Origin of the sequence: Deinococcus sp. YIM 134068, from assembly GCF_036543075.1 — a bacterium.
Lineage (GTDB): Bacteria > Deinococcota > Deinococci > Deinococcales > Deinococcaceae > Deinococcus > Deinococcus lichenicola.
This window is the reverse complement of the sequence record NZ_JAZHPF010000004.1, coordinates 57672-115342: the sequence shown is the minus strand read 5'-3', so window position 1 is coordinate 115342 and position 57671 is coordinate 57672. Positions and strand designations below refer to the sequence as shown.

Below are 57671 nucleotides of genomic sequence, written 5' to 3'. Positions count from 1 at the left end.
GCAGGTCATCGTGACCTTCGACCCGCACGGGGCCTACGGGCACATCGACCACCTCCAGATGCACCGGGCGACGACGGCGGCCTTTTTCAGCACCGGGCACCTGCCGGGGGGCGGCCCACAGCGGCTCTACTACACGGCGCTGACGCACGAGGCCGCCGAGGGCATCTCGCGGATGGGCGAGAACCTCGACCCCCTCGTCTACGGCGTCAGCGAGGGCACCGTCGCCGTGCGGATGGACGTGAGGGCCTACGCCGCCAACAAGAAGGCCGCCCTCGCCGCCCACGGCACCCAGACGGGCGAGACGAGCGTGCTGGGCCGCATGTCCCCCGAGGAACGCCAGATGATGGAAACCCGCCTCCTCGGCGTTGAGAACTTCTCCATCGGCGGCACGCGCACGGCCCTTCCCACCTTTCCCCTGCGCGGGCTGTTCGACGGGCTGGAAGGATTCGAGACGCTGGACGGGTGAAGTAGGGTGGAATGAAGAGCGCAGGCAAAGCCCTTCGCGCCATTCCACGATGTGAGAGCAAGGTGCCCAATTTCATCGGGCCAGGAAAATGTCGTCTCTGACCTGGCCTTGTGTTCCCTCCCTCCTTGCGGGAGAGGGCTGGGGAGAGGGATCACGAGCACCGCTCGTCCTGGAATCCACTGAGAATACCTCCGGCCCTCCATGCGGCACTCACAGTGAGCGTCGTGGAGGGGGAGGCAACAGAACAACCTCCCCTCGGCCCACCTCCTACGCCTGCCCCAGCAGCCTCCGCACCGCGAAGCGCACGCGGCCCAGGCTTCCCACATCGTCGAAGGCGGTAAGGAGAATCTGGTCGCCGTGCAGCGTGAGGAGGAGCGGACCGCCCGCCACGTCGAGCAGGAGGTCCTGCCACCCGGCCTGACCGAGTGCGCCCTGAAGGCTGCCGATCACGGCGCGGCCCGCGCCCACGACGCCCGCGTCCACGCCCTCGCCCACGGCGGTGACGATCACTCCCCGCGCGTCCACGAGGGCGGCGTGGCGCACGCCCCGGACCTCCAGCAGCGGCGCGATCACGCGGGTTCCAGGTGGGGCTGCGGCAGGTCGCTCAGCTCCAGGGCGAGGCGGGCGAGGGTCTGCTGGGCGGCGCGGGTATCCAGGCCCCGGTGCAGGGCGGCGGCGAGCAGGAAGGCGTCCCCGCCCACGACGACGACCTCGATGCGCTCGGTGGTAAAGGCGAGGCGCGTCAGCGGCCCCGCGCCGAGGCGGCGGCCCACCCGCTCCAGGCCCACGCGGAGGGCGGCGAGTTCGGCGCACAGGGCGTCCCCACCCTCCCCGATGGTCTCGGCGGGCAGGCCGTCGGGCAGGACGAGGGCACCCGCCACCAGACCGGGCACGGCGTGCAGGGGGTCAAGCTTCATAGGGCCTCCGGCAGGGGCAGGGGTGGGTTCAGGGGCAAGGTCAGGGGAGTGGGGGTCGGGCGGCTCACAGGTCGGCCTCCAGCAGGCGGGCGGCGGCGCGACCGTACAGCCGGGCCTGGCCGAGGTTGCTGCGGCCATCGAGGGCGAGCATCAGGAAGAACTGGGGTGTGATGGGGTGCAGGTACACGCTCAGGCGCTCGCCGCGCAGGTACAGCTCACGCGGGGAGCCGTCCCCCAGCGTGTCGCCGTAGGCGGCGTTCGCCGCGCGCATCAGCCCGGCGTGTTCGGCCACGAGCAGGCCCAGGTCGGCGTCGGCGGAGGCGTGTCCCTCGACGAGCAGGCCGTCGAGTCCGCCGATGGCGGCGGCCCACGCGCCGTCCACGTCCGTCACGAGTTGGGTGAGGTGAGGGAGCATCGAGGGGCAGCATAGGCGGGGCACTCACGCAAGAATCTGACAGAGGGGAAGCCGTGAGCTTTCAGCCGTCAGCCGTCAGCTCTCAGCCTCTGGGATGGGGGCCTTGAGCTAGAAGTCGTGGGGGCGGGCGTAGGGCCAACGGGGAAAACAACCGACCTCCCGGCGTCCTGACGGTCAGTCCGCGCCCCCGCCAACTTCCCCTTTTCCCCGTCCCCATGCGCTAGAATGCCCGGTGGAGAAGGAGGGCGGACTGTTACGCTCTCAACAGAATGTGGTATCTTAATTCCACCACTCGGCCCTCTGCCGGGTCTCTCCCCGCCCCCGCCGACCAGGCCCCCTTTGCCCGGCGGCGCGCACAGACTGGAGCCATATGACCGGAATTCAACCTGTGGACATCACCTCGGAAGTCAAGACGAACTTCATCAACTACGCGATGAACGTCATTGTGGACCGCGCGCTGCCCGACGTGCGCGACGGCCTGAAGCCCGTGCAGCGGCGGATCATGTACGCGATGCTTCAGGAAGGCCTGACGCCCGGCCAGAAGCACGCCAAGTCGGCGGCGGTGGTCGGCGAGGTCATGAAGAAGTACCACCCGCACGGCGACGCACCCGTGTACGACGCGATGGTGCGGCTGGGGCAGTGGTGGAACCTGCGCTATACGATGGTGGACCCGCAGGGCAACTTCGGCTCCATCGACGGCGACCCGCCCGCCGCCATGCGCTACACCGAGTCGCGGATGACGAAACTCGCCGAGGAGGTGCTGGCCGACCTCGAAAAGGAGACGGTCGACCTCAAGCCGAACTACGACGAGACGACCGTGGAGCCGACGGTGCTGCCCTCCGCCGTGCCCAACCTGCTCGTGAACGGGGCGACGGGCATCGCGGTGGGCATGGCGACGAACATCCCGCCGCACAACCTGACCGAAATCAGCAACGGGCTGCTGGCTCTGATCGACAACCCCAACATCACCCTCGACGAGATGATGACGCACGTGCAGGGGCCGGACTTCCCCACGGGCGGGCGCATCTCGAAGCAGGGCATCCGTGAGGCCTACGCGACCGGGCACGCGGGCCTGAAGGTGCGCGGCAAGGCCCGCATCGACGAGAAGAACGGGCGCTCGCAGATCATCATCTCCGAGATTCCGTATCAGGTGAACAAGACCAACCTGATCCAGACGATCTCGGCGATGTACAAGGCGGGCAAGATTCCCGACATCTCGGCCCTGCGCGACGAGTCCGACCGCAAGGAACCCGTCCGCATCGTGGTGGAACTCAAGCGCGGCGCTCTCCCGACGCTCGTGCTCAACCAGCTCTACAAGTACACCCAACTGCAATCGACCTTCACGGTGATCAACCTCAGCATCGTGGGGGGCGAGCCGCGCGTGCTGCCCCTCATCGACACGATGCGGCACTTCCTGAACCACCGCCGCGACGTGGTGACGCGCCGGACCGCCTACGACCTGAAGAAGGCCGAGGAGCGGGCGCACGTGCTGGAGGGGCTGATCAAGGCCCTGGACGAGATCGACGAGGTGATCGAACGCATCCGGGCGGCGAACACGGCGGCAGAGGCGCGCGACGCCCTGATGCAACGCTTCGTCCTCACCGAGGTGCAGGCGCAGGCCATTCTCGACATGCGGCTGCAACGCCTCGTCGGGCTGGAGCGCGAGCGCCTGATGGCCGAGTACGACGAGCTGCGAAAGACCATCGAGCGCCTGCGCTCCATCCTCGGCGACGAGCGGCTGCTGTGGCGCGAGATCAAAAAGGAACTGCGCGACGTGCGCGACCGCTACGGCGACTCCCGCCGCTCGGTCATCACCCAGCTCGAGGACGACATCTCGAAGGAGGACCTCATCGCCGTCGAGGACATGGTGATCACCATGACGCGGGCGGGCTACCTCAAGCGCACGAACCTCGGCGCGTACCGGGCGCAGGGCCGGGGCGGGCGCGGCGCGAGCGGCGGCAAGCTACGTGACGAGGACATCAACACGAGCGTCTTCGTCGGTTCCACCCACGACTACCTGCTGTTCTTCACCGACGCGGGCCGCGTCTTCCACGAGAAGATTTACGATCTGCCGGAAGCCGGGCGTGACGCGAAGGGCACGCACATCCGCAACCTGCTGCCCTCCTTGCGTGAGGACGAGAACATCGCCTCGGTGCTGAGCGTGGGGGGCTTCGAGGAGCCGGGCAGCTTCGTCTTCGCCACCCGCAAGGGCGTGGTGAAAAAGACCCTGATCACCGACTACGGCAACATCACCTCGGCGGGGCTGATCGCCATTAACCTCCAGCCGGGCGACGAGCTGATCGGCGTGGACATCCAGCGCGACGGGGACGACGTGGTGCTCGCCACCCGCGAGGGGCAGGCGATGCGCTTCGCGGCGAGCGAGGTCCGCGACACGGGCCGCGCCACCCAGGGCGTGATCGGCATCCGGCTGCGCGAGGACGACGCCGTGGTGAGCATGGCGCTCGTGCCCGGCGGCGACGAGGGCAGCGAACTCCTCGCGGTGAGCGAGTACGGCCTGGGCAAGCGCACCCCCGTCGGCGACTACCCCAGCAAGGGGCGCGGCGGCCTCGGCGTCATCACCCTCGACCTGACCGACAAGACCGGCAAGCTCGTCACCCTCACCCACGTCGCGGGCAACGAGGAGCTGATGGTCCTCACCGAGAAGGGCACCGTCATCCGCACCCGCGTGGAGGAGGTCCGTGTCACGGGCCGCAACGCGCAGGGCGTGAAGGTCATCAATATCGGCGACAAGGACCGCGTGATCAGCGCCTTCCCCATCCGCCGCGAGGACGAGCTGTAGGCCCGAGCGGAGGCTCGCGAGCGCCCGGCCCGTTGGTGGTCGGGCGTTTAATGTTGGGCAGCCGCCAGCAACCGGCAGCCAGCGGAGCGAGGCTTCGGGCGGTGAGTTGGCTAGGGAACGAACCGCCCTGAACACAGGCCGTCGAGGAAGACCGCGACCCGAGCATCAATGAAGCCGGAGTGAGAGGGGAGTACAGACGACAGGCGGCTTTTTATGCGTTTCAGACGATGAAAATGCGCGCACCTCCTGAGCCGGACAGCGTGACCTAAATCCTGATTAAACAAACAAAACTGTTTACAAAAACGTGACTTTAGGTTACACTGTGACACATGCGGGGATACATCCGGTCCCCCCTCCCCGATCTCAACGCCCAGGAGGCGACGCACATGACGCAGACCCACTCCTCCCTGACCAAGACCTTCGTGGACACCGTGACCTACCGCCCCGGCGCGGTGATTCTGTACCCCGGCAAGAGCGACATGCTCTACCGCGTGGCGAGCGGGTTGGTGCGCGTTCACACGATGGACGACGACGGCAACGGCCTGACCCTGCGCTACGTCAAGCCCGGCGAGTACTTCGGCGAGGAGGCCCTCGCGGGCGTCAACCGCGCCTACTTTGCGGAGGCCGTCACCGACTCCAGCGTGGACGTGATCAACCCCGCGCTGATGACCGCCGAGGACAACCTCGTCGTGACGACGCACCTCGTCAAGACGCTGGAGCGCGCCTACGAGAGCATCTACCGCCTCGTCGGCAAGCGCCTGCGCGCCCGGATCGCGGGTGAGCTGCTGGAGCTGAAGGACACGGCCCTTGCCACCCAGCTCGACTCCGGCGAGACGATGATCTACGCGACCCACGACGAGCTGGCCGCCGCCGTCGGCTCCGTGCGCGAGACCGTCACGAAGGTCGTCGGCGAACTCAGCCGCGAGGGCGTCATCAGCGCCGGGTACGGCAAGATCACTCTCAAGGACGAGCGCGCGCTGGGCACCATCGCCGCCGCGTAAGCCAGACCCATCACACAGACCGCTCGGTTCACGCCGGGCGGTTTTCGCTTTGTATGGAGATGGGTCGCCAGTCGCCAGCTTCCAGTCGCCAGAGGGTCAGCCTGTGACCCCTGGTGTAACAGGATTCGTCCAGTTCATCCCGCGCCCGGCACGAACGCCCGCTCTACACTCCCCCCATGACGACCTTCTCTCCCGAACGGCCCCTGCGCGTGGCGGTGATCGGCAGCGGTCCCAGCGGCGTGTACGCGGCGGAAGCCCTGACGAAACAGACCGACGTGCCCGTGGGGGTGGACGTGTTCGACCGCCTGCCGACGCCCTACGGCCTCGTGAGATACGGGGTCGCGCCCGATCACCTCACGATCAAGAGCGTGACGAAGGGCTTCGAGAAGACGCTCGCGGACCCGCGCGTGCGCTTCCTCGGCAACGTGGAGTTCGGCACCGACCTGACGCACGAGGAGGCGCGGGAGCATTACGACGCCGTCGTCTACACGGTCGGAGCCAGCAGCGACCGCCGCCTGGGGATTCCCGGTGAGGACCTGAAGGGGTCCATGAGCGCCACCGAGTTCGTCGCGTGGTACAACGGCCACCCCGACGCGGCGGCGCGTGAGCTGGTGCTGCACGCGACGGGCGTGGCGGTGGTCGGCGTGGGGAACGTGGCGCTGGACGTGAGCCGTATCCTCGTGAAGACGACCGCCGAGCTGCACGAGAGCGACATCGCCGAACACGCGCTGAACGCGCTGGAGCGCAGCCACGTGCGGGACGTGTGGGTTCTCGGGCGGCGGGGCGCGGCGCAGGCCAAGTTCACGACGAAGGAACTGCGCGAGTTCGGCGAGTTGCACGGGGCCGACCCCATCGTGAAGCCGGAGGAGGTGCGGCCCGACGAGGCCGCCGAGGCGGGGATCACCGACAACATCGTCAAGAAGAACCTGGAGGTCCTGCGCGACTTCGCCGCCCGCACGCCGGAGGGCAAGGAGCGCCGGGTCCACCTGCGCTTCCTCGTCTCGCCCGTGGAGATTCTGGACGACGGTGCGGGGAACGTCGGCGGCCTGAAGATCGAGCGCAACACGCTGGACGAGAACGGGAACGCGGTGGGCACGGGCGAGTACGAGACGCTGCCCGTGCAGATGGTGCTGCGTTCGGTGGGCTACAAGGGCATGGCGCTGCCCGGCGTGCCCTTCGACGAGCGCCGGGGCGTCATCCCCAACGCGGAGGGCCGGGTGGAGGGCCGCCCCGGCGAGTACACCGCCGGGTGGATCAAGCGCGGGCCGAGCGGCGTGGTCGGCACCAACCGCAAGGACGCGGTGGACACCGTGGCGCACCTGCTGAGCGACGCGAAGGCGGGCGCACTCCCCGAGGCCACCCAGCCGACCCGCGAGGCGGTGGACGCGCTGCTCTCCCGCAAGGGCGTGGACGTGTACACCTTCCACGACTGGCAGGTGCTGGACGCGCACGAGGTCTCACGGGGCAAGGATTTGGGCCGCCCACGCGCGAAGGTGGTCCACAAGCACGAGATGTTGACGCATCGCCGCAAGGCCTTGCAGGAGGCGGAGGGCTGAAGGCGAGAGGCCGAGGCTGAGGGTACAGGGGCCGGGGTTACTCCCGGTCCTTGCCTTTTTGCCGGTGGAAAGAGGGCGAGCGGTCAGAGTTTGCTGGCGGCTGGAAGCTGGGTGCTGGCCGCCCTCCTCACCCGAATGTCGCCTCCCGTCAAATTTCCCCCGCCGCCCCTCTGCGATACTCGCGGCATGGTTGCCGAGTCCACGCCGCCGTCTTCCCTGCCCCGCACCGACGTTCTGGTGATCGGGGGTGGACCGGCGGGACTGCACGCGGCGTTCTACGCGGGCTGGCGCGGGCTGAGCGTGAGGTTGCTGGAGGCGCGCACCGAATTGGGCGGGCAACTGATGGCCCTCTACCCGGACAAGACCGTGTACGACGCACCCGGCCTGCCGCAGACGCGGGCGGCGGACCTCGTGCGGGCGCTGGAGGTGCAGCTTGCCCCCCTCGGCGTGGACGTGCGGACGGGCACGGTGGCGCGCACGTTGGAGCCGGACGGGGCGGGCGGCTGGGTGGTCGGCACGGAGGGGGGAAGACGGTTCGCGGCGGGGGCCGTCATCCTCGCGGCGGGGCTGGGGGCGCTGCTGCCGCGTGAGGCACGTGGGGAGGGCGTGGAGAGTCACCCGGATGTGAGAACCGAGCTTCCCGACGCCGCCGAGTTCACTGGACGGCGCGTCCTCGTTGTTGGGGGAGTCCCGCAGGCGACGCGGGCGGCACTGGAACTCACGGACTCGGGGGCTGAGGTCACGCTCACCCACCGCCGGGCGGGCTTTCGGGGGGAGCCGGGGGAACTGGAGCGGCTGGAGCGCCTGCGCGTGGAGGGCCGCCTCCGGGTCCTCTCACCCGCCGTCCTGCAACGCCTCACGCCGGAGGGGGCCGAGCTGACGGTGAACGGCGAGGGTGTCCCCGTGGAGGCCGATACCGTGTTCATCTTGGGCGGCTACCTGCCCGACCTCTCCCCCGTTCAGGGCTGGCCGCTGGGGTGGGAGGGTGGGTACGTGCCCGACGGGCCGGGCGGCGAGACGGCGTTGCCGGGCGTGTACGTGGTCGGGGACCTCGCGCGCTCGGGCAAGGACTTCAAGCTGCTCTCGCTCGCCTTCGCGCAGGCGGCCATCGCCGCGAACCACGCCGTTCACCACGTCCGACCCGAACTCAAGGTCAGGCCGGGCCACAGCAGCGAGCGGGGGGGGTATCCGGTGCGGGGGTAAGCAGGAGTCTTCCCACTCTCCTCCTCTCCGCCATGTCCCAGCCGCGTGGAGGTCGCCTCTACAGTAGGTCCATGACGGCAGCCTCCAGTCCTCTCGTTATCTACGTCGATGTCGACGAGACGCTCGTTCGCAACTACGGCAAGACCCGGATTCCTATTCCGGCGGTCATCAAGCACGTCCGCTCGCTCTTCGAGCAGGGTGCGGAGCTGTACTGCTGGAGTTCTGGCGGGGCGCAGTACGCACGGCAAAGTGCAGCCAAGTGCGGGTTGGAAGACTGCTTTACCGCCTTCCTGCCCAAACCCCAGGTTCTCCTCGACGATCAACATGTCTCGACCTGGCGGCGACTTGTGCAGGTTCATCCCAGTAACTGCGATACCCAGTCAGTTCAGGACTATAGGGCGGCCCTTCTGGGTTCCCGGTAGCGCTCAGGCGGTCGCCCACCTCCCCCCGCTAGAATGCCGCTTATGGCGTTTTTGTCGGTCCTGCTCCTCGCGCTGGCCTTCTTGGTGGGGAGCCTGCCGCTGGGGCACTGGCTCCTCTCTCGGCTGGGGGCCGACCCGCGCCTGAACAACGCCTACAACCTCGGCGTGGAGAACGTGCTGCGCCGGGTCGGGCCGGGACCGGCGGCGGCGAGCGCGGGGCTGGACTTCGGCAAGGGCTTTCTCGCCGTGCTGATGGCCTCGGCTCTCGGGTCGGCGGAGGTGTCCGTCCTGGCCGCGCTCGCCGCGTACCTGGGGCACCTCAACCCGCCGCGCGCCCTGTACGGCGGGACGCCCCCACGCGGGCGGGGCAACCTCGTGCTGCTGGGGGTGCTGGCCGGGCTGGCGGTGGCAGGAGGGGTGGGTTTCTGGGTCGCCGTGCTGCCCGTGGTCGTGTATGCGGCGGCGGTGGGGTACTGGGGCTACGTCAGCGGCGCGACGGTCCTCGGGCTGCTCGTCTTCGCGCTCCTCGTGGCAGTCTCACCGCTGGGGATTCCCGCCAAGCTGGGGGCGCTCGCGCTCCTCGTCGCGGCGACGTGGCGCTTCAAGGAGAACCTGGGCCGCATCCTCGACGGCACCGAGCCGCGCGTGGGCGAGGCGGTGCCGATGGCGGGCAAGCGGGCCGATCAGGTCGTGGCCGCCTTCATGATTCACCCGATGACGCTGGAGAACTTCTGGTCGGCGCGGCGCTTCGCATGGCTGAAGCCGCTGGTGGAGCGCGGCGTCGTCAGCGAGGCGAGCGTCCGGCAGATGGCGGCGAACCTGCGGCCCATGAAGGTCGGGGAGTTGCACGGCATCAAGACGGCGGGGGGCAAGGAGATTCGCTGCTACCTCCTGAGCAGCCCGCTGCTGCCCGACGTGTTCACCTCGGACCCGGACCTCGCCACCCGCCGCGCCATCGAGGGGGCACGGCTCGCCCGCGAACTCGGGGCGGAGGTCTTCGGGCTGGGCGCGTTCTGGTCGGTGGTGGGGAACAAGGGGCTGGACGTGCAGGCCGCCGTCCCCGAGATCACGATCACGAACGGCGGCGCGTACACCAGCGGCACGATCAAGGCGGCGATTCCCGGCATCCTGCGCCACTTCGCGCAGACGGGGCGGGACCTGAAGGAAGCCACGGCAGGAATTGTCGGCGCGAACGGGGTCGTCGCCTTCGGCATCGCGCGGACCATCGCCCCGCAGGTCGGCAAGGTCATCATGATCGGGCGGGACATGGAGCGGCTGGAGCGGAGTGCGGCCACCCTGCGCCGCGCCACGCGGGACACCGAGATCGTCACGACGACGAGCTACGACACCCTGCGCGAGGCCGACCTGATCTTCTCCGCGACCTCGGACCCCCGCCCGGTGATCTTCCCGCAGCATGTCAAGCCCGGCGCGTGGATTTTCGACGAGGGCCGCCCCGCCGACGTGGACGAGAGCGTGTTGGACGTGCCCAGTGTGCGCGTGATCCCAGGCGGTGTGGTGCGCCCGCCCGGCGGCATGACGAGCAACATCGACCTCCAGTTTGGAGAGGGGGCCGTGCCCGCCTGCCTCGCGGAGACCCTGATCATCGCCGCGACGGGCGAGCACCAGCGCAAGAGCCTCGGCCCGCAGACGCTGACGGAGAACATCAACTTCTTCGTGGAGCAGGCGGAGCGGCTGGGATTTACGGTGGTGGACTGAGGATGAGTCAGTGGAGGTAATTACCGCCTCATCTGCAAGCAGGTCGCCAGGTCCCCTCGCCCCGCGTTGTGCGAGCTGAGCCAGGCCAGCGCACCCCAACGTACTTGCGTGGTTTCCCTCGCCATTCTTTGTCCAAGTGGAGCGGGTGAACGGCCAGGAGCGGGACGGGGCATGGAGCGACTCGGGGCCGTTCTCCATATGGCGTCGGTTCGGAGAACGGCTCTCAATGGGTGGTCATCGTGAGCCAGTTGTCCTCGCGCTCACTCCCCCAGCCGCAGCACGTCCCCGAAGGGAAAGCCCTCGTCCTCCAGCCCGCCGGGCGGCACCACCCAGAGGGTCGGCATCTTCGGGGCCTGTTCGGGAAAGTCGCCATAGCCGTCGGTGAGGTAGATCAGCACGTCCGGCTCGTGCGTCTCACTCAGCCCGAAGATGGGCCGGAAGTCGGTCCCGCCGCCCCCCTGCGGAGGGGGCACCGCGTCGCCGGGGCGCAGTTCGTACGGACCATACGCCTCCGTGTCCGCGTAGTAGAGGGTGGCCCTGACGTGCGGGTACGCCCCCAACACGCCCTGCACCTCGGCCACCAGCGCCCGCACCGCCTCGTCGTCCACGCTGCCTGACGTGTCCACGGCGATCAGCGCGGTCAGCGACTCGTCGTCCAGCGCCTCCAGATACAATCCGCGCCCGACGAAGCGGCGGTCGAAGCCCCCGAAGTCCACGGGCGTGCGGGCGAGGAAGCGCCAGAGCTGCGCCCGCCAGTCCAGCCGGGCCGGGGCGAGCCGGGCAAGTTCACGGTGCGCGCCCAGGGGGTCGTCGCCCTTTCCCCCCGTCATCGCGTCCACGCTGCGGGCCTGTGCGAGCGCCTGCTGCCACTGCCGCGCCGCCGAGGTGCCCGGCCTGGTCTTCCCCTCCCTGGGCGGCGCGTCAGACGGGGGGCCGTCGAGCAGGTCGTCCGACTCCTCCTCGCCCTCCTCCGGTTCCTGCCCCTCCAGCGCGGTGTAGACCTCCTCCACGCTCAGGCGCTCCAGATGTTCGTCGCGCGTGGCCTGGGGCGGCACGGGCAGCCCGGCGGCGGCGACCATCCCGTTCACGATGGTGTCGGCGGCCCGGTTCCAGCGTTTCTTCTCTCGCGGCCCGCGCCGCGCCACGTGCGAGAGCGCCGCGTGGAGAACCTCGTGGAGGAGCAGCCCGTCCAGCACATCGGGCGGCAGGCTCGCGGCCACCTCCGGGTTCACGTACACCCGCTCGCCGTCCGTGCCCGCCGCCGCGACCTCCCGCGAGGCCACGAACTCCGCGTGCAGCAGCAGCGTGGCGAAAAAGGCGGACTTGCCGCGCAGGCGCAGGCGGGAGCCGGAGATGAGGTGGGGGAGGTCGGTCATCGCGCCCTCGGCGCGGGCGTGTGGCCTGTGGCTTGTGGCTTGTGGAACAAGAGGGGGCCTCCTCTACAAGCCACGGGCCACGAGCGACAAGCCTTCATCCCTCCGCCAGCGCCAGCGTCCCCTGCACCAGCCCCGCCAGCCGCTCGTCGCGCCCCAGGAGGCCCGCCAGCTCTCCGAGTTGCCCGATGGCCTGGAACTTGCTGACCAGTGTGGCGACGTACAGTTGCAGCCACTCCGGCCCGGCGCTCTCCGAGAGCCATAAGAAGGCGTGGTACGCCTCGTCCGCGTCCCCCGCACGGGCGGCGAGGCCCACGACGGCAGCGTAGCGCACGCTGGGTTCGTCGGGCAGCCTCAGCCCCGACCCCTGCCCGCGCAGCACGAGGCCGAGGTCGGGCAGTCCCTCGTACAGGCGGACGAAGGCGGCGAACTCGGCCCCGGCGGCCTCCCCCACGGCGGGGGCCACGTCCAGCCGGGCGCGGTGAAGCTGCGAGGCCATCTCCCACGCGCGCGGGCTGGGCCAAGCGGGCTGCGAGGGGTCCAGACGGTGCAGCAGCTCGGGCCGGAAGGTCAGGAAGGCGACGACGTGCTCGTGCAGGCCCCGCCCCAGTGCATACGCCCGCCACGAGTCGAAGTCGGGCCGGACGGTGAGGTGCAGAAATCTGTTGGCGAGGGGCGCGGGCATATCGAAGACCGAGGCGCGGTCCTCCTTGCGGTTGCCCGCCGCCCACACGAACCAGCCGTCGGGGAGTTCGTAGCTGCCCACCTTGCGGTCGAGGATGAGCTGCTGCGCCATCCCCTGCATGGTGGGCGGGGCCATGTTCACCTCGTCGAGAAAGAGGATGCCCCGTCCGGAGCGCGGCAGGAACTCGGGCGGATACCACCGGCTCACGCCTCCGCCCTGTCCGTCCGCCTCGGGCACGGGCAGGCCGCGCAGGTCGGTGGGCGCGAGTTGCGAGAGCCGCACGTCCACGAAGTCCAGCCCGTGCCGCCCCGCCACCTGCGCGACCACGCTGCTCTTGCCCACGCCCGGCGGCCCCCAGATCATCGTGGAGAGCTTGAGGTCCCCCGTGGCGAGGGCCGACAGGTAGGCTTGCAGTTCGGTCGGGGTGAGGCTCACAGGGAGTAGGGTAGCGCGTGAAGACGAGCTGGCGGGCCGTCGGGTAGGGTTCGCCTGTGGGGTACTACATCTCAGCGACTCAACCGCACGAACCAATCCCCGCGCCCCCGCTGGAAGCCTCGGAGGCCGAGTGGGACAGGTGGATCGAGGAGGAAGCGGAGTTCTCGGCCTAGAGCGAGAGGTTAGGCACGATCACTTTCATCGCCACGTGGATGATCGAGATGGCCGCGCAACTGGGGCTGCCCCTTCTCTCGTCCCTAGAGTCCGGCTGGTGCCTGGAGACGCCGCCCGAACTGGATGCGCTGGAGCGCGAGCTTGACGCACTTGAGCAAGAGTGGCAGCGGCGGGGACTTGATCAAACCGGAGCAGACGTGGGCTGGGGCCGCTCCTACGAGGACCTCCTTTTTCCACTGAGCTGCTTCCGTGAAGCGTTGGCGGCAGCGAGACTCACGGGTTTCCTCTCTGTGCCGGATAGGCAACTCCGGTAAGGGCCAGGCTGCTTTCCGGGATGTGCGGCGCAAGCTTTGGGCCATCGCGGAACCACGTTGGGGACGCCTGGAACTCCTCCGCGAACGGGTGGCGGCTCTCGCGCTGAATGTGATTTTTGCTTCTTTCCTGGGGAGATGGTGAGGGCGAGGCCAAGAAAGGCAGAGAGAACGGGGGGACGGCTCACACGCGCGGTTCTTAGGCTGACCTTCGGCAGACGTACGGTGTAGCGTTTCACAAATGCAGCGCCACCGGAGAAGAGACCTGCGCTGCTGACCAGGAGGCCCCACCATGTCCACTCTCCCCCGACGCACCCTGCTCACCGCCGCCCTGCTCCTGAGCCTCAGCCCGGCGCTGGCCCAGACCAGCACGACCCCGGCAACCGCCGCCCCGGCGTCTACGACCCAGACGACGACCGAGGCCCTGCCCACGCAGACCACACTCACGCTGCCCTCGGGCGACCTGACCCTGCCGTACCTGACGGGTGCCACGCCCCTGCGGAGCGTCAGGACGGTCACGGGAGTTGGCATCGTCTACAGCGGCGCTCTTCCCAACGCGCTGGAGCAGTACGGTCAGGCGCTCGTGGCCGCCGGATTCACCGCCATCGCGGCTCCCACGCCCGGCGAGACGGCGAGCACGGGCACGGCCACCACGGGGACGACGGATACCGCGACCACCACGGACACCAACACCACGGGCACCACCGGGACCACCGACTCCACGGGCACCACCGGGACCACCGACTCCACGGCGACCACGGGAACGGCGACCGGGACCACGGATGCGGCGGCCACGAGCACGACGGGGACCACCGGCACCACTGACGCGACAAGTACGACGGGTACCACTGGGACGACCACGACCGGAACGACCGATACCACCAGCACCACGGGCACCACCGGGACCACGACGACGGGCACGACCGACCCGGCGGCCAGCACGACCACAGGCACGACGGGCACCACGGGCACTACCAGCACCACGGGGTCCACGACGACCGGGGCGACGGGCACCACGGACGCCACCAGCACCACGGCAACGGGCACGACCACCGACGCCACGAGCACGACGGGCACCGCTGGCACGACCGGAACGACGGGCACCACGGATACCACCAGCACCACGGGGGCCGCCGGTTCCACGACGACCGGAACGACCGACACGGCGACGACCACCACGGACACCGCCAGCACGACGGGCACCACCGGGACGACCGACACGGCGGCCAGCACGACCACCACCGACGCCGCCAGTACGACGGCGACCGGAACGACGGACACCTCCACGACCGGGACGGCCACCGACACGGCGAGCACGGCCAGCACGACGGACACCGCGACCGCCGCAACCACGACGGCCACCACGACCGACGTGACGACCGCCGGCGCGCAAACCCTGTTCTTCGAGCGGAACGGCCAGCGCATCCGGGTCGAGGTGCGGCAGGTCCTCGGCTACACGACGGTCCTGATCACCCCCTCCTGAACCTCGGCCACACGGGGGACCAACTGCTTTCCGGCGGTTGGTCCTTTTCCTTTGTGCCCTCGGGCGGCCTCACGGCCAGGGAAAGGGAGGCGACGTGGCGGATGCAGCCCTCCACCCCCGCGTATGCTGAGCTACTCCCCACTCCGCCGACGCCCGGCGTCCCGCTATACTTGAACTGAGTTCAAAGTTTCGGGTCCCGCGCCCGCCCCCATCCGCCCGAGGAGAACGACTTGCTGCCGCTCGAACACAAAATCCTGTTCTTCGTCTTTGCCCTGATCGCCGGAAGCTTTGGCGCGTGGGGCTTCTACCGCCTGTTCCTCCGCATCCGTCGCGGCCAGGCCGCCACTGAGGCCCGCTGGAACAACCCCGTGGAGCGCGTGATGTACGCCCTCCGCACCACGCTGACGCAGGAGCGCACCTTTCGCCGACGCACATGGGTGAGCGTGCTGCACTCGTTCATCTTCTACGGCTTCGTGTACTACCTGCTCGTCAACATCGTGGACGGGCTGGAGGGGTTCATTCCCTTCCACATCTACAGCGACAATCCCCTCGGCGCGACGTACAACCTCCTCGCCGACGTGCTGAGCTTCCTCGTCCTCGTGGGCGTGGTGAGCCTCTTGATCCGCCGCCTGTTCCTGCCCAGCCGCCGCGACTTCCGGTTCACCGAGAAGACGCTGCTCCATCCTCTGTTGAAACAGGGCTACATCCTGCGCGACTCGCTCATCGTCTCGGGCTTCATCTTCTTCCACGTAGGCAGCCGAATCCTCGGCAACGCCGCGAAGATGGTGGAGGAGGCGCGCGACCTCGGGCGCTACGACGCCTTCCAGCCCCTCTCGTCGGCGCTGGGGGCGGCGCTGTTCGGCGGGCTGAGCGAGGGGGCCGTTCACGGCTGGCGCGTCGCCGGGTACTGGGGTGCCCTCGGCTCCATCCTCGCCTTCCTCGCGTACTTCCCCTTCTCCAAGCACATCCACATCTTCGCCGCGCCGCTGAAGTACGCCGTGCGGCGGCCCGTGCCCACCGGCGTCATCCCACCCATGAAGGGGTTGGAGGAGGCGATGGAGGCCGAGGAACCCAAACTCGGCGTGCAGAAGCTCGAAGACCTGGAGTGGCCCCGCCTGCTGGACGCCTACGCCTGTATCCAGTGCAACCGCTGCCAGGACGTGTGCCCGGCGAACGCCACGGGTAAGGCGCTCAGCCCCGCCGCGTTGGAGATCAACAAGCGCATGGAGCTGAACGTTATCGCGGCGCACCCCAGCCCCTTCACGCTCAAGCCCGCCGCCTTCGAATCGGGTGCCTCCACCGCCCACCCCCTCCTCGAATTCGCCATTAACGAGGAGTCGGTGTGGGCCTGCACGACCTGCGGCGCGTGTATGCAGGTCTGCCCCGTGCAGGACGAGCAGATGCTCGACATCATCGACATCCGCCGGCATCAGGTCATGGTCGCGGGCGAGTTCCCGCCGCAGCTTCAGACGGCCTTTCGCGGCATGGAGCGCGCGAGCAACCCCTGGGGCATCGCCCGCGACAAGCGGATGGAGTGGGCCGAGGGGTTGCGGGTGCCGACCATCGACGAGAACCCCGAACCCGATGTCATCTACTGGGTCGGCTGCGCGGCGAGCTACGACCCCGGCGCGCAGAAGGTGGCCCGCTCCTTCGTGCAACTCCTCGACAGGGCGGGCGTGAACTACGCCGTCCTCGGCAAGAAGGAGGCCTGCACGGGCGACTCGGCCCGGCGCTCGGGCAACGAGTTCCTGTTCCAGAGCCTCGCGCAGGAGAACGTGGAGACGTTGAACAGCGTGCGGCCCAGGCTCATCGTCGCCACCTGCCCCCACTGCATGAACGCCATCGGGAACGAGTACAGGCAGCTCGGGGGCGACTACGAGGTGATGCACCACACGCAGTACCTCGAAAACCTCGTCACGGCGGGCAGGTTGCCTCTCGCGCAACTCGAACAGTCCGTCACCTACCACGACCCCTGCTACCTGGGCCGTCACAACGGCGTGTACGACGCGCCGCGCACCCTGATCACGCGGATGGCGGGCGAGGTGCTGGAGCTGGAGCGTGCCCGCGACAACTCGTTTTGCTGCGGGGCGGGCGGCGCTCAGTTCTGGAAGGAGGAGGAGGAGGGCCGCGAGCGCGTGTCCGACAACCGCTTCCGCGAGATTCAGGCCCGGTTGGACGGGGCGACGCAGGCGGTGGCCGAGTACGAGCAGACGGGCAAGGTCGTGGCGGTGGGCTGTCCCTTCTGCAAGTCCATGATGAACTCCACGCCCGAGAAGGCGAAGCGCGACGACATCGTGGTGAAGGACGTGGCCGAGCTGATGCTGGAGAGCGTGCGGCGCGCGACGGGTGAACCCGTGGCCCCCGCCGCCGCGCCGGAGAGCACGTTGGAGGACTCGCCCGTGCCCACCGTGCCGATCACCGCGCAGCCCGTGGCCCGCAGCGGCGAGGCCCCCGCGCAGGGTGGCCCCGGTGCCGAGGTGGGCGAGACGGGCGCGGACGTGCTCAACGCCCAGCCCGGCAGCCCGGTCGGGAACGCGGACACCCAACCGGAGCCTCAGGCCGCCGCGCCCAGCCCGGTCACGTCCAGCCGGGAGGACTCCTCGCCGCGCAGGGCGTGGAAGCCGAAGGGGGGCGGGGACGATGTGGGGGCGACCAGCGGCCAGCCCCCAGCGGCCAGCGAGACGCCCGGCGGTCCGGCTCCGACTCGGAAGGCGTGGAAGCCGAGAGGCGGTGGCGACGACGTAAGCGCCGCGCCCGTGCCGCAGACGCCGAGCGAAGGGCCGTCCGTTCTCAGCGAGACGCCTGCCGCCGCTGCGCCCGCCCGCAAGGCCTGGAAGCCGAAGGCGAGCACAGACGACGTGAACCCCGTCCCCGTCACTCCCGAACCGCAGGCCGAAGCATCCAGCGCAGGAGAGGCGGCTCCTGCTCCGGCCCGCAAGGCGTGGAAGCCGAAAGAGGCAGCTCAGCCGAAAGCGCGGGCGAGCGAGGCCCCGTCCACGCCCGAACCCGCCGTCGCGTCTCCCACTCCCGATGCGCCCACCGAGCGCAAGATGTGGAGTCCGAAGGCTGCCACGACGCCCGTCCCGGAGGCGACCGCGCAACCCCAGCCCGAGACTCCCGCTCCCGTCATCGAAGCCGCACCCGCCACTCCACAACCCGGCGAGCGCAGGAAATGGGCGCAGAAAGCCGCCGCGAGTGCCGCGCCCGCCGAGCCTCCCGCCGCTCCGGTGGAGGTCGCACCTCCCACTCAAGCCTCTCCCGCATCCTCCGAGCGCCCCAAGTGGCAGCCGAAGGCGAAAGCGGGAGCGACTCCCCCAGTCGAAGCGGCTCCAACCCCTCAAGCCGAACCCGTGGAGGCCGAGGACTCCGGCACGGGCGGGCGCAAGAAGTGGGTGCCGAAGAAGAAGGACTGAGCCGGAGATTCCAGAACTGCGCCGTTCCTGCGGGGGCGGCGTGTTCTCCTGGTCCTCACCCCGCTTCCGCCCGCGCCCTATCCTCTGGCCCATGACCGTCGCCCCCGCACAAGACTTCCCGACCCGCCACCAGACCGCCGAGGAGGTGCGCGCCTTCTTCGACGCCCACCGCACCGTCCGGCGGTACAGGGACGTGGCGATGCCCGAGGACCACCTGAGCGCCATTCTCCACGCGGCGCAGCGGGCACCGACCGACGCGACGGCGCAGCTCTACTCGTTCATCCACCTCAGGAGCGCGGAGACGCGGCAGAAGGTCGCCGCCCTGACCACGAACGCGCATGTGGCCCAGGCGTCCGCGAGCTTCGTGATCTGCCTCGACGTTCACCGCACCCGCAGGCTGCTGGAGGTCGCCGGACACGCGCCGGGCGAGTGGCCCGCCGTCGCCGTCCATTTCGGCATCGGGGACGCCGTGCTCGCCGGGCAAAATACGCTCCTCGCCGCCGAGATGCTGGGGTATCAGGGCTGCTGGATCGGCGGCGTGCTGAACAATCTGGACGCCCTCATCACCGAACTGCGTCTGCCCGCCGGGGTGCTGCCCTTCGCCGCCCTGACCATCGGCGTGAGCGACGAGCAGGCACCCTATCGCCCCCGCCTGCCGCGCGAGCTGGTCATCCACGAGGACGCCTACCGCGAGCCGGGCGAGGCGGAGTTGCGCGCCGGGACCGAGGTCATGAATCCTATTGCGGCCAGAGGGGGACAGCCGGGCGACTGGGCGCGGCTGCTGCGGGCCTACTTCGGCGCGGGCGGCAGCATGGAGGAGCGGGAGCCGGGGCTGGTGGCGGCCCTCAAGCGGCAGGGGGTGTGGGCGGGGAAGGAGGAGTGAGGAGTAGGGATCGCGCGGGGAAGGAAATCCCCTGTGGCCTTTTCCCGACCGTCGCTCGTGCGGACGCCCGGAGGAACCCAGTGGTGGCGGAGAGGTGGGCGAATCACTCCTGGGCAACAGAGGAGTGGGCGGCCAACTCGGCGGGCGCAGCATCCCCCAGGCTGGGGCGCGGGCGGCGACAGGTGGACGGGTCCGCAGTCGGGCCGAGGGCGCGGCGCGGTGGTCTTCCGGCCACTTTCCAGCGGCCCGGTCCATGAGGTCGAGCTTGAACTCACGGCTGCGGGGGCGTCCGGGCACAGAGACACCTTCGCGGTCCGGTGGCCTGCAAGCGGACGGGGCGGCGGGCCTGGCCTCCTGGTCCGGCCCCAAGGGTTCGCTCCAGTATACTCCGCCCATGTCCGCCGCACCCCCCATCCCCATCCCCGGCGCGGGCGGCGTCGTGCTGGACGGCCTCGGGCGCGTGCTGCTCGTGCGTTACCGCAGCGGTGCCTGGGCCTTCCCGAAGGGCCACGTCGAACCCGGCGAGACCCTGGAGCAGACCGCCGTGCGCGAGGTCGCCGAGGAAACGGGCGTCACGGCGCGCATCCTCGCCCCCCTGCCGGGGACGCGCTACACCAACGACCGGGGGGAGACGCGCGTCATCTCCTGGTTCGCTATGCGCGCCGTCGGGGAGGCACCCACCACCCTGGAGGCCACCTTCACGGGGGGCGGCTTCTTCGCCCACGGCGAGGCGGCGGCCCTGCTCTCCTACCCCGAGGACCGGCGGCTGCTGGAGGCCGCGCTCGCCTCGGCCCCCCATCCTTCCTGACTTCCCCCTTCCCCCGGAGGCCCCCCATGCCGCTCTATGCCCTCGACGGCGCAATGCCCCAGCTCCACCCGACCGCCTTCCTCGCCCCCAGCGCCGACCTGATCGGGCGCGTGACGGTGGGAGAGGAGGCCAGCGTGTGGTTCGGCGTGGTCGCGCGGGGCGACCTCGAACCCATCCTCATCGGCCCGCGCTGCAACGTGCAGGACGGCGCGGTGCTCCACACCGACCCCAGCCACCCCTGCACGCTGGACTCCGACGTGACGGTGGGCCACCGGGCGGTCGTCCACGGGGCACATTGCGCGTCCGGCAGCCTCGTCGGAATGGGCGCGATCATGCTCAACGGCTCCAGCCTGGGCGCGGGGGCGGTCCTCGCGGCGGGGGCGCTGCTGCGCGAGGGCGAGCACGTGCCCGACGGGATGCTCGCCGTGGGGGTGCCCGCCCGCGTCGTCCGGCCCGTGGAGCGGATGGACAACGCCGCGCGCTACGTGGAGAATGCCGCCCGCTACCGCCGGGGTCTTGCTCTCGCGGAGAAGCTCGCATGACCCCGCCCGAGGAGTCCGGCGCGGAGGGACAGGGACGGCCCGCCCGCCGCCGTCAGGTCCACCTGCCCTCGGGGCCGCCCGTCGTGCCCCCGCCCGCCGAGCACACGGACGAGGAAGAGGACGGCGGCGAGATCATCCCCGAACTCACCCCGATGTTTCCGTCGGCGGAACCCTTCCTCGCCCGCTTCCTGCCGCAGGCCCCGGCCTCCTACTCGGGGCTGAACGCCCGCTTTTGCGACCTGCACGCCTTTCTCAAGTACCTGCACGAGGGGACGTGGTGCGGGTACCTGCACGCCACGCTGGGCGATCAGAGCGCCTTTGTCCTGCTGTACGAGGGCCGCACCGTCACCGCCGCCGCCGCCGGGGCCACGGGCGAGCAGGCGCTCGGCGAGTTGCTGCACCTCTACGAGCAGGGGGCGGCCCTGAGCGCCCACCCGCTGCCCGCCACCCTGGCCCACGTCCTGAGCGGCATCGGCTCGCGGGCGTGGAAGTTCAACCTCACGGAAGACTTCACGGGCCTGCACGCCCGGCCTACCGGGGCGATCTTCTACGCGGGGGGCCAGATCGTCGCCACCCTGCCCGCCACCCTGCCCTACGAGGGGGCCTTTCCCGCACCCCTGCGCCCGCAGACGCTGATCCTGCCGCGCAGCCTCGCCGGGTGGGCGCACCGCCAGTACGACCTGACCCTGCGCGGGCGCGACGCCGTGAACCCCATCACCGACGTGTACCTCACCTTCCGCGCCCGGCACGGAGCGGCGGGCCTGGCCTTCCTGCGTGCCCTGCGCGACGGCCTCTCGCCCGCCGAACACGCCCTGCGCGCCGACGCCGCCCTGCACGACCTGGAGCCGATGGTGCAGGAGTTCGTGAAGACGGGGTACGTGCGGGAGGGATGAGTGGCGTGTGGCGTGTCGCCTGTAGGGAAAAGAAAAGCGGGTGGGAGACGTGAACTACGCCGCCCACCCTTCTTTTCCACAAGCCACAAGCTACGAGCGACAAGCCCCAGGCCCTACCTCATCGTTCGCGGAAGCTCCTGCGTCGGCAACACCTTCTTCGGCTCGCGGAACTCGATGTTCTCCCACTCGCCCTCCTCGATGACCTCAAGGGCCGGGTTGAGGCGGCGGAAGTGGGCCACCACGTCCTGCACGAGGTCGTCCGGCGTGCTCGCCGCGCTCGTGATGCCGAGGGAGCGGACGCCCGTCAGGTCCAGCTCCGCGAGGTCGGCTGCCGTCTCCAGCCGCTCGGCCCGCCCGCAGGCTGAGCGGGCGAGTTCGAGGAGGCGCATCCCGTTGCTCGAATGGGTGCTCGTCAGCACGAGGAAGGCGTCCACCTGCCCCGCGATGGCCTTCACCGCGTCCTGGCGGTTCTTCGTGGCGTAGCACAGGTCCTCGCTCGGCGGCACGACCAACGCCGGAAAGCGGGCCCCCAGGATGTCCACCGTCCGCCGCGTGTCGTCCACGCTCAGGGTCGTCTGGGTGAGGACCACCACGCGCGACGGGTCGGGCACCGTGACCGTGTGCGGGTCGTGCAGCCCCTCACCTGTCTTACCCAGCACGCCGACGAGGATGGTGTGGTCGGGGGCCTCGCCGCGCGTGCCGATGACCTCCTGGTGGCGGGCGCTGTCGCCGATGAGGAGGATGGTGTAGCCCTCGCGGGCATACTTCTTGGCCTCGGTGTGGACCTTCGTGACGAGGGGGCAGGTCGCGTCGATGGTCGAGAGGCCCAGCGCCCGCGCCCGCTCGCGCACCGCCGGGCTGATGCCGTGCGCGGAAAATACGACCGTCTCACTCCCGGCGGGCAGCGCCGAGATGTCGTCCAGGCTCTCGACGAAGTGAACGTCGTGCTGCTCCTCCAGCCGCTCGACGACCGTGTGGTTGTGGACGATGGAGTGGTAGACCGTGACGGGCCGATCTTCCGTGCGGGCGGCCCTCTCCACCGCCCCGATCGCCATGACGACCCCGGCGCAGAAGCCGCGCGGCTTGGCAAGGTGGATGCGTTCAACCACGAGGGGACCCCAGCATGGCCCCATTCTAGGCGCGGCGCGGGGTGTGGGAAGTCCCGGTGGGGCGGCCAGCGGCCAGCTTCCAGTCGCCAGCAGAACGTCAGCCCTGTGTCTGGGCCTCCAGCACCTTGCGGATGATCCGAATCTGCCCCCGGTGGCTCACCTCGTCCTCCATGACATGAAACCAGGCCCAATGGTGGTTGGGATAGTCGAAGTCAGGCACCTGAAGGTTGGACGCCAGCCAGGTGTCGTCACGGCGGGCGAGTTCGGCGAGGGTGTCGGCGCGGGCGGCTTCCAAGTCGTCGAGGTAATGCCCAAGCTCAAAGCCCCGTACCCGCTCGCCCTCCTGCCCGAAGCTGATGGCTCCGCCGTAGACGGCCATTTCCCCCTTATCAAAGCCCCGGTTCTCGAAGCTCAGCCGCTGATACAGCCGGTCCACCGCCGCGATGTGCGCGAGCAGCATCCCGATGGAGTTGGAAAAGCCGGGCGGGATGGCGTCCAGTTCCTCCACACTCAGGCCACCGACCGCCTGAAGCGTTGTGAGACGGGCATAGTTCATCATGGCGACAAGGACGCCGATATGAGGCGTGTAGCCCGGCGCAGGTTCGATCAGACAGGTCTTTTTCCAATCCTCACGGCTGACGGTCATGCTCCAGGGTACGTTCCACCGGGGCGGGCTGAGGCGAAGGTGCCGACCCCGGTTCCACATTCCTCATCCACCACTCTTCCGGGACGGTGCGGCTGTGCTTTGCCCACAGGTCCTCGAAGCTCGCGTTCTGCTCGGCCACGGCTCCGGCGTCGGTGGTGGCGAGCATGGCCTCGTTGAGTCCCAGCGGTCCCCACGCTGAGAAGTGGAGGTTCATGCTGCCCGCCAGCACCATACGGCGGTCCACGGTCATCGCCTTCGTGTGCATGGGATGGGTGACGTAACGGGCCTCGAAGCGGCCTTCCAGCCCCCGCCGCCGGGCCTCCCGCCGCATCAGGGCGACACCGCTGCGGTTCGCCGCCCGGTCGATGCCGTAGTCCACCATCAGCGCGCGGACCTTCACGCCGCGCCCCATCGCGTCCAGCACGGCGCGGAGGTAGACAGGCCAGCGGCTCACCGGGCAGTCCTCCGGGTTGAGGTAGGCGTACCAGCAGCCCAGCGACGGGGTGAACTGCGCCTGCATCAGGTCGAGACTCTGCCGCGCCTCCCCGAAGAGTGCGAGCGTCGCCCGGTCGGCCTGGTCGAAACCGGGACGGCGGTAGAGCAGGAAGGCCCGCGCCGCGCCGGTCGTCTCCGGTTGTGGCGGGAGGGCGGGGTGGCCGAACTCCTCGGGTGAACCCAGCGTGCAGAGGCGGGCCACGTCGTCCGCGCCCGTCCCCTCCGGGCAGCGCACCTGCCGCGAGTGCCGCCACAGGTCGTCGAACACGGCCATCCCGTCCCGCGCCACCGGGCCGCGCACCCGCAGGCCGAGGTCGTGCAGGTCGCCCCCGCCCGGCGCTGAACTCGGCAGGTGCCAGACGGTGTAGTTGTACCCGGCCACCGTGAGGTCCTGCCCGTCGATGACGTGGAGCTTGACGTGGTTGTGCGGGAAGTAGCGGTAGTTGACGACGCCGAGGTGCCAGCCCACATCCGCGTCGCCCAGCGGCACGCCCAGCCGCGTGAGGTCACGCACGAGGTCGAGGGCCTGGGTCGCCCCGTCCGCCCGCGCCAGGTCGGGAAAGCCGCCGAGCGCCACCCGCACCGTCATTCCCTGAGGGTAGGCGGCGGGGTTGGCCCGCACCCGCCCGTACAGGTCCCGCACGGCGAGGGCGAGGGTCCAGCCGGGCCGCCCCTCCCCGCCGTGCCACTCCATGCTGGCGAGCAGCACCTCCGCGCGGGCGTTCCGCACCTGCTCCGCCGTCACGTCGAAGGCGTCGGGCTGGCCGGGTGCGCCCGGCGTCCGCAGGTAGCCCAGCGCCGTGTTGCCGCACGAGTGGTCGGGCCGCCCGTCCTCGGTCGTCACCCGCCATAGGGCGAGTTCGAGGGGGTCGGTGGGTGCCGGGCAAATCAGGCCGGAGGGCGCGGGGGGCTTCGGGGGGCCGAGCAGGAAGGGAAACTCCGGGCCGACTGCGCCCGCGCCGCTTCCCAGTCCGGCGAGTAACAGGGCGAGGGGAAGCGTCCAGCGGCGGGGGCGAGGGGCGGGGGCGGCCATCTCCCGGCAGGATAGGGTCCTTTTCCGCGCGGTGAGAGTGAGTTTGCTGACGGGCGCTTGGGGATGGGGGGGTGAGGTGTGGGGGTGAAGTGCGGCCCACACGGCCCTTCCGGAAGCCAGAGTAGGTCTCGGCTGCCTCTCCTCGACTGGGAATACGAGTGACCGAAGGAAGACGGGACGCTCCTGCGCTGGCTCCGCGTCGCCCGACGACGCAAGCGTGGGGAACGACGGGGAATGCAGGGGAATCGTCGCTGCCGGGGATTGGGGAGCCCCGCCCCTCTTGCAACCCACGCCCGACCTCAAGCCCATGACTCCCGACCTCCCACCTCCCTGTCACCTTCCACCCTCTGCCATAGTGGGCCGCATGATCTCTTCCGACCCCGACCCCCGGACCCTCACCGCGCTGGGTGTGGCTGGGGCGCTGGAGGCGGCGAGCGTGCCACGGGCCACCGCCGACACCCTCTCCGGCCTGAGCGCCCACCCCGACGCTCGGGTGCGGGCGCGGGTGGCCGCCCACCCCAACACGCCCGTGGAGGTGCTGGGCCTGCTCGCCGCCGCCTTTCCGCGCGAGGTGCTGGGCAATCCCGGCCTGCCGCTGATGCGCCTCGCCCGCCCGAATCTCCTCGGCGTCTTCCCGGCGGAGGGCATGACCGCGCTGCTCTCCCTGCCCGAGGTGCCCGGCTGGGTGCTGGACGGCGCGTCCCGGCACGAGGACTTCGGCGTGCGGGCGGCGCTGGCGGCCCGTCCCGGCCTGGGGGCGGCGCGGGTGGAGGGGCTGGCAGGTGACGCCGGGTGGCAGGTGCGCGAGGCGGTGGCAAAACGGCCCGAGTTGCCCGAACCCCTTATCCGGCAACTCGCGGCGGACGACGACTACGACGTGCGGAAGGCGGTGGCCGCCCGCCCCGACCTGCCCGGCGACGTGCTGCGGACGCTCGTGACGGACCCTCACGGCATCGTCCGGGCCTCGGTGGCGCGGCGGCTGGACCTGCCGCTGGACTGCATGCTCACCCTCGGCGCGGACGAGGACCCCGACGTGCTGGCGACCCTCGCCCGGCGGGTGGACCTGCCCCGGAACGTGCGCGAGTGGCTGTCGGGCCACGAGAACCCCCTCGTCCGGGCGGCGGCGTTGCAGGCGTGGCGGGTGCCCACCACGTGGCTGGAGCGTGCCGAACACGACGCCGACCCCGACGTGCGCGCCGCCCTCGCCCGCCGCCCGGACGCCTTCCCGGACCTCCTGACCCGCCTCGCCGCCGACGAGTCTGAGACGGTGCGCCGCGCCGTGCTGGAGCGGGGCGACCTCCCCGAGGAGGCGGTGCTGTCGCTGGCCCGCTCTCCCGAGCAGGACATCCGCCTCCACGTGGCGAGCGCCGAGGGGCTGGCCCCCGCCGTGCTGGACGCGCTGTTGCTGGATGCCGACACCGCCGTCCGCACCGTCCTCGCCGTGCGGCCCGACCTCGGCCAGGGGCGTCTGGCCCGCCTCGCCGCCGACCCCGACCCCGAGGTGCGCCGCGCCGTCGCCTACGCGGAGACGCCGGGGGACGCGGTGCTGGCGCAACTCGCCGCCGATCCGAATGCCGGGGTGCGCCGCGCCGTCGCCGGGCACCCGCACCTTCCTTCTGCCCTGCTCCCGACGCTGGCCGACGACCCCGATGACGGCGTGCGGTTGAGTGTGGCCGCGCGCAACGATCTGCCGGGGGAGGTACGCGAGGGGCTGGGCCGGGACCGGGACGAGAGCGTGCGGGCGGAGGCGGAACGCGGGGGGCACTCCGTCTGAGGCGAGAGGGGCATCAGGCCCACTGGACCGTCCGCGCTTCCCTCTCGCCGTGGTTCCGACCCTGCTGCGGGGGCTGAGGCTCCGCCAAACGTCAGACGCCATACCCCTGTTCGCCGCGCCATACTTCCCCCGTGACCGACATCCGCATTCCCCTCGGCGGCCTCAAGTTCAGCGTCCGCGTCGCCATCCTGTGCGTGCGGGGGGACAGGCTGCTCGTGAATACGGTCCGGGGCCTCGGCTTCGGCTTCCTGCCGGGCGGTGCCCTGAGTGTGGAGGAGGACGCCGCGAGCTGCGCCGCCCGCGAGTGGCTGGAGGAAACGGGCACCCCGCCCGGCCCGCTGCGCCTCGTCGGCGTGCTGGAGAACTTCTTCGGTCCACCCGAGAAGCGGCAGCACGAGATCGGCTTCTACTTCCGCATGGAGGCCCCGCCCGAGTTGCCCGAAGAACCGTTCACCGTGCTCGACAATGCCGACGTGACGTGCGAGTGGATACCGCTCGCGGACCTTGCGACCCTCCCCGTCTACCCGCTCGCGGTGGCCGAGTTCCTGAGCGCCGGGACGGGGGAGGTGCGGCATCTGGTGGAACGGGGGTGAGGCTGTTCCGTCTCACAACCTCCGGCTCTTTCCTTGCCATAAGGAGCTTTTGAATAGAAGATGACGTGCGAGTCCTTCTGATCGTGACTAATAGTTACAGCTTATCTTCCGGCTCAAAGACAAATAGATGAGTGTACGTCGAGTTTCAAGATGAAAAGTACACCCTGTTGCAAGCTTTGATAGATTGGTTCATGCCAACTCAACTGCTTTGCTTCGATCAAATTTAAACTCCCTCCGACAAGACCCGACTCCATCCTTTTGGACGGAAACCGTTGGATGAAGGCTCATACAACCTAACCAAGTCCAACTCTTTGGCTATGATTCCAACTTTCGTCCGACAGAGGAATTAGAAGTTGATCTCGATCAGCTCTTAAATCTACTTGATAGAATTGACAAACTCGCCAAAGCTTACGGAGAACTAACATAAGAGCTTTGGAATTGGGCTGAGCCGTCACCACTGGAACTGTCATTCGTGCTTCGTCAAATTCGCAAACTTCACGAGCAGCTTCTTCGTGCCAGCCGACGGGAAATGCACCGTCACTTCCTGGCGCTCGCCCATGCCCGCCACCGCGAGGACCTGCCCCTCCCCGAACTTGGGGTGTGAGACCTTCTCGCCACCCCGGTAGGCCATGCCCCCCGTCATCGGGCTGGTGTTCTTGACGGCGCTGGGCGTGACCCGGCCCGGCGTGGACGGGCGGAAGTCCTTCCACGTCTTCGCGCGGTAGTCCACGACCTGCCCGTAGGGGTCCACCGTGTCGAAGTCGCCCTCGATCTCCTCCAGAAAACGGCTGTCCTCGGTGCTGTTCGTCTTGCCGAACTGCATCCGGTTCTGCGCGGCGGTGAGGAACAACCTCTCCATCGCCCGCGTGATACCGACGTAGAAGAGTCGCCGCTCCTCCTCGATGCCGCCCGCCTCCAGCAGCGAGTTTTTGCTGGGGAGCAGGCCCTCCTCCGTGCCCACGATAAAGACGACCGGGAACTCCAGCCCCTTCGCGTTGTGCAGGGTCATCAGGGTCACGGCGTCTTCCGGCACGTCCCTGTTCTCCTGTTTCGCCCGCATGTCGTCCACGCTGGAGAGCAGGGCGGCGTCATCGAGGAAGTCCCCGATGGTGCCCTCGTTCGTCTGCGACCACTCCTCGGCGGCGTTGACGAGTTCGTCGAGGTTCTCCATCCGCACCTGCCCCTCCTGTCCTTCCTGGCGCAGCAGGTCGAGGTAGCCGCTCGTCTCGATCACGAAGCGCAGGAACGGCGCGGGGAGGTAGTTGTCGGCGGCCTCTTGCATCCCGTGCATGAGTTCGGCGAACTCCACCGCCTTCTGCCCACCCCGCTCCAGAACGTTGCGCTCGACAGCGTTCGCGCACGCGGTCAGGATGGACGTGCCGTTCACCCGCGCCCACTCCATCAGCCGCTCCAGCGCCGTGTCGCCGATGCCGCGCCGGGGCCGCCCGATGATGCGGCGCAGGGCCACGTCGTCGTCCGGGTTGATGGCGAGGCGGGCGTAGGCGAGGATGTCCCGAATCTCCCGGCGGTCGTAGAAGCCCACGCCGCCCACGATCTTGGCGGGAATCTGCACCCGCCGCAGCGACTCCTCCATCACGCGGGACTGCGCGTTCGTGCGGTACAGGATCGCCATCTCCGCGAAGGGCCGCCCCTCGCCGTGCAGCCGCGTCAGCCACTCGGCCACGAAGTCGCCCTCCGCCCGGTGGTCCGTCGCCCGGTGGAACATGACGGGGTGCCCGTCCTCCTTGACGGCGCGCAACGTTTTTTCAAGGCGCTCGGCATTGTTCTCGATGAGCTTGTTGGCAATGTTGAGAACGCGCGCACTCGAACGGTAGTTGTGTTCGAGCATATAGACTTTGGCGTCGGGGTAATCCTTTTGGAAGTCGAGGATGTTCTGAATATCGGCACCACGGAACTTGTAGATGCTGTTATGAACGAGGACACCGCCAGCGACATAGGTATGGGTGGGTGAGACGGTGAGGTCGTACACGGGACCGTCGTAAGTTTCCTGACCGGCACTTTCCACGGTCGCCTCGCGCAGTTGCCCGGCTTCCTGCACGAGGACGCGCATTCCGGGGTGCAGGTGCGAGAGGGGGAGGAAGGTGTACATCCGCCCGTCCACCACGGCTTTGCGTTGCAACTCCAGCCCGCCGTCGCGCGCCACCTGCCCGGCATACTCCAGAGCCTCGGTGTAATCCTTGCGGCTGACCTCCAGTCGGTAGCCGCCGCGCCCGTTCGTGCGGACGGGATGCCCGGCCTGGGTGAGGCGTTCAGCCACGTCTGCGCGGTTGCTGCTCCACTGGACGCGGTGGTAGCCGACCAGACCGCTCCGATGGTCGGAGTACATGATCAGGTTCACGCTCTGCCGCCGCAGTCCGTTCTGCGGGCGATGGTGGGGGAAGTCGGGGTGGAGGTGGAGATCGGCCATGAGCCGCCGGGCCGCGCCCGCCGTGTCCAGTTCGGAGAAAAGGCGGGCGAGGTGCGTTTCGCTCAGGGCGAGATTCCGACCGACCCCGTGGAAGAGAGCGGTCGGCAGGCCGTAGCGGGCGGCGTACAGCGCCTCCCAGTACGCGGCGTCGGCCCGTGACTCACATACCCGCAGCACCCACACCTTGTCCCCGTTCTCCTGATTGAGCCGCACACGGTAGCCATAGTCGGTCTTGCCCTCGCTGTTCTGCCGCGCGCCGACTGTGAGGCCGACGCGGTAGCCCCGGTCCTCGCGGTACATCAGGTAGACGTACCATTGGCCCGCCATCGGCTCATGCCGCGCGAGAACGACGTGGTGAGGCGTGCCGCGCAGGGTGCGCCCACCTGCCGAAACTCTCCACAGCGGCCCAGCCGAATGACCACGCTTGACGTGGGTGACGCGGGCAGGCACGAGGTTCTCTCCCCCACCCGTGCCGCACACGAGGTCGCCCTCCGCGATTTCCTCGATGGACCGTTCCCCCTGCGGCGTACAGACGAGCGTGCCGGGCGGGAGACACTGATCGGGGTCCCCGACAACAAGCAGATTCCGGTCCCGATTAGCAAGTAACCTTGTCAATTCATACTGCGCCTTGTTCGTATCCTGATACTCGTCCACGTGAATGAAGCGGGCGCGGTCCTGCACCCGGTCGAGGACGCCGGGAACTTCCTGAAACAAGCGCACCGTCTCGGTGATGAGGTCGCCGAAATCGATGGCGTTCTGGCCCTTCTTCCGCGATTCGTAGCGGCGGTAGACCTCGGCGGCGGACTCGCGCGGGATGCCGCTGATATACAGTTCCTGGCTGCGGGCGAGGTCGTCGGGCGTGAGCAGGTTGCTCTTGGCGCGGTCGAGGATGCCGCGCAGGGTGCGTGGGTTCGTCTCCGGGCCGATGCCGGGCACGCTGCCCATGACCTCCTTGAGAATGTCCATCTGGTCGTCGTCGTCGTAGATGACGAAGCCGCGCCGCAAGCCGATGTGCTCGCCGTAGGCCCGCAGGATGCGGACGCCCGCGCTGTGGAAGGTGCTCATCCACAGGCGGTCCGCGCCACTGACCAGATGCTTGGCCCGCTCGCGCATCTCGGCGGCGGCCTTGTTCGTGAAGGTCACGGCCAGAATCTCGCCGGGGTCCACGCCGTAATGTCCGATCAGGTGAGCGATGCGGTAGACGAGCGTGCGGGTCTTGCCGCTGCCCGCCCCGGCGATCACGAGCGCGGGGCCGGTGAAGTGGTCGGCGGCCTGCGCCTGATTCTCGTTGAGTTGTGAAAGAAGGTCCGGCGCGGAAGTCACCGGGGCAGTCTAGCAGGGGCTGTTACGTTGGGGACGTAACAGCTCGGGGTGGAATCGTTTGGATGGGGTCAGCCCTCCCTCCATCTCTATCCTGGTCGCGTTGTACGTTCGGGCCGGTTCCCACTTCACCCCCACACAGGCCCGGACTTCTCTTGGAGGGCGAAGGCAGAGGAGGAACTGTCCTGGTTTCAAGGGCACCTCGCTTCCACTCCAGAAGGAGCGGAGGCTGAGCGCGGATACCTTCATCGCAGGTCCGCCCGTACAGATGGCCCCGGAGTCCTGTCTTCGGCGCAAGACGAACGCCCCCCCGTCCTTCCCCCGACTGGCGATTGGCGACCTCCTGTCCCCTTCCCGGTGCCAGGTTTCGCCGCGCCTAACCCTGTTAGCCTCACCCCATGAACCGCACGACGCGAATCGCGCTGGGGAGCGTGGTGGTGGCCGCCGTCGTGCTGGCTCTGAAGTTCCTCGCCTACGCCCTCACGGGCAGCGTGGCGCTGTACTCCGACGCGCTGGAGAGTGTGATCAACGTGGCCGCCGCCGTCGCCGCGCTCGTGGCGCTGAGTGTGGCGGCGCGGCCCGCCGACGCCAACCACCCCTACGGCCACACGAAGGCCGAGTATTTCAGCGCGGTGGCCGAGGGCGTCCTGATCGTCCTCGCCGCCGTCTCCATCCTGCTGGAGGCCGTGCCCGCCCTGCTGCGGCCCGAGGCAGTGGACGCACCCCTCCCCGGCCTGCTCGTCAACCTCGGCGCGAGCGTGCTCAACGGGCTGTGGGCGGGGGTGCTTCTGCGCGAGGGCCGTGCCCGGCGTTCCCCCGCCCTCCTCGCCGACGGGCGGCACGTCCTGAGCGATGTGGTGACGAGCGCGGGCGTCCTCGTCGGCGTGGTCCTCGCCGGAGTCACGGGCTGGGCGGTGCTGGACCCCCTGCTCGCCGTCCTCGTGGCGCTGAACATCCTGTGGAGTGGCTGGAGCCTGATGCGCGACTCCGTGGGCGGGCTGATGGACGCCGCCGCCGACCCCGCCACCACCGCCCGCTTACGCCAATTGATGAGCGAGCACGCGGAGGGGGCGCTGGAAATCCATGACGTGCGGACGAGACACGCGGGCCGCGTGACTTTCGTGGAGTTCCACCTCGTCGTCCCCGGCCAGATGACGGTGGAGGAGGCGCACCTGATCTGCGACCGCCTGGAGGACGCCATCAAGGCCGAGCTGGAGGGCGCGAACGTGACGATTCACGTGGAGCCGCAGGAGAAGGCGAAGCATCACGGAGTGCTGGTGCTGTGAGGGAGCGGCCAGCGGCCAGCTTCCAGCCGCCAGCAAAAGACAAGAGAAAGCGGGCCGGGGACTTGGATTCCCGGCCCGCTCACCTGTCCTCTTTCTACCTCAGCTCATGCCCTCGCTCATCGTCTGGGTGTCGCCCATCTGGTCTTCGGGGCTGAAGGTCATGCACTGGGCCATCTGCCCGCTGAAGCCCACTTCGATCTGGCCCGCCATGCACTGCTCGTTCTCGTTGTAGCGGCAGTTGGTGGCATCACACCGGCTCACGACGCTCTGCTGTCCACCGCCCTGCATTCCCATTCCAGACATGTCGTTCATAGTTCGTCCTCCTGCCCAAAGGATGCACCGGGGCGGGGAGGAGGAACGTAGCCCACCCCTCTAAATGAAGACTGGCACACAATCCTGACTGTTCCGGGTGGGATTCTTCTTCCCGTTCCAACTCTTCAGTTCAGGAGGCTGCCCCGGATACCCTGCGCGCACGCGACGCGGTGGGCGACGGCCTGGGCGTCCAGCGTGCCGTGTTCGCGCAGGCCGACGGCGACGACCTCCACCTCGGCCCACGAGCGGCGCAGCAGGGCGCGGGCGCGGGCCTCCAGCACGGCGAGTTGCGCGTCCAATACCTCCAGCTCCTCGGGGTCGCGCAGGGTGGAGGCGAGGAGGGCGCGGGCGTCACGCTCCGGGGTGCCCACCTCCGCCCCGTCCACGAAGTTCAGCAGCCGGGCCATCGCCGCCCGCGCCAGCGCGACGAGGGCAACCTCCTCCCGCAGCCCACGGTTCAGGGCGAGCGCCTGCGGGTCGGGGGCAAGCGCGTAGGTCACGCCCGGCGTTTCCCCCAGGGTCACTGCCGCCAGCCGCAGCGGCGCGCGGGGGTGCAGGTGGGCCAGCACCGCCTCCGCCGCCAGCAGCAGCGAGACGGCGCGGGGATCGTTGGAGACGGGGGCAGTCGCGGTATGGGGAGCAGGGAGGGGTCTGGTCATAATCCTGAGTCCGAGGGTCAGGTTAAGGGATGGTGACGGCTGAGGCAAGGACGGAAGTCAGACAGGGTGTGACCGGGTGGGGAACGAGGGGCGGGGTCAGGGGCAGGTGTCGCGGGCGTCAAACTGGAAGCCGGAGCGGAACTCTCGCCCGTCGAACCGCCTTTTAGAACAGACGAGCTTCCCAGCGGCGTTCATCCGGCTTGTCGTGACCACCCCGGCGAATCCGGTAAAAATGTCCATTCCGCCCCGCTCCACGGGCAGCACGCCGGACGCGGTGCGAAGGGGGATGCCGAGTGCGCGTTCCACGTTCCCACCCAGCTTCGACGCCTGCTCCCCCACTTGGGGATGGGCACCGCACCACACGAGCCGGGCCACCCCCCTCCTGATCTGATAGGCGCGGCCCTGATAGCCCTCCTGCACGTAGACACGATCCGCCCGTTCCACTGGGAAGGCGATCACGTCCGTCTTCACGTCCCAGTTGACCGGGCCACAGCGTTCCAACGTCTGTGGGTGTACCTCAGCGTGGCGGCGGATGGCGTCCAAACTGGCCTGCCGCTGCCCCACCAGCGAGGGCGAGGCGGACGCGAGGGCGAACCCAAGCACTCCCGTTGTCACAACACACTTGAACAGCATGGGGCAGGCTATCCACCCCGGCTGAACCTGTCCTGAAGGGCCAGCCTCTCCCTTCCTCCCCTACACGTCCAGGTCGCCGCGCGGCTTGCGGAACTTCTCCCGCAGGAACCGCTGGTGAGTCAGCAACTCCTGCCCGCCGGAGCGCAGGGCCGTGCCGAGGATGTCCTGCACGGCGTCGAGCAGGATGTCCAGTTGCTCCCGCAACAGGTCGCGGCCCGTCTTGCCGTCCTCCAGCGGCTGGGTGTTCGCCAGCGTGGGCGGGAGCTTGAGGTAGCCCTGCACGGCGGTCGGCGCGTACTCGTCGCGGATGGCGCGGGCGAGGTATGCCGTCTCGCCGCCCTCCTGCCCCACGGCCTTCAGGTGCGTCAGGGCCTCGCGGACCCGCAGGTCGAGCGCCGCCAGTTGCGCGCGGGCCTCCCCTGGCAGCCGCTCGTCACGCACGAAGGTGGCGAGGGGCGCGGGTTCTTGCAAGGGTGCCTGCTGGGTCTTCGCCTGAGTCGGGCGAGCGCCCACGGGTACCAGTTCGCGTTCCTTACCCTTGCCACCGAAGGTCCCGAGGGGCAGACCCTCCGCCGCCTCGGGCAGAGCGGTCACCGCGCCCGACTCCAGCGCCCCCGGTCGTCTGGTCCCCGCCGTGGCCTGAAATGCCGCCGTGAACAGCCAGATCATGCCCATCACCATCAGGGGGAAGATCAGCCAGCTCGCGCCCAGCGTCATGAAGAACAGGGCACCGACGAGGCCCACGAGCAGGCTCGGCCAGGACCGCCGCCACTTGTGGAAGGCCCGCGAGCCAAAGAAGCCCAACAGCATCCCCGACGCCGGGTGAACGATCCAGTCGGCCCCCAGCACCGCCAACAGCCCGACCAGCACGACACACACCGCCACGAGCCGCCACTCCCTCCCACGCGGCGAGAAGATCACCGAGGCGTAGAAGGCCAGCGCCAACCCCGCCAGCGGATGCACCACCCAGCTGAGTTCCCCTAACGCTTCCATCGCCGCTCTCCCCTCCCGAACCGTTGTGCGAGTGTGAAGTTGAACATGGTCCACGCTACGCCTTTGGGCGGGCCGGAGTTCCCCGACGGGGGGTGTGGTGTGGACAGGGGCCGGGTGGAGGTGGTGCCAGCAACCAGCAGACAGCGGCCAGCAAAGAAAAGAAGAGGAGGCCGAAGCACCCGGCTCCGACCCCTCTTACCGCTGACATGGAAACCTCCGGGGCGGCCCGGAGGTTCGTTCGCTTCTCGCTCCGCTCGGCCCTGACGGGCGGCGATTACTTCCTGAAGCTCGGGTTCAGCACCTTCTTCCGCAGTCGGATGCTCTGCGGCGTCAGCTCCACGAGTTCGTCGTCGGAGATGTACTCCAGCGCGTCTTCGAGGCTCAGGCGCTTGGGCGGCGTGAGGGTCAGGGCCTCGTCGGCTCCCGCCGAGCGCACGTTCGTCAGCTTCTTGTTCTTGCAGACGTTGACGTTCATGTCCTGCTCGCGGGCGTTCTCGCCGACGATCATGCCCACGTACACGTCCTGGCTGGGGTCGATGAAGAACGAGCCACGGTCCTGCAACTTGAAGATGGAGTAGGCGAAGGCCACGCCGTCCTCCATGCTGACGAGCGAGCCGTTCTGACGGGTCTTGAGGTCCCCGGCCCACGGCGCGTAGCCGTCGAAGATGTGGCTCATGATGCCCTCACCCTGGGTCATGGACAGGAACTGCGTGCGGAAGCCGAACAGCGCCCGCGAGGGAATCTTGAACTCCACCCGCACGCGGCTGCCCTGCGGCTCCATGTTCACCATCTGGCCCTTGCGCCCGCCCAGCACGCCGATCACGGTGCTGGAGTGGTACTCGGGCACGTCGATGACCAGGTGCTCGACCGGCTCGTGCTTCACGCCGTCGATCTCGCGCGTGATGACCTGCGGGGCACCGACCTGCACCTCGTAGCCCTCGCGGCGCATGGTCTCCAGCAGGATCGAGAGGTGCAGCTCGCCGCGCCCGGAGACCTTGAACTCGTCGGGGCGAATCTCCTCGACCTTGAGCGACACGTTGGTCATGACCTCGCGCTTGAGGCGGTCGTTGAGGTGGCGGGAGGTGACGTACTTGCCTTCCTTGCCCGCGAAGGGGGAGGTGTTAGGCTGGAAGACCATCGAGACGGTCGGCTCGTCCACCGTGATGATGGGCAGCGCCTCGGGGTCGGCGAGGTCGGCCACCGTCTCCCCGATCTGCGCGTCCTCGATGCCCGCCAGCGCCACGATGTCCCCGGCCCCCACCTCGTCCACCTCGATGCGGCGCAGGCCGAGGTGCGTGAAGGGCTGCACGACGCGCGTTTTCGTCATCGTGCCGTCCTTGTGCATGAGCTGGACGAACTCGCCCTTCCTGAGCTTGCCCCGCTGCACCCGTCCCAGCACGATGCGGCCCAGGTACTCGGAGTAGTCGAGGTTGGTCACGAGCATCTGGAAGGGGGCGTCCAGGTCCACCTTCGGGGCAGGAATCTCCTTGAGCACCATGTCGAACAGCTCGTGCATGTCGTCCTGCGGCTGGTCGAGGTCGCGGTACGCCTTGCCCTCACGCGCGACCGCGTACAGGATCGGGAAGTCGAGCTGGTCGTCGTTCGCGCCGAGTTCGGCCATCAGGTCGAAGGTGAGGTTGACGACCTCCTCGGGCCGCGCGTCCCCCCGGTCGATCTTGTTGACGACCACGATGGGCTTGAGGCCGAGTTCGATGGCCTTGCGGAGCACGAAGCGGGTCTGGGGCATCGGCCCCTCCGCCGCGTCCACGAGGACGAGCGCGCCGTCCACCATGCCGAGGACGCGCTCCACCTCACCGCCGAAGTCCGCGTGGCCGGGCGTGTCCACGATGTTGATCTTGACGCCCCCGTATTCCACCGCCGTGTTCTTGGCGAGGATGGTGATGCCGCGTTCCTTTTCGAGGTCGTTGGAGTCCATCGCCCGCTCGGCGATTTCCTCGCCGTGGCCGAGCTTCAAGGTCTGCTTGAGCATGCCGTCCACGAGCGTGGTCTTGCCGTGGTCGACGTGCGCGATGATGGCGATGTTGCGGTATTCCATTTCAGCTCCCTTGGTCGGAGCTGCTAGCTCTCAGCATTCAGCCTTTAGCTCTCAGCCCGTCTTGGCAAAAAAAAGCCCGCCTCACATCCTCTGTGGGCGGGACACCCAAACGTGGATTCTAGCAGATCGGGTGGGGAAAGGGTCAGGAAAAGGTCACGGTGGAGTCAGGCACCGGGCACCAGCGGCACCCACGTCCAGCCGCCCACGTCATGCCGTCCGGCGTTCAGGGCAGCCTGCCGCGCTCCCCAATTCTCCCCGTGGATAGTGCCCGAGAGGACGCGCCCGTCGTCGGGCAAGTGGCGGGCGAGCAGCGTCGAGAGGTGGGGGCCGAGGCCGTGGCCGCGTGCGTGTGGGGCAAGCAGCAACTCCTGAACCGAGTACGCGGGAAGGCCACGCTTGGCCTTGGCAAGTGCCCCGACGTAGCCGCTCCAACGGTTCCTCCAAATCACATCAAACAGGGTACCTGCATAAATCAACAGTTGCAGATGCTCCTCGTCCTCGATCTGGGCCTGCCCGACATGCTCAGGATGCTCGGCGTCCACAGCGGCGTAGGCAGCCACAGCATCGGCGTAGTGGGCGAGGTCGCGGGTGGGAATCAGGGTCAGATCGGCGGGCATCTCACGCCAACGCAATTCGGAGAGGGGAGCGGCGAGTACACGCATGTCGGGGCGGGCATTGGGCAACTCCGCCGTCCATCCGTCCAGCGCCTCCGCACTCCACATCCGCAGCCGTCCGGGTCGAAAGGCACCGTACAAGTCCAACCCGGCACGCAGCAGTGCCGGGAGGTCATCGAAAGTCAGAGGGCGCGAGGTCACGCTGGCATCCACGAAGGGCTTGTCCCGGTCCAGCCCCTCGAAGCGGATGGAGAGCATGGCGCTCAGGTTCAGTCCCACCTCCACCCAGCGGTTCAGAAACGCCTCTGGGGGTTGCCCCACGTTCAGAAACTCGGCCCGCTGCCCCGCCAGGTCGAGGTCGGTGGCGAGTTGCAGGTCGAAGGCGTGCTCTTCGGCCAGCAGCGCGAGGCGCGTCGTGTCATCCACCCAGGCGCGCGTGAGGGGATGCTGCACGGCGAGCGCAAAGGCGGCGAGTTCGGCAGGAGTCGGCAGGGTTGACATTCGCCCCAGGCTAGGACCTGTCTGGAGCGCAGGCATCGGCCATCTGGCCGGGCGACTCTGCTACGCTGTCAGGAACCTAACGAGCGTTCGTTCTCCTCCCGAGGTGCCCACATGAAGACCAAGAACGAGTGGATGAGGAGCGTCTATCTCCCCGCCGCGCAGAAGTTTCCCGAGCGCAAATACAACTTCAAGAACCTGTCCGACATGGACCCCGAGCCGATCTACACGGCGGACGACCTGGGGGACTGGGACGCCGAGCGCGACCTGGGCTACCCCGGCGAGTTTCCTTACACGCGTGGGGTGCAGCCCTCCGTCTATCGCGGCAAGCTGTGGACCATGCGGATGTTCGCGGGCTTCGGAAGCGCCGAGCAGACGAACGAACGCTTCCACGCGCTGCTGCGGGCCGGGCAGACGGGCTTATCGACCGCCTTCGACCTCCCGACGCTGATGGGCTACGACTCCGACCACCCCTTCAGCAAGGGTGAGGTCGGCAAGTGCGGCGTGGCGGTGAGCAGCCTCGCGGACATGGAAATCCTGTTCCGGGGCATCGACCCCGAGCAGGTCACGACCTCCATGACGATCAACTCGCCCGCCAACGCGATCTGGGCCATGTACATCGCCAACGCGCAAAAGCAGGGCAAGGACCTGTCGCGGATCGGCGGCACCATTCAGAACGACATCCTCAAGGAGTTCATCGCGCAGAAGGAGTTCATCTTCCCGCCCTCCCCCTCCGTGAAGCTCGTGATCGACACCTTCGAGTGGGGGCCGCACGTGGTGCCCAAGTTCAACTTCATCTCGGTGAGCGGCTACCACATCCGCGAGGCGGGGGCGACGGGCGTGCAGGAACTCGCCTTCACCCTGGCCGACGGCTTTCACTACGTCGAAAAGGCGCTGGAGCGGGGGCTGGACATCGACGAATTCGCGCCGCGCATCTCCTTTTTCTGGGACATCCACAACGATTTCTTCGAGGAAATTGCCAAGCTGCGCGCCGCCCGCCGTATCTGGGCGCGGCAGATGCAAGGCCGCTACGGGGCGAAGAATCCGAAGTCGTGGATGTTGCGGACGCACTCGCAGACCGCCGGGGTGTCGCTGCCCGCGCAGCAACCGCTGAACAACATCGCCCGCGTGGCGATTCAGGCCCTCGCCGCCGTGCTGGGGGGCACCCAGAGCCTCCACACCGACGCCTACGACGAGGCGCTGGCCCTGCCGACCGAGGAGGCCGCGACCATCGCCCTGCGGACGCAGCAGATCATCGCCTTTGAAACGGGCGTGGCGGGCGTCGTGGACCCCCTCGCGGGGAGCTACTACGTCGAGAAGCTGACGAACGACATCGAGGCCGCCGCCCTGGGCTACATCGAGCAGATTCGCGCGCTGGGCGGGGTGGAGGCCGGAATCGACCTCGGCTTCTTCCAACTGGAGATGGCCGAGGCCGCCTACCGCTATCAGCGCGAGGTGGAGACGAAGAACCGAATTGTCGTCGGCGTGAACGACTTCGTGCAGGACGCGGTGGAGGTGCCCATCCAGCTTATCGACCCGGAAGTGGAGCGGGTGCAGGAGGCCCGGCTCGCCCAGGTCCGCCGCGAGCGCGACCCGAAGCGGGCCGAGGCCGCCCTGGAGGCCCTGCGCGACGCCGCCGTGACGGGCGCGAACACCATGCCCGCCTTCCTGGAGTGCGCCCACGCCTACACGACGCTCGGCGAGCAGATGGATACCCTCAAGCGGGTGTATGGGGAGTATGTGGAGCCGGTGTTGGTGTAGCTGTCAGCCGTCAGCGGTCAGCTTTCAGCAAAAGAGGAAGGTGGGCCGCTCCAACCGAACTGGCCCACCTTCCCTCTTTTTGCTGACGGCTGAAAGCTGAGAGCTGACGGCTTCCCTCAGAACGTGTAGCTCTTCGGCACCACCGTCACGCCCAGCTCAGTCACCGTGAAACCGCGTGCCCGGTCCTCCTCGGGGTCGAGGCCGATGCGGGTGCCGGGGGGGATGGTCACGTCCTTGTCGACGATGACGCGCCGGAGGTGGGCGTGGCGTCCGACCTCCACGTTATCAAAGAGGACGGCGCTCTCGACGAGGGAGTGGGAGTGGGTGCGGACGGCGCGGCCCAGCACGGAGTCGCGGACCGTGCCGCCGCTGATGATGGTGCCGCCCGCCATGATGGAGTTGAAGGCCTGCCCCTTGCGCCCGTCGCTCTCGTGGACGAATTTGGCGGGGGGCGAGAACTCGCTGCTCGTCCGCAGGGGCCAGTCGGGGTTGTAGATGTCGAACTCGGGATTGACGCTCACGAGGTCCATGTTCGCCTCGTAGTAGGCGTCGAGCGTTCCCACGTCGCGCCAGTACAGGTTGGGGCTGGCCTGGCCGGGGATGGGGTTGCGGTGGAAGTCGTAGGCCATCACGTTGTAACCGTCCGACAGCGCGCGCGGGATCACGTCGCCACCGAAGTCGAAGCCCTCCTCGCCGCCGGACATGCTCGTCTCCAGCAACTCCTCCAGCGCCCGGCGCGAGAAGATGTAGTTGCCCATGCTCGTCAGGCTCATGTCCGGCTGGCCGGGGATGGGGGGCGGGTCCTTCGGCTTTTCCAGAAAATCGGTGACGCGGCTGCGCTCGTCCACATGCATGATGCCGAACTGGTGGGCCTGACTGCGCGGCATCGGGTAAGCGGCGATGGTGAGGTCGGCGCGCGTCTCGATGTGCTTCTGGAGCATGTGCTCCACGTTCATCTTGTAGATGTGGTCGCCGCTGAAGATGGCGACGTAATCGGCGTCGTAGTTGTCGATCAGGTGCATGTTCTGGTACACGGCGTCGGCGGTGCCCCGGTACCAGACTGGGCCGAGTTCTTCGAGCCGGTACATCTGCGCGGGCACGAGCGTGATGAAGTAGTCGCTGAGGAAGGTGCCGAAGCGCCAGCCGCGCTGGATGTGTTCGGTGAGGCTCTGCGCCTTGTACTGGGTGAGCACGTAGATGGAAAACATGCCCGAGTTCATGAAGTTGTTGATGGCGAAGTCGATGATGCGGTACTTGCTGCCGAAGGGGACGGCGGGCTTGGACCGCTTGACCGTCAGCGGCGAGAGGCGGGACCCCTGCCCGCCCGCGAGGATCATGCCGAGAACTCTGGGCTTCATGACGTTACCCCCCTGCGAGGACACCTGAAATGGTGGGCGACCGAACCGAAACCGGCCCGTGGACGACACACGCGGGGCAAAGACCGCGCTGGCAATGCTGCTCGGCTCCCAGTGTAAAGGGTCGGGCGGCCCACATTCGCCAGTCTGAGAGCAAGGGCCAACCGAGGGTGAAGGACTCGTGGAGGAGGAGCGGCCAGCCACCAGCTTCCAGCCGCCAGCGCAGGAAGAGCGCAAGCTCAAGCGTTCCCACCTTGCTCAAAGCTGCTGGCCCAGAAACGCCTCCAACTCCCCCGCCGTCTCCTCCAACGAGGTCGGCGCGGCCCCCAGTTGTGTCCTGATCCACGTGAGCTGCCGTTTGGCGTACTGGCGGGTGGCGAGGGTGATGGCGTGGGCGGCCTGTTCCGGTGTCAGGGTGCCCGTGTGGACGGCGAGCGCCTCGCGGTAGCCCAGCGCCTGCCACACGGTCGGGCGCGGCTCGCGGTCGGGGGATACCTGGGAGGCGAGCCACGCGGCCTCTTCCGGCCAACCGGCGGCGAGGGTGGCCTCCACGCGGGCACGGATGCGCGCCTCCAGCTCCGGCCACGGGCGGGAGAAGGCGAAGACGCGGTAGGTGTGGGCAGGTGTGCTCCGTCCGAACTCGCCGGGGAAACGGCCCGTGCGGCGGTACACCTCCAGCGCGCGGACCACCCGGCGCGGGTTGCGCTCCAGCCGGGCGGCCTCTGCGGGACTGACGGCCTCCACCTCGGCGAGCAGGGCGTCCAGACCACGGGCGGCGAGTTCGGTCTCCACCTCGGCGCGAACGGCGGGATCGGCGGGCGGCGTGAGGGGCAGGCCGCGCACGAGGGCGGAGAGGTAGAAGCCCGTTCCCCCCACGACGAGGGGCAGGCGACCCCGCGCCAGCACGTCCCCGATGGCCGCCTCCGCCTCGCGCACGTAGCGGGCCACGTCGTACTCCTCCCGCACATCCGCCACGTCGAGCAGGTGGTGGGGCACGGCGGCACGTTCGGCAGGGGTGGGCTTGGCCGTGCCGAGGTCCAGCCCCCGGTAGACGGTGAAGGCGTCCGCCACGACGATCTCCAGCGGCAGCCGGGCACCCAACGCCAGCGCGAGGGCCGTCTTCCCCGCTGCCGTGGGGGCCGTGAGGATGGGAATGGGGGTGCCGGTCACACGCGGGATTCTAGGGGCCGGTGCTACCGTGGGGGGCATGAACGAGCCGGTTCTCGCGCGCCTCCAGCAGCTCATGACCCTCCGGGAGGAGGTCGAGACGCTGGAGGGGGCCGTCCCCTGGACCCCGCCCGCCGACTGGGTGGACGGCGACACCCACCTCACCCTGCTGCTGGACGTGCCCGGCGTGGACGCGGACGGCCTCGAACTCCACGAGGACGGCGACACCGTGACCGTGGCGGGCCGCCGGGACGCGCCGCACTCCACCCTTCAGGCCGAGCGCCCGAGCGGGACCTTCACCCGCACCCTCCGCTTCCCGCAACACGTCGTGCCCCAGAGCGGCGAGGCCAGCCTGAACGCCGGGGTCCTGAGCGTGCGCTTCGAGAAACGCCACCCGACCATCGACGTGAACGTGGTGGCGGAGCGGGAGTAGGTGAATCGGCGGTCGCACCCCTCGCGGTACGTCACCACAGCCAGCGCCGCCGGGGTCGCCCCGTGGCGAGGACTGGGCTGGCGGTGGGGAAACTGGGGGGGAAAGCCGCCAGTTCGTCCTTCAGCGGTCAATGTGGTAAGCCGGGGGTGCGGGTCATACCCCACTCGGAAATTGCTCACCCCGCCCGGCGGCACGCGGACGATGGGCGTGCTGGCGTCCCTGGAGGAGACCTGTATGAAGAGGATGTTGCTCCTGTCCGCCCTGACCCTCGCCGCCTGCGCGCCCACGGTGCAGCAGGCCCCGACCTCCTCGACCTCCACCGCCCAACGCTCGTACCGCTCCACGTGTCCCATCGTCTTCGCGTCCCTGAACGCGGTGGCGGTGCGGACCCGGCCCGCCGACCTGCTGGGTGGCGGCTGGCCCGCCCTCACCCTGCGCGAGCGCGCCCAGAACCGAGCCGTGTTCGTCAGCCAGCGGGGCGGCGCGCAGGTTGTCGTGACGGGCACCTGCACCGAGACGACGGAAGGCGTGACGCTCACTCTGACCAGCACCGGCCAGCGCGAGTCGGCCCTGGCCGCGCTCCATCAGGCGCTGCTGAGCGGCATTGACGCTCCCCGGTAGCCCCCTCACCCCACCACCGCCTGCTCAGGAGGCTTCACGAAGAAACTGCTCGCCCTGGCCGCCCCAGTCACCACGATTTCCACCGACTTCTTCCACCCCTCCGTCACGACCATCGAGGACCGCTGCAAGAAGGCTCAGGTGACGGCGGGGGCACCACCGTCCTCTTCGACGACGGCGAGGGCGGCGTGAAGGTGGAGCTTCAGAGTGTCGCCGCGAGCGCTTACGTCGTCTGCGCGGGCCGGACGGGAAGGAGCTGGGCCGCCTCACCCCCACCAGCACGAGCGTGGTCGAGTACGGCTACTGGAAGCAAAACTGCCGGTTGAACCGTTGTACATGGGAAGGAACGTCTACCGCTTCCTCCCGGAGGCTCCCTTCAATGCCGCGCTGCTCGCCGGGTCGAAGGTGCGGGTGCTGGCGAGCTTCGGGCAGGGGGTTCAACAGTTCGACTTACAGGTCAGGTGAGGTGATCTCCCACCTCAAGGTCCGCAGCGTCAAGATCGGAGTAGTCCACGCCGGTCGGTCGTGACCGAGGGGCGCGTTTCTCGGGAGTGGCGAAGACGAAGCTCAGAACGCCGTCGGCCTCAAATTCTCCAAAACGTGAAAACCCCGCACCAGGCGGAGTTCTCATTGGTGGGCGGTGAGGGATTCGAACCCCCGACCCGTCGCGTGTAAAGCGAAAGCTCTACCGCTGAGCTAACCGCCCCACCTGCTGTCACGGCCCATCCATGCTAGTCGGGGGGAGGCGGGGGGTCAAGATCAAGCCGAGGGATCGGGCGGGAACTGCACGCCACCCAGCCGGACGTTCAAATCGGCGGCGAGGGAGAGCAGGCGTCCGTCGCTCCCGGCAGGGCCGGTCAGGAGGACGCCGGTCGGGGCACCCCCCTCAAGGCCGGTGGGGACGGTGACGCTGGGATAGCCCGCCTTCGCGCCCACCGCGTAGCCGTGCAGGCCGGGCCACAGCAGCGCGTCGAGACCCCCGGCGAAGAGCGGATCGAGGCCGCGTGTGCGTGACAGGTCGAGGTCGCGGGCGCGGGCCTCCCGGTACGCCCGCTCGCCGAGGTCGCCGCGCGTGCCCTGTGAGGCGTAGAGGAGCGTCTGCCCGTACCGCTGGAGCCGTTCGGGGTCGGCGTCGTTCGCCTCGATGACCTCCGCGAGGCTGCGAGGGCCGTCGCGTACCCCGGCGAGGTAGGCATTGAGGTCGTGCCTGAACTCGTACACGAGGACCTCCAGCCTCCAGCCGCTCCGCTCATCGGCGGCGGGGAGCGTCACGTCGTGCAGGGTCGCTCCCCCGTCGCGCAGGGCGGCCTCGGCGCGGGCGAGGGAGGCGCGCTCGGCGTCGGTCACAGGACTGCCGGGCGGGTCGCGCAGCACGCCGATCTCGGCCCCCGTCAGCGAGCCGGGCCGCAGGGTGAGGTTCGGCACGGGCAGGCGGCGGCTCGCCGGGTCGGCGTCGTCGGGTCCGGCCATGACGGAGAGGAGCAGCGCCGCGTCGCGGGCGGAGCGGGTGATCGGCCCGGCAGTGTCCTGACTGTGGGAGATAGGCACGACGCCCGTGCGTGGGATCAGGCCCACCGTGGGCTTGAGGCCGATGACGCCGTTCTGTTGCGCGGGGCTGAGGATGCTCCCGCTCGTCTCCGTCCCGACGGCGGCCACGCACAGCCGCGCGGCGACGGCCACGCCGCTCCCGCTGGACGACCCGCCCGTGTCCAGCCCCTCGCCCCAGGGGTTGACCGTCTGCCCGCCCGCCCCGGAGTAGCCATTCGGCATTCCCAGCGTCATGAAGTTGGCCCACTCCGTCAGGTTGGCCTTGCCGAGGAGGACGGCCCCCGCCGCGCGCAGCCGGGCGACGAGGGGGGCGTCACCTTCCGGCACATGCCGCGTCATGAGCAGGCTTCCGGCGGTGGTGGGCAACCCCGCCACGTCGATGTTGTCCTTGATGAGGAGGGGCAGGCCGTGGAGCGGGCCGCGCCGCTCGGGGGGCAGGGCGTCGAGGCGGACGGCATCGGCCTCCGCCCCCTCGTTCACGGTGATGACGGCACGCAGCCGCCCGTTGTGCGCCCGCAGGCGGCTCAGGTACGCGCGGGTGGCCTCCAGCGCGGTCAGGTCGCCCCGGCGCGTGGCCCCGCTCAGCGAGGCGGCGTCGAGGTCCAGCACGGGGTCGGGCATGAGGGCAGGCACCCCGGAAGTGTAATTCAGAGGGGAAGGTGTGCGGGAGGCGGTGCGCGTGGAGGGTCAGCAGGGCCGGGTCAGGCAGCGGCGGGAAGAGGAACGTCCGCTTGCGCTAGCCTGCCCCGCATGAACGGGCAGCCGGGCGGTCAGGCAGGAACGCAGACGCGGGAGCAAGGGGCCGGGGCGGGACCACACCTCACGGTCGCCTTTCAGGGAAATCCGGGGGCGTACGGGGAAATCGCGGCGCTGAACGCCCTGGCGAGTGCGGGCGTCCCCCACTCCGGCGTGACCACGCGTGGCTATCCCACCTTCCACGAGGTCGCGCGGGCGGTCGAGAGCGGTGAGGCCGACTACGGCACCCTGCCCGTCGAGAACAGCCTGATGGGGGCCATTCACCAGGCCATCGACCTCCTGAGCGAGACCGAACTCCACGTCATCGGCGAGGTCGTCGTGCGGGTGAGCCACTGCCTGATGGCGCTGCCCGGCGTGCGGCTGGAGGACGTGCGGCGCGTGTACAGCCAGCAGCCCGCCCTCGATCAATGCACGGCGCTCATCCGCAAACATGGCCTGCAACCCATGACCTCGCACGACACGGCGGGGAGCGCGAAGGACCTCGCCGCGCGGGGCCACCGGGACGAGGCGGTGATCGCCTCCGCCCGCGCCGCCGAGCTGTACGGGCTGGAAATTCTGGCCCGCGAGATCGAGGACGAGCCGTTCAATTTCACCCGCTTCATGCTCCTCGCCCGCCACGAGCCGGAGCCGTCCGACGTGCCGCACAAGACCAGCCTCGTCTTCGCCGTGCGCCACACCCCCGGTTTCCTCGTCGAGACGCTGAACGAGTTGCGCGGCCTGAACCTCTCGCGCATCGAGTCGCGCCCCCGCCGCGACCGCGCGTGGAGCTACCTGATGTACGTGGACATCGAGGGCAACGCGAGAGACGCGCAGGTGGCCCAGGCCCTCGCCGGGGTGTTGAGGAAGGCGAGCTACGCGAAGATCATCGGGAGCTATCCGAGGGCAATGGAGACGGTGGGGTGAGAGCTATTGGCGACGACGTTTGACGTTTACCCAGGAGACGACTACATTCCTTCCTTTTTGGAATTGAAGACGCTAACCGAACTCAAACTCCAACGATATTTGCGGCAGCATGGCATCAAGGCAAAGCTGGAAATCTCTGTCAGATTGAATCTGATAGACAACTCCTCTACCCAGAGGGTGAACTTAAATAGCCCTGCCTGGTGGGAGGAGAATCAATATGCCTGGTTCACGCTGGAGGGTATTGCGGGCGGCACGGGTGCCTACCTTCTGTCTCTCGATGAGGAGTTTCGGCAAAGCTTGAGTTCGGATTGGACATCGGATCATCCCGGACTTCAACCAACGCCAGAACTAGCTCAGGTCTACACTACAGCCCGCTCGTTGGGACGGAGCTGGTATTTCCGTCGTTCGGCGGGACAACCTGCTGAAATCAATATCGCTTACGGGTTTCTGGCCTCAGCATTGGCAGAGCTAACAAACGGAGTCGTCTACTCGGATGATAGTGCATGGGATTTTGCACGTTTCCCGGCACTGCCACACGATTTCGATACTTGGTATATGAACCCTGAAGCAGCTCTGAGGAGCGATTACGCCAAGTGGGCATCTGACTGCTTGACGAGCCTTGCCGAGAAGTATCGCTCGAGCGAGCAATAATTACCTCCGCCCCCGCACCCCCACCACCAACGCCAGCGGCCCCGCCAGCAGCAGCCACATCGCCGCCTCTATCCCGAACCGCTCCGCGACCAGCCCCAGCAGGGGCAGCACGGCCCCGCCCGCCAGCCCCGCCACGCTGCCCAGCGCCATGACCGTGCCGCTGCGCTCCGGCAGGCTGCCGTAGAGCCGTGCCTGTAAAACCGCGTACCACCCGGCGGTGAGCAGCCCCAGCACCCCCAGCAGGACGAGTTTGACGGGGACGGAGGGCACGAGCAGGAAGGCCGGGAAGACGAGCGCCGCCACCCCCGCGCTCCACCGCACGTACCACGCGCCCGGCACCCGCTCCAGCAGCGGCACCACGAGCGCGTCGCCCACCAGCCCCACCCCGGTCAGCACGGCGACGGCGAGGCTCGCCACCGCCGGACTCGCGCCCACCGCGTCCACGAAGTAGAGGGCGAGGAAGCCGCGAAACACGTCCAGCAGCAGGTTGGAGCATTCCAGTAAGGTGAGCGAGGCCCGCACCTCCCCGCGCCGGAGGGCGGCCCACGCTTCTCCCAGTGACGTGCGCCAGTCCAGCCCCTCGTCGGCCCGTCCCCCGGCCAGCACCTCGCGCGACCGCCACGCGAGAGCCAGCGCCCCCACGGTTAGGGCGGCGAGGAGCGCGAAGACGGGCCGCCAGCCCAACCCCAGCGTCACGGCGAGGCCGATCAGGAGGGGGCCGACCACGTTGCCCACCGACCCGGCGAGGGTCCAGCGGGCCATGTTGTTCTCCCGACGCGACGGCTCGGCGTCCATCAGGGCGGCCTGTGTGAGACTGACGAAGGCTCCCGACGCCGGGTAGAACAGCACCGACGCGGCGAGCAGGGACCAGAAGTTGCCCGCCACGGCATACAGCGCGAGCGAGACGGCGAAGGCCACCCCTCCGCCCAGCACTACGGCACGCCGCCGCCCCGCGTCCGCGAGCAGCCCGAAGACGGGTTCGATGACGTTGGCGAGGAGCGCGGGCACGCCCAGCAGCAGCCCGACCTCCGTGTACGAGAGCGCGAGGTCTTGCCGCAGGAGCGGCCATGCAGCGCCCGTCACCCCGTCCACGAGTTCGTCCAGCAGTTCGATGGTCAGCGCGGCGGTCAGGAAGGCGAGCGGGAGACGCGTGAGATGAAGACGGTTGGACACAGGAGCTTTCCCCTTTCACGAGAGCGGCGGCGATGAGCGGCTCGTCGTGAGAGGGTGGAGGGAGACCTGTGGGGGCCGTTCGTCGGCGAGGGGATCACCAGGGGGGGAACGCCATAGGGCAGTGTAGGTCGGAACTGGACGGGTGGGAGGGGGTGACGCGGCGGGCGACCCCTCAGTCAGCTTCGCTGACAGCTCCCCTCAAGGGGAGCCTGTACGGTTCTGCCTCCCTTCAAGGGGAGGTGCCCCGCAGGGGCGGAAGGGTTGCCCGCCGCTTCCCCTTGTCTGCCCTTTCCCACCTTCTCCCCGCCCCGGCCCGCGCTATCCTTCAGAAGTCGTGCCGCAGAGCACGGCCATCCAGAGCGCCCGAGGGCTTTTCCCGCCCGCCGACGGTGCGGCAACCGGCCCCCATCACGGCCACGGTGCCCCACGGGAAAGCTCCCGCTTTAGGCGGCCAACGATGGCGCGGCGGGAGGCGATGGCCCGGAAGGCGGCGCAGGGAAGCGCATTCTAGATTTCACGGGCGGCCAGGGCAGGAGAGGGCGGCCCGTATTTTTCGTCGGGGTGATTTGATGACGGCAGACACGCGGGACATTCGCGCAGACGCGCGGGAACGGATTCTGGTGCTCGACGGGGCGTGGGGCACCATGCTCCAGCGGGCGGGGCTGACCGAGGGCGACTTCCGCTGGGACGGCTCGGACCCCCTGCGGATGTACCGGGGCAACTTCGACCTGCTGCAACTCACCCGGCCCGACGTGATCAAAGGCGTCCACCGCGCGTACTTCGGGGCGGGCGCGGACATCGCCTCCACGAATACCTTTAACTCGACCGTGATCTCACAGGCCGACTACGGCACCGAACACCTCGCCCGCGCGATGAACGAGGCGGGCGCGAGGCTGGCCCGCGAGGTCGCCGACGAATTCACGGCCCGCGACGGTCGCCCCCGCTGGGTCGCCGGGTCGGTCGGTCCCACGAACCGCACGGCTACCCTCTCCCCCGACGTGGAGCGGCCCGAGTTCCGCAACATCACCTTTGACGATCTGGTCGCGGCGTACACCGAGCAGGTCGAGGGACTGATCGCGGGCGGGGCCGATCTCCTCCTGATCGAGACCGTGTTCGACACCCTGAACGCGAAGGCGGCCCTTTTCGCGTGTGAGGAGGTATTTGCTCAGACCGGCAAGACGCTGCCCATCATGCTGTCGGGGACGATCACCGACGCCTCGGGACGGACGCTGAGCGGGCAGACGCCGGAAGCGTTCGCGGTCAGCACGGAGCACGCGAACCTCTTCAGCCTCGGCCTGAACTGCGCGCTGGGTGCGGACCTGCTGCGGCCCCATCTACGGGCCATCGCCGCGAACACGGAGGCGTTGGTGTCCGTCCACCCCAACGCGGGCCTGCCCAACGCCTTCGGGGAGTACGACGAGACGCCCGAGCACACGGCGGCGGTCCTGGCCGACTTCGCCCGCGAGGGGCTGGTCAACATCGTGGGCGGCTGCTGCGGCACGACGCCCGAACATATCCGCGCCATCGTGGACGCCGTTTCTGGTCTTCCTCCCCGAACTGCGCCCAAGCTCCCGCCCTACCTGCGCCTCAGCGGCCTGGAAGCCTTCGCCGTCACGCCGGAGACGAACTTCGTGAACGTGGGCGAGCGGACGAACGTGACGGGCAGCCCGAAGTTCAGCAAGGCGATTCTCGCGGGCGACTACGACGCTGGATTAAAGATCGCGCGCCAGCAGGTCACGAACGGCGCGCAGATCGTGGACGTGAACTTCGACGAGGGGATGCTCGACGGCGAGGCGGCGATGGTGCGGTTCGTCAACCTCCTCGCGGGTGAGCCGGACATTTCCCGCGTGCCGCTGATGCTCGACTCCTCGCGCTGGGAGGTGCTGGAGGCGGGCCTCAAGCGGGTGCAAGGTAAAGCGGTCGTGAACTCGATCTCCCTCAAGGACGGGGAGGCGAAGTTTCTGGAGCGGGCACGACTCCTGCGCCGCTACGGGGCCGCCGCCGTCGTCATGGCCTTCGACGAGGGGGGACAGGCGGACAGTCTGGAGCGCCGCATCGAGATCACGTCCCGCGCGTACAGGTTGCTGACCGAGGGGGCGGGATTCCCCCCACAGGACATCATCTTCGACCCCAACGTGCTGACCGTGGCGACGGGACTGGAGGAGCACGACCGCTACGCGCTGGACTTCATCGAGGCGACGCGCTGGATCAAGGCGAATCTGCCGGGCGCTCTGGTTTCGGGCGGAATCAGCAACGTGTCCTTCTCCTTCCGTGGGAACAACCACGTCCGCGAGGCGATGCACGCCGTCTTCCTGTACCACGCGATTCGGGCGGGCCTGGACATGGGTATCGTCAACGCGGGGATGCTCGCCGTGTACGACGACATCGACCCGGAGTTGCGGGGGGCGGTGGAGGACGTAATTCTGGCGCGCAGGCCGGACGCGACCGAGCGACTGATCCAGCTCGCGGAAGGCTACAAGGGCGTGAAGCGGGAGGCGAGCGCCCAGAGCGCGTGGCGTGAGCTTCCGGTCGCCGAACGGTTGAAACACGCGCTCGTTCAGGGCATCACCGATTACGTCACGGAGGACGCGGAGGAGGCCTACCAACTCCTCGGCTCCCCCCTCGCCGTCATCGAGGGGCCGCTGATGGACGGCATGAACGTCGTCGGCGACCTCTTCGGGGCCGGGAAGATGTTCCTGCCGCAGGTGGTCAAGTCCGCCCGCGTGATGAAACGCGCCGTCGCCCACCTCACGCCGTATCTGGAGGCCGAACAGATCGGCAGCAGCGGCAAGGGCAAGGTCCTCCTCGCCACCGTGAAGGGCGACGTTCACGACATCGGCAAGAACATCGTGGGTGTGGTGCTCGCCTGCAACGGCTATCAGGTGACGGACCTCGGCGTGATGGTGCCGACCGAGAAGATTCTGGACACCGCGCGGGAAATGGGGGCGGACGTGATCGGTCTCTCCGGCCTGATCACCCCCAGCCTCGACGAGATGGTGAGCGTAGCGCGCGAGATGACGCGGCGCGGGCTGAAGACCCCCCTCCTGATCGGCGGGGCCACGACCAGCCGCGCCCACACGGCGGTCAAGATCGACCCGGCCTACAACGGCACGGTCGTCCACGTCCTCGATGCCAGCCGGGCAGTCGGCGTGGTGAACGATCTGCTCTCCGACGAGGAGGCCGTGCAGGAACGGACCCGCACCGAGTATGAGGCGTTGAGGGAGCGGCACGGCGGTCGGCAGGTGCGGCTGATTTCATTGAACGAGGCCCGCGAGCGTGCCCCCCGCCTCTCCCCCGCCGCCGTCCCCGCACCGCACGTCCTGGGCCGCACGGTCATCGAGCAGCCCATCACCGAACTCCTCAGTTACATCGACTGGACGCCCTTTTTCATCGCGTGGGAGATGAAGGGGATTTACCCGAACATCCTCACCGACCCGCTGCGGGGGGCCGAGGCCCGGAAGTTGTTCGACGACGCGCAGGCACTTCTAAAGCGAGTGACGGACGAGGGCCTGATGACGGCGCGCGGTGTGATCGGCCTGTGGCCCGCGCACCGGGAGGGGGACGACCTCGTGGTGGAGGCGGGGGCGGTGGAGGCGGTGGAAGCGGACACCCTGGACCATCAAACGCACGAGCTGGCGGCGGGGCGCGCACCGTTGCCCCCCGTGGCCCGCCTGCACACCCTCCGGCAGCAGCGCGAGCAGACGACGCCGAATACCGCGCTGGCCGACTTCGTGGCGCTGCGGGGAGACCACCTCGGTGCCTTCGCCGTCGCCATCCACGGGGCGGAGGAGTTGAGCCGCGAGTTCGAGAGGCAGCACGACGACTACATGAGCATCCTGACCAAAGCCGTGGCGGATAGGCTGGCCGAAGCCTTCGCCGAGAAGTTGCACCGCGACGTAAGAACGCACTACTGGGGCTACGCGCAGGGGGAGACGTTGAACAACGACGACCTCATCAAGGAGCGGTACGCGGGCATCCGCCCCGCCCCCGGCTACCCCGCCCAGCCCGACCACACCGAGAAGCGGACCCTGTTCGAGTTGCTGAAGGCGGAAGAGATCGGCCTCTCGCTCACGGAGTCCTGCGCCATGCTCCCCGCCGCCGCCGTCTCCGGCCTGTACTTCGCCCACCCCGAGGCCCGCTACTTCGCCGTGGGCCGCATCGGGCGCGATCAGGTGGAGGACTACGCGGCGCGCAAGGGCTGGACGGTGGAGGAGGCGGAGCGGTGGCTGGGGCCGATGCTGGCGTATGACCCGGCGGGGTTGAGGAGTCGGGAAGTCGAGGAGTCGAGAGGACATCCCCCTCGACCCCATGACTCCTTGACCCCTCGACCCACCGCCGGAGGCGGGCAGTGACCCGCGTCTCCGTCGAACTCGTCCCCCGTTCTCGCTCCGGCCTGCGCGCCGAGTTGGAAACGGTGGCGGCGCACCTCCCCGGCGTGGACACCGTGAACATCCCCGACCTGACGCGGTATTCGACCCGCTCGTGGCAGGGGTGCGCGCTGGCGAGACCGCGCTACCGGGCGATTCCGCACCTGCGGTCGGTGGACCTCAACCCGCGTGAGCCGCTGGCGATGGCGGAGAGTCTGGACGCGGCGGGCATCGACGAGGTACTCATCGTGACGGGCGACGCCCCCGCCGACATGAGCGCGAAGGTCTACAACGTGGACGCGGTGACGGCCATTCGGCGCTTCCAGCGTGAGTTGCCCCACATCCGGGTCTACGCGGGCCTCGATCCCTACCGCCAGAGCTTCGCCCGTGAGCGCGACTATCTGGAGCGCAAGCTGGACGCGGGGGCGGTCGGCTTTTTCACCCAGCCCTTCTTCGACCTGCGTCTGATGGACGCCTACGCCGACCTGATCCCGGAAGGTGCCGAGATGTGGTGGGGCGCGACCACGGTGCTGACCGAGGCGACCCTGAACTACTGGCGGGCGCGCAACCACGCCGTCTTTCCCCGCACGTTCGCGCCGACGCTGGAGTGGAATCGAGAGTTCGCGGAGAAGACGTTGGAGTTCGCCCGTGAACGGGGGCACCACGCCTACTTCATGCCGGTGAAGGCGGATGTGCGGGAGTATCTGGAGGGGATTGTGTAGAGGGGTGAGGGGTGAGGGAAAAGGACAGGCACCGGCTGAGGCCATGCTCCTCCTAACTCCTAACTCCTGACCCCCTGCCCCTAGCTGTTGTCCACCACCAGCGTGAAGCTGCGCGTCGCCTTTCCCTTCGTGGGCAGGTCCACGCGCAGTTCGGCGGTGGGATTCTGGCCCCTGGCCGCGCCGTCGATGTTCACGCGGCGACCGCCGACGCGCTCCGTGACCTCGGCACGAACGGCCCGGTCCTTGCCGTTTTCCAGCGTGTAGGTCACGCGGTAGGTCGTGCGGACGGGGTTGCCCTGCGCGTTCCTCGCGTTCACGGTCGCCGTCACCGTGCGGCTGTAGCGCACGTCGGGGTCGTCGCCGAGGGTGAATTCGATCTGCGCCCCCTGCGCCGTCTCGGGGATGGTCGTCTGCCCGGCGATGCGCCCGTCCTCGCGCACGGTGAGGGAACCGCCCGGCAGCCGCGCGTCGGCCCGCAGGCGGTAGAAGCGGCTCAGCGTGCCCGAGGTGTTCTGCGGCGTGAAGGAGGTGTTCAGCCCCGCGTACCGCTCGAAGACGGTGAGCTTCGGCGTCAGGAAGGGCAGCGTCACCGTCGCGTTGGCGGGCAGGGTGAAGGGGGCCGAGAGGGCGTAGCGGTACAGCCCGCGCAACTCGCCGAGAGAGTTGATCTTGGGGGCCGGGGAGGCAGCGTCGGCGGCTGCCGCCTCGCTTCGGAGGGCGAAGGGCGGCGGCACCGGCCCACCCTGAATCTCCACATCCCCGGCGTACAGCTCGGTCGTCCCCACCTCGTAGGCGAGGTCCGTGCCGTTGCGGATGTCAGCCAAAGCCGCGAGTTGCGCGCCCGCGTCGCCCGCCCGCAGGGTGTAGCGCGGAGACCACGTGACCGCGCGGGTGAGGTAGGACAGGGTGCCCGCGCCCGCCCCCGGCAGCGTGAAGGTGAGGGTCTGCGTGGGGTTGAGCGGATTGAGCGGCGGTGCCACGTCGAAGCTCAGTTCCTCGTACCGGGCGTTGAGATACCGGCCCTGTCCGTCCCGCACGAGCAGATCACGGGCACGAATCAGGGTGACGGGTTGCGCCGCTCCCTCTCCCCGCCGCAGGTAGACGGTCTTGCCCTCTAATGTGGCGAGCCAGTTCGCCTCCTGCCGCTGCACGGCGCTGGTGAAGTTCAGGCCGTCGAGGTCGAGGGTGCCGGGAATCAGCCCAGCGAAGGCCGCTTCGGGCAGCGAGACCGTCAGGGTGGTGCCGGTCGCCCGCACGGGTTCGCGCACCTCCGTGAAGCTGGGGTAGATGCGGAGGTCCGCCGCCGAGGCCAGACCGAGCGAAAGGGCGAACGCTGCCGGAAGAGCTTTGTGCATAGGAGCAGCTTGACCGCCGGGGGCTGACGAAGGGTGAGAGGGAGAGCGTTCAGCCGTCAGCCGTCAGCACGAGAAAGCCCCCGCAGTGAGCGAGGGCATCTGAAGCTGAATGCTGAACGCTGACGGCTGAAAGCTTACAAAATATCGTCCCGGATGCAGGCCTTGAAGTGCCCCGGTGCCACCTCGCGCAACTCGGGCACCACCTTCGCGCAGTCGTCCACGGCGTAGCGGCAGCGCGTGCGGAAGACGCACCCACTCGGCGGGTTGATCGGGCTGGGGATGTCGCCCTCCAGAATGATGCGCTGGCGCTTTACGGTCGGGTCGGGCACGGGAGCCGCCGAGAGCAGCGCCTCGGTGTAGGGGTGCTTGGGGTTGTTGTTCAGCTCGTGGCTGGGGGCAATCTCCATCACGCGGCCCAGGTACATCACGATGATCCGGTCGCAGATGTACTCCACCACCGCGAGGTCGTGCGCGATGAACAGCACCGTCAGGCCCAGTTCCTCCTGAAGGTCCTGCAACAGGTTGACGACCTGCGCCTGGATGGACACGTCGAGCGCCGACACCGGCTCGTCCGCCACGATGAACGACGGATCGACCGCCAGCGCCCGCGCGATGCCGATGCGCTGACGCTGCCCGCCCGAGAACTCGTGGGGATAGCGGCGCATATGTTCGGGGCGCAGGCCGACCTTCTGGAGCAGTTCGGCGATGCGGTCCACGCGCTCGCGGCCCGGATGCAGGTTGTGAATCTGCATCGCCTCCCCGATGATGTCGCTGACCGTCATACGTGGGTTGAGGCTGGCGAAGGGGTCCTGGAAGATGATCTGCATCTCCCGGCGGTAGTCGCGCAGTTGGCTCTTGCCCAGCTTGGTGATGTCGGTGCCGTTGAAGATGACCTGCCCGCCCGTCGGCTCGATCAGGCGCAGGATGGCCCGGCCCGCCGTCGTCTTGCCCGAGCCGGACTCCCCCACGAGGCCGACGACCTCGCCGCGCCCGAGCTGGAAGGACACGTCGTTGACGGCCTTGACGTTGCCGACCACGCGCGAGAGCAGCCCGCCCCGGATGGGGAAGTACTTCTCCAGATTCCGCACCTCGAGCAGGGCCTCGCCGGTCGCGGGCATGTGGCTGCGGCTGGAGGCGGCGGTCTGAGCGGTCATGCCCCCACCCCCTGCTGGGCCTTCTCGAACTCTTGCCAGCGGATGCAGCGGGCCGTGTGGCCGCCGCCCGTGTCGTACAGCGGGGGCACGGCGTCGTTGCACTCGGGGACCGCGAACTTGCACCTCGGCTCGAAGGGGCAGCCGGGCGGCAGGTTCAGCGGGTTGGGCACGTTGCCGGGAATCGCCTCCAGCCGCTGCTTGGGCTGGCCGGGCACATGCACGTCGCCGGGGCGCGGGATGGAGTTGAGCAGGCCCATCGTGTAGGGGTGGCGCGGGGCCTTGAAGATTTCCACCACGTCGCCCTCCTCCACCACGCGCCCACCGTACATCACGACCACGCGGTCGGCCATCTCCGCCACCACCCCGAGGTTGTGGGTGATGAACAGGATGCTCATGCCCACGTCCTGCTGGAGCTTCCGCATCAGGTCCAGAATCTGCGCCTGAATGGTCACGTCGAGCGCCGTGGTCGGCTCGTCGGCGATCAGGAGGGCGGGCTTGCACGAGAGGGCCATCGCGATCATCACGCGCTGACGCATCCCGCCGGACATCTGGTGGGGGTACTCGTTCACGCGCTTTTCCGGGGCCGGGATGCCCACGAAACGCAGCATGTCGGTGGCGACGCCCATCGCGTCACGTTTGTTCTTGCCCTGGTGGAGCATGACGGCCTCGGCGATCTGGTCGCCCACGGTGTACACCGGGTTGAGGCTGGTCATCGGCTCCTGGAAGATCATCGAGATGTCGTTGCCGCGAATCTTACGCATCTCGGCTTCCGACAGGTTCACGATGTTCTTCTGCACGCCGTCCTTGCCGACGAACAGCATCTCGCCGTCCACGATCTTGCCGGGCGGGGTGGGAATCAGGCGCATCAGCGAGAGGCTCGTCACGCTCTTGCCGGAGCCGGACTCCCCCACCACGGCCAGCGTCTCCCCCTTGTTGATGTGGAAGGTCACGCCGTCCACGCTCCTCACCACGCCGTCGTCCGTGTAGAAGTACGTCTTGAGGTTATTGACGGTCAGGAGCACGTCACGCGGCGGCGTCGCCTGGGTCTGGGTTCTCTCCGGGTGGGTCATCTCGCCTCCGGGCACGGCACGTTGTGGAACATTGGGAAATCATACCTTCCTGACGAGCGTTCGGTAGGGGTCCCGCCGAACCTCCCGCTGGCGGCTGACGGCTGGAAGCTGGAAGCTGACCGCCCCCTCACTGCCGCTTGCGCGGATCGAACGCGTCGCGCAGCCCGTCCCCGAGAAGCTGGAAGCACATCACCGTCAGCACGATGAAGAAGCCGGGAATCAGCACCCAGGGCCGCTGGGTGATGCTGGAGAAGCCCCCCTCCTGCGCCTGGCTGAGCAGGCTGCCCCACGACACGTAGGGTTCGACCGCCCCGATGCCCAGGAAGCTCAGGCCCGACTCGGTGAGGATCGCGCCGGGAATGCCGAGGCTGAGCAGCACGATCACGTAGGTCGTCATGGTGGGCAGCATGTGCCGCCACATGATGCGCCCGTTGCCCGCGCCGAGCGCCCGCGCCGCCGACACGAAGTCCTGTTCGCGCACGCTCAGGAGTTGCCCGCGCACCACCCGTGCCAGCCCCCCCCACGAGATGAAGGCGAGGAGGCCCAGGATCATGTACAGCGCGAAGATCGGATTGAGGTTCTGCGGAAAGATGGCACGCAGCAGGATGAGGAGGAACAGCCCCGGAATGGACGCCAGCACCTCCACCAGCCGCATGATCAGGGTGTCCGCGATGCCGCCGAAGTAGGCCGCCG

At 68.7% G+C, this 57671-nt stretch carries 47 protein-coding genes and 1 tRNA gene (2 of these 48 cut by a window edge); 24 read left to right on the top strand and 24 right to left on the bottom strand.

What is annotated here, in order from left to right; genetic code table 11:
• Window positions 1–466: the 3' portion of a PIG-L deacetylase family protein gene (locus V3W47_RS06180; RefSeq protein ID WP_331824314.1), read on the top strand. The gene continues 368 nt to the left of window position 1, outside the view; only the last 466 of its 834 coding nucleotides appear in the window; the start codon falls outside the window, past its left edge; its stop codon occupies window positions 464–466.
• A gap of 267 nt (window positions 467–733) precedes the next feature.
• Here the strand turns inward: V3W47_RS06180 and V3W47_RS06175 are convergent, their stop codons facing one another.
• The 3 genes from V3W47_RS06175 to V3W47_RS06165 form a co-directional block, all read right to left on the bottom strand.
• Complete coding sequence (locus tag V3W47_RS06175; RefSeq protein WP_331824313.1) at window positions 734–1039, bottom strand: roadblock/LC7 domain-containing protein; 306 nt, start codon at window positions 1037–1039, stop codon at window positions 734–736.
• On the bottom strand, window positions 1036–1383 hold the full coding sequence (locus V3W47_RS06170; RefSeq protein ID WP_331824312.1) for a roadblock/LC7 domain-containing protein: 348 nt from the start codon (window positions 1381–1383) through the stop codon (window positions 1036–1038). The genes V3W47_RS06175 and V3W47_RS06170 overlap by 4 nt, the downstream gene beginning before the upstream one ends.
• A gap of 64 nt (window positions 1384–1447) precedes the next feature.
• Window positions 1448–1798, bottom strand: coding sequence for a roadblock/LC7 domain-containing protein (locus V3W47_RS06165; protein ID WP_331824311.1), 351 nt, complete (start codon window positions 1796–1798; stop codon window positions 1448–1450).
• A gap of 370 nt (window positions 1799–2168) precedes the next feature.
• On the opposite strand from V3W47_RS06165, the gene gyrA reads away from it, so the two are divergent.
• The 6 genes from gyrA (at window position 2169) to V3W47_RS06135 (ending at window position 10496) form a co-directional block, all read left to right on the top strand.
• Window positions 2169–4598, top strand: coding sequence for a DNA gyrase subunit A (gene gyrA, locus V3W47_RS06160; protein ID WP_331824310.1), 2430 nt, complete (start codon window positions 2169–2171; stop codon window positions 4596–4598).
• A 386-nt stretch (window positions 4599–4984) separates the two neighbouring features.
• A complete protein-coding gene (locus V3W47_RS06155) occupies window positions 4985–5599 on the top strand; it encodes a helix-turn-helix domain-containing protein (protein ID WP_331824451.1) in 615 nt (204 codons plus the stop codon).
• 176 nt (window positions 5600–5775) lie between these two features.
• Entirely contained in the window at window positions 5776–7155 is a 1380-nt protein-coding gene (locus tag V3W47_RS06150) for an FAD-dependent oxidoreductase (RefSeq protein WP_331824309.1), read from the top strand.
• A 186-nt stretch (window positions 7156–7341) separates the two neighbouring features.
• Complete coding sequence (locus tag V3W47_RS06145; RefSeq protein ID WP_331824308.1) at window positions 7342–8358, top strand: NAD(P)/FAD-dependent oxidoreductase; 1017 nt, start codon at window positions 7342–7344, stop codon at window positions 8356–8358.
• Window positions 8359–8429: 71 nt separating this feature from the next.
• Complete coding sequence (locus V3W47_RS06140) at window positions 8430–8780, top strand: DUF705 domain-containing protein (RefSeq protein ID WP_331824307.1); 351 nt, start codon at window positions 8430–8432, stop codon at window positions 8778–8780.
• Window positions 8781–8822: 42 nt separating this feature from the next.
• Window positions 8823–10496, top strand: coding sequence for a glycerol-3-phosphate acyltransferase (locus tag V3W47_RS06135; RefSeq protein WP_331824306.1), 1674 nt, complete (start codon window positions 8823–8825; stop codon window positions 10494–10496).
• Window positions 10497–10756: 260 nt separating this feature from the next.
• On the opposite strand, the gene V3W47_RS06130 is transcribed toward V3W47_RS06135, so the two are convergent.
• Window positions 10757–11872 carry a vWA domain-containing protein gene (locus tag V3W47_RS06130; protein ID WP_331824305.1) on the bottom strand — a complete coding sequence of 372 codons (1116 nt, stop codon included), beginning with the start codon at window positions 11870–11872 and terminating at the stop codon, window positions 10757–10759.
• A gap of 94 nt (window positions 11873–11966) precedes the next feature.
• Entirely contained in the window at window positions 11967–12989 is a 1023-nt protein-coding gene (locus tag V3W47_RS06125) for an ATP-binding protein (protein WP_331824304.1), read from the bottom strand.
• Window positions 12990–13766: 777 nt separating this feature from the next.
• On the opposite strand from V3W47_RS06125, the gene V3W47_RS06120 reads away from it, so the two are divergent.
• The 6 genes from V3W47_RS06120 to V3W47_RS06095 all read left to right on the top strand — a co-directional run bounded on the left by V3W47_RS06120 (window position 13767) and on the right by V3W47_RS06095 (window position 21496).
• A complete protein-coding gene (locus tag V3W47_RS06120; protein WP_331824303.1) occupies window positions 13767–14957 on the top strand; it encodes a hypothetical protein in 1191 nt (396 codons plus the stop codon).
• 230 nt (window positions 14958–15187) lie between these two features.
• Window positions 15188–18370 (top strand): (Fe-S)-binding protein, encoded by a 3183-nt coding sequence (locus V3W47_RS06115; RefSeq protein WP_331824302.1) that lies wholly within the window; start codon window positions 15188–15190, stop codon window positions 18368–18370.
• 91 nt (window positions 18371–18461) lie between these two features.
• The gene (locus V3W47_RS06110) at window positions 18462–19253 is read left to right on the top strand and encodes a nitroreductase family protein (RefSeq protein WP_331824301.1); all 792 of its coding nucleotides are present in this window, start codon (window positions 18462–18464) and stop codon (window positions 19251–19253) included.
• A 394-nt stretch (window positions 19254–19647) separates the two neighbouring features.
• The gene (locus tag V3W47_RS06105) at window positions 19648–20061 is read left to right on the top strand and encodes an NUDIX hydrolase (RefSeq protein WP_331824300.1); all 414 of its coding nucleotides are present in this window, start codon (window positions 19648–19650) and stop codon (window positions 20059–20061) included.
• A gap of 26 nt (window positions 20062–20087) precedes the next feature.
• On the top strand, window positions 20088–20603 hold the full coding sequence (locus tag V3W47_RS06100) for a gamma carbonic anhydrase family protein (RefSeq protein WP_331824299.1): 516 nt from the start codon (window positions 20088–20090) through the stop codon (window positions 20601–20603).
• Window positions 20600–21496, top strand: a complete 897-nt coding sequence (locus V3W47_RS06095) for a hypothetical protein (protein ID WP_331824298.1) — start codon at window positions 20600–20602, stop codon at window positions 21494–21496. Before V3W47_RS06100 ends, V3W47_RS06095 begins: the two co-directional genes overlap by 4 nt.
• A gap of 113 nt (window positions 21497–21609) precedes the next feature.
• On the opposite strand, the gene ispH is transcribed toward V3W47_RS06095, so the two are convergent.
• The 3 genes from ispH to V3W47_RS06080 all read right to left on the bottom strand — a co-directional run bounded on the left by ispH (window position 21610) and on the right by V3W47_RS06080 (window position 24779).
• A complete protein-coding gene (ispH, locus tag V3W47_RS06090; RefSeq protein ID WP_331824297.1) occupies window positions 21610–22605 on the bottom strand; it encodes a 4-hydroxy-3-methylbut-2-enyl diphosphate reductase in 996 nt (331 codons plus the stop codon).
• Window positions 22606–22702: 97 nt separating this feature from the next.
• On the bottom strand, window positions 22703–23251 hold the full coding sequence (locus V3W47_RS06085) for a DinB family protein (protein WP_331824296.1): 549 nt from the start codon (window positions 23249–23251) through the stop codon (window positions 22703–22705).
• The gene (locus V3W47_RS06080) at window positions 23235–24779 is read right to left on the bottom strand and encodes a phospholipase D-like domain-containing protein (protein WP_331824295.1); all 1545 of its coding nucleotides are present in this window, start codon (window positions 24777–24779) and stop codon (window positions 23235–23237) included. Before V3W47_RS06080 ends, V3W47_RS06085 begins: the two co-directional genes overlap by 17 nt.
• A gap of 364 nt (window positions 24780–25143) precedes the next feature.
• Between V3W47_RS06080 and V3W47_RS06075 the strand changes: the two genes are divergently transcribed.
• Together V3W47_RS06075 and V3W47_RS06070 are read left to right on the top strand one after the other, a co-directional pair.
• The gene (locus V3W47_RS06075) at window positions 25144–26553 is read left to right on the top strand and encodes a hypothetical protein (protein ID WP_331824294.1); all 1410 of its coding nucleotides are present in this window, start codon (window positions 25144–25146) and stop codon (window positions 26551–26553) included.
• 131 nt (window positions 26554–26684) lie between these two features.
• Window positions 26685–27146: an NUDIX domain-containing protein gene (locus tag V3W47_RS06070; RefSeq protein ID WP_331824293.1), complete on the top strand. Its 462-nt coding sequence runs from the start codon at window positions 26685–26687 to the stop codon at window positions 27144–27146.
• A gap of 466 nt (window positions 27147–27612) precedes the next feature.
• Here V3W47_RS06070 and V3W47_RS06065 read toward each other — a convergent pair whose 3' ends face one another.
• Window positions 27613–30897: a UvrD-helicase domain-containing protein gene (locus tag V3W47_RS06065; RefSeq protein WP_331824292.1), complete on the bottom strand. Its 3285-nt coding sequence runs from the start codon at window positions 30895–30897 to the stop codon at window positions 27613–27615.
• Window positions 30898–31292: 395 nt separating this feature from the next.
• Between V3W47_RS06065 and mntE the strand changes: the two genes are divergently transcribed.
• Window positions 31293–32180, top strand: a complete 888-nt coding sequence (gene mntE / locus V3W47_RS06060; RefSeq protein ID WP_331824291.1) for a manganese efflux transporter MntE — start codon at window positions 31293–31295, stop codon at window positions 32178–32180.
• A 99-nt stretch (window positions 32181–32279) separates the two neighbouring features.
• Here mntE and V3W47_RS06055 read toward each other — a convergent pair whose 3' ends face one another.
• The 6 genes from V3W47_RS06055 to V3W47_RS06030 all read right to left on the bottom strand — a co-directional run bounded on the left by V3W47_RS06055 (window position 32280) and on the right by V3W47_RS06030 (window position 37948).
• Window positions 32280–32492 carry a DUF1540 domain-containing protein gene (locus V3W47_RS06055; protein ID WP_331824290.1) on the bottom strand — a complete coding sequence of 71 codons (213 nt, stop codon included), beginning with the start codon at window positions 32490–32492 and terminating at the stop codon, window positions 32280–32282.
• Window positions 32493–32617: 125 nt separating this feature from the next.
• A complete protein-coding gene (locus V3W47_RS06050; protein ID WP_331824289.1) occupies window positions 32618–33151 on the bottom strand; it encodes a hypothetical protein in 534 nt (177 codons plus the stop codon).
• A 96-nt stretch (window positions 33152–33247) separates the two neighbouring features.
• A complete protein-coding gene (locus V3W47_RS06045) occupies window positions 33248–33784 on the bottom strand; it encodes a hypothetical protein (RefSeq protein ID WP_331824288.1) in 537 nt (178 codons plus the stop codon).
• 60 nt (window positions 33785–33844) lie between these two features.
• Window positions 33845–34777 carry a hypothetical protein gene (locus V3W47_RS06040; RefSeq protein WP_331824287.1) on the bottom strand — a complete coding sequence of 311 codons (933 nt, stop codon included), beginning with the start codon at window positions 34775–34777 and terminating at the stop codon, window positions 33845–33847.
• A 274-nt stretch (window positions 34778–35051) separates the two neighbouring features.
• Complete coding sequence (typA, locus tag V3W47_RS06035) at window positions 35052–36833, bottom strand: translational GTPase TypA (protein ID WP_331824286.1); 1782 nt, start codon at window positions 36831–36833, stop codon at window positions 35052–35054.
• A 164-nt stretch (window positions 36834–36997) separates the two neighbouring features.
• Window positions 36998–37948 carry a hypothetical protein gene (locus tag V3W47_RS06030; RefSeq protein ID WP_331824285.1) on the bottom strand — a complete coding sequence of 317 codons (951 nt, stop codon included), beginning with the start codon at window positions 37946–37948 and terminating at the stop codon, window positions 36998–37000.
• A 111-nt stretch (window positions 37949–38059) separates the two neighbouring features.
• Here V3W47_RS06030 and V3W47_RS06025 point away from each other — a divergent pair, with 111 nt between their 5' ends.
• A complete protein-coding gene (locus V3W47_RS06025; protein WP_331824284.1) occupies window positions 38060–39706 on the top strand; it encodes a methylmalonyl-CoA mutase family protein in 1647 nt (548 codons plus the stop codon).
• Between the two features lie 116 nt (window positions 39707–39822).
• On the opposite strand, the gene glgC is transcribed toward V3W47_RS06025, so the two are convergent.
• Together glgC and miaA are read right to left on the bottom strand one after the other, a co-directional pair.
• On the bottom strand, window positions 39823–41064 hold the full coding sequence (gene glgC / locus V3W47_RS06020; RefSeq protein WP_331824283.1) for a glucose-1-phosphate adenylyltransferase: 1242 nt from the start codon (window positions 41062–41064) through the stop codon (window positions 39823–39825).
• 255 nt (window positions 41065–41319) lie between these two features.
• Window positions 41320–42270 carry a tRNA (adenosine(37)-N6)-dimethylallyltransferase MiaA gene (miaA, locus tag V3W47_RS06015; protein WP_442877206.1) on the bottom strand — a complete coding sequence of 317 codons (951 nt, stop codon included), beginning with the start codon at window positions 42268–42270 and terminating at the stop codon, window positions 41320–41322.
• On the opposite strand from miaA, the gene V3W47_RS06010 reads away from it, so the two are divergent.
• From V3W47_RS06010 to V3W47_RS06000, 3 genes are all read left to right on the top strand, one after another.
• Window positions 42269–42661, top strand: a complete 393-nt coding sequence (locus tag V3W47_RS06010; RefSeq protein WP_331824281.1) for an Hsp20/alpha crystallin family protein — start codon at window positions 42269–42271, stop codon at window positions 42659–42661. The two genes, miaA and V3W47_RS06010, sit on opposite strands and share 2 nt — an antisense overlap.
• Before the next feature lie 171 nt (window positions 42662–42832).
• Window positions 42833–43282 carry a hypothetical protein gene (locus V3W47_RS06005; protein WP_331824280.1) on the top strand — a complete coding sequence of 150 codons (450 nt, stop codon included), beginning with the start codon at window positions 42833–42835 and terminating at the stop codon, window positions 43280–43282.
• A 333-nt stretch (window positions 43283–43615) separates the two neighbouring features.
• Entirely contained in the window at window positions 43616–43744 is a 129-nt protein-coding gene (locus V3W47_RS06000) for a hypothetical protein (protein WP_331824279.1), read from the top strand.
• Window positions 43745–43910: 166 nt separating this feature from the next.
• Here the strand turns inward: V3W47_RS06000 and V3W47_RS05995 are convergent.
• Together V3W47_RS05995 and V3W47_RS05990 are read right to left on the bottom strand one after the other, a co-directional pair.
• Window positions 43911–43985 (bottom strand) — tRNA-Val (locus tag V3W47_RS05995).
• 53 nt (window positions 43986–44038) lie between these two features.
• Entirely contained in the window at window positions 44039–45448 is a 1410-nt protein-coding gene (locus tag V3W47_RS05990; RefSeq protein ID WP_442877209.1) for an amidase family protein, read from the bottom strand.
• Between the two features lie 129 nt (window positions 45449–45577).
• Here V3W47_RS05990 and V3W47_RS05985 point away from each other — a divergent pair, with 129 nt between their 5' ends.
• On the top strand, window positions 45578–46486 hold the full coding sequence (locus V3W47_RS05985) for a prephenate dehydratase (protein ID WP_331824277.1): 909 nt from the start codon (window positions 45578–45580) through the stop codon (window positions 46484–46486).
• 6 nt (window positions 46487–46492) lie between these two features.
• Window positions 46493–47137, top strand: a complete 645-nt coding sequence (locus V3W47_RS05980; protein ID WP_331824276.1) for a hypothetical protein — start codon at window positions 46493–46495, stop codon at window positions 47135–47137.
• Here V3W47_RS05980 and V3W47_RS05975 read toward each other — a convergent pair whose 3' ends face one another.
• Window positions 47138–48310: an MFS transporter gene (locus V3W47_RS05975; RefSeq protein WP_331824275.1), complete on the bottom strand. Its 1173-nt coding sequence runs from the start codon at window positions 48308–48310 to the stop codon at window positions 47138–47140.
• 569 nt (window positions 48311–48879) lie between these two features.
• On the opposite strand from V3W47_RS05975, the gene metH reads away from it, so the two are divergent.
• Both metH and V3W47_RS05965 read left to right on the top strand, forming a co-directional pair.
• On the top strand, window positions 48880–52662 hold the full coding sequence (gene metH / locus V3W47_RS05970) for a methionine synthase (RefSeq protein ID WP_331824274.1): 3783 nt from the start codon (window positions 48880–48882) through the stop codon (window positions 52660–52662).
• Complete coding sequence (locus V3W47_RS05965; protein ID WP_331824273.1) at window positions 52659–53399, top strand: methylenetetrahydrofolate reductase; 741 nt, start codon at window positions 52659–52661, stop codon at window positions 53397–53399. The genes metH and V3W47_RS05965 overlap by 4 nt, the downstream gene beginning before the upstream one ends.
• 80 nt (window positions 53400–53479) lie before the next feature.
• Here the strand turns inward: V3W47_RS05965 and V3W47_RS05960 are convergent, their stop codons facing one another.
• The 4 genes from V3W47_RS05960 to V3W47_RS05945 form a co-directional block, all read right to left on the bottom strand.
• Window positions 53480–54754 (bottom strand): DUF4139 domain-containing protein, encoded by a 1275-nt coding sequence (locus tag V3W47_RS05960; protein ID WP_331824272.1) that lies wholly within the window; start codon window positions 54752–54754, stop codon window positions 53480–53482.
• 134 nt (window positions 54755–54888) lie between these two features.
• A complete protein-coding gene (locus tag V3W47_RS05955) occupies window positions 54889–55908 on the bottom strand; it encodes an ABC transporter ATP-binding protein (protein WP_331824271.1) in 1020 nt (339 codons plus the stop codon).
• Window positions 55905–56978, bottom strand: a complete 1074-nt coding sequence (locus V3W47_RS05950; protein ID WP_331824270.1) for an ABC transporter ATP-binding protein — start codon at window positions 56976–56978, stop codon at window positions 55905–55907. Before V3W47_RS05950 ends, V3W47_RS05955 begins: the two co-directional genes overlap by 4 nt.
• A gap of 127 nt (window positions 56979–57105) precedes the next feature.
• A protein-coding gene (locus V3W47_RS05945; protein ID WP_331824269.1) for an ABC transporter permease crosses the window boundary here: on the bottom strand, window positions 57106–57671 show its end. It continues 574 nt past the right edge of the window; only the last 566 of its 1140 coding nucleotides appear in the window; the start codon falls outside the window, past its right edge; it ends in the stop codon at window positions 57106–57108.

What these genes read in the sequence shown, in the direction of transcription:
- V3W47_RS06165 (WP_331824311.1), bottom strand. Translation starts at nt 1,798, where the DNA reads ATGCTCCCTCACCTCACCCAACTCGTGACGGACGTGGACGGCGCGTGG.
- V3W47_RS06110 (WP_331824301.1), top strand. Translation starts at nt 18,462, where the DNA reads ATGACCGTCGCCCCCGCACAAGACTTCCCGACCCGCCACCAGACCGCC.
- V3W47_RS05960 (WP_331824272.1), bottom strand. Translation starts at nt 54,754, where the DNA reads ATGCACAAAGCTCTTCCGGCAGCGTTCGCCCTTTCGCTCGGTCTGGCC.
- V3W47_RS06135 (WP_331824306.1), top strand. Translation starts at nt 8,823, where the DNA reads ATGGCGTTTTTGTCGGTCCTGCTCCTCGCGCTGGCCTTCTTGGTGGGG.
- miaA (WP_442877206.1), bottom strand. Translation starts at nt 42,270, where the DNA reads ATGCCCCCCACGGTAGCACCGGCCCCTAGAATCCCGCGTGTGACCGGC.
- V3W47_RS05955 (WP_331824271.1), bottom strand. Translation starts at nt 55,908, where the DNA reads ATGACCGCTCAGACCGCCGCCTCCAGCCGCAGCCACATGCCCGCGACC.
- V3W47_RS06010 (WP_331824281.1), top strand. Translation starts at nt 42,269, where the DNA reads ATGAACGAGCCGGTTCTCGCGCGCCTCCAGCAGCTCATGACCCTCCGG.
- V3W47_RS06080 (WP_331824295.1), bottom strand. Translation starts at nt 24,779, where the DNA reads ATGGCCGCCCCCGCCCCTCGCCCCCGCCGCTGGACGCTTCCCCTCGCC.
- V3W47_RS06140 (WP_331824307.1), top strand. Translation starts at nt 8,430, where the DNA reads ATGACGGCAGCCTCCAGTCCTCTCGTTATCTACGTCGATGTCGACGAG.
- V3W47_RS06120 (WP_331824303.1), top strand. Translation starts at nt 13,767, where the DNA reads ATGTCCACTCTCCCCCGACGCACCCTGCTCACCGCCGCCCTGCTCCTG.
- V3W47_RS06105 (WP_331824300.1), top strand. Translation starts at nt 19,648, where the DNA reads ATGTCCGCCGCACCCCCCATCCCCATCCCCGGCGCGGGCGGCGTCGTG.
- V3W47_RS05990 (WP_442877209.1), bottom strand. Translation starts at nt 45,448, where the DNA reads ATGCCCGACCCCGTGCTGGACCTCGACGCCGCCTCGCTGAGCGGGGCC.
- V3W47_RS06025 (WP_331824284.1), top strand. Translation starts at nt 38,060, where the DNA reads ATGAAGACCAAGAACGAGTGGATGAGGAGCGTCTATCTCCCCGCCGCG.
- typA (WP_331824286.1), bottom strand. Translation starts at nt 36,833, where the DNA reads ATGGAATACCGCAACATCGCCATCATCGCGCACGTCGACCACGGCAAG.
- V3W47_RS06000 (WP_331824279.1), top strand. Translation starts at nt 43,616, where the DNA reads ATGGGAAGGAACGTCTACCGCTTCCTCCCGGAGGCTCCCTTCAATGCC.
- mntE (WP_331824291.1), top strand. Translation starts at nt 31,293, where the DNA reads ATGAACCGCACGACGCGAATCGCGCTGGGGAGCGTGGTGGTGGCCGCC.
- V3W47_RS06145 (WP_331824308.1), top strand. Translation starts at nt 7,342, where the DNA reads ATGGTTGCCGAGTCCACGCCGCCGTCTTCCCTGCCCCGCACCGACGTT.
- V3W47_RS06045 (WP_331824288.1), bottom strand. Translation starts at nt 33,784, where the DNA reads ATGCTGTTCAAGTGTGTTGTGACAACGGGAGTGCTTGGGTTCGCCCTC.
- V3W47_RS06100 (WP_331824299.1), top strand. Translation starts at nt 20,088, where the DNA reads ATGCCGCTCTATGCCCTCGACGGCGCAATGCCCCAGCTCCACCCGACC.
- V3W47_RS05950 (WP_331824270.1), bottom strand. Translation starts at nt 56,978, where the DNA reads ATGACCCACCCGGAGAGAACCCAGACCCAGGCGACGCCGCCGCGTGAC.
- V3W47_RS06075 (WP_331824294.1), top strand. Translation starts at nt 25,144, where the DNA reads ATGATCTCTTCCGACCCCGACCCCCGGACCCTCACCGCGCTGGGTGTG.
- V3W47_RS06155 (WP_331824451.1), top strand. Translation starts at nt 4,985, where the DNA reads ATGACGCAGACCCACTCCTCCCTGACCAAGACCTTCGTGGACACCGTG.
- metH (WP_331824274.1), top strand. Translation starts at nt 48,880, where the DNA reads ATGACGGCAGACACGCGGGACATTCGCGCAGACGCGCGGGAACGGATT.
- V3W47_RS06040 (WP_331824287.1), bottom strand. Translation starts at nt 34,777, where the DNA reads ATGGAAGCGTTAGGGGAACTCAGCTGGGTGGTGCATCCGCTGGCGGGG.
- V3W47_RS06055 (WP_331824290.1), bottom strand. Translation starts at nt 32,492, where the DNA reads ATGAACGACATGTCTGGAATGGGAATGCAGGGCGGTGGACAGCAGAGC.
- V3W47_RS05985 (WP_331824277.1), top strand. Translation starts at nt 45,578, where the DNA reads ATGAACGGGCAGCCGGGCGGTCAGGCAGGAACGCAGACGCGGGAGCAA.
- V3W47_RS06030 (WP_331824285.1), bottom strand. Translation starts at nt 37,948, where the DNA reads ATGTCAACCCTGCCGACTCCTGCCGAACTCGCCGCCTTTGCGCTCGCC.
- V3W47_RS06150 (WP_331824309.1), top strand. Translation starts at nt 5,776, where the DNA reads ATGACGACCTTCTCTCCCGAACGGCCCCTGCGCGTGGCGGTGATCGGC.
- V3W47_RS06130 (WP_331824305.1), bottom strand. Translation starts at nt 11,872, where the DNA reads ATGACCGACCTCCCCCACCTCATCTCCGGCTCCCGCCTGCGCCTGCGC.
- V3W47_RS06095 (WP_331824298.1), top strand. Translation starts at nt 20,600, where the DNA reads ATGACCCCGCCCGAGGAGTCCGGCGCGGAGGGACAGGGACGGCCCGCC.
- V3W47_RS06050 (WP_331824289.1), bottom strand. Translation starts at nt 33,151, where the DNA reads ATGACCAGACCCCTCCCTGCTCCCCATACCGCGACTGCCCCCGTCTCC.
- V3W47_RS06170 (WP_331824312.1), bottom strand. Translation starts at nt 1,383, where the DNA reads ATGAAGCTTGACCCCCTGCACGCCGTGCCCGGTCTGGTGGCGGGTGCC.
- gyrA (WP_331824310.1), top strand. Translation starts at nt 2,169, where the DNA reads ATGACCGGAATTCAACCTGTGGACATCACCTCGGAAGTCAAGACGAAC.
- V3W47_RS06085 (WP_331824296.1), bottom strand. Translation starts at nt 23,251, where the DNA reads ATGACCGTCAGCCGTGAGGATTGGAAAAAGACCTGTCTGATCGAACCT.
- glgC (WP_331824283.1), bottom strand. Translation starts at nt 41,064, where the DNA reads ATGAAGCCCAGAGTTCTCGGCATGATCCTCGCGGGCGGGCAGGGGTCC.